The following is a 53,767-nucleotide window of genomic DNA, read 5'->3' as shown; positions in this document are numbered from 1 at the left end:
GTGCGGGCTGTCGCCCAAGAGCTTCGCCCAGGCGGTGGCGCTGGACCACGCCAAGAGCCTGTTGCGCGATCAGGCCAGCGTGCTCGACGCCACCTATGAGGTGGGCCTGTCCTCCACCTCGCGGTTGCACGACCTGTTCGTCGCCTATGAAGCCATGCCGCCGGGCATTTTCCGCAGCGGCGGCGCCGGCCTCGACATGGTCTGGGGCGCGGCGCCCTCGCCCTTCGGCATGGCAGTGGTGACGGCCACCGAATACGGCATTTCCGGGCTGGGCTTCGCCGATGCCGACACCAGTATCGAGGCCGCCTTCGAGGACCTGGCCAATCGCTGGCCGCAGGCCCGCTTCGCCCGCGACGATTCCAAGGTCGCCCCGATGGTGCGGCAGATTTTCGAGCCCGGTCTCTGGTCGGCGGAACGGCCGGTGCGGGTGGTGCTGATCGGCACCGATTTCGAGGTGAAGGTCTGGGAAACGCTGCTCAAAATTCCGGTGGGCAAGGCCACGACCTATGCCAAGGTCGCCCAGCAGATCGGGCGACCCAGCGCTTCGCGCGCCGTCGGCGCCGCCGTGGGCAAGAACCCGATCAGCTTCGTCGTGCCCTGCCATCGGGTGGTCGGCACCTCCGGAGCGCTGACCGGCTATCACTGGGGGGTACCGCGCAAGCGGGCGATCCTGGGCTGGGAAGCGGGCGTAATCTCGGCGGCGCATTAGCAAAACCGCTAAGACCGAACGCAGTTCGCGCTGGAATTAAGGGGCGGGTCGTGGCTTAGTCTGCGGCAAAGCTCGCGGAGGGAACATGGTCAGCAATAGACGCGCCATCATCACCGGCGTCCTGCTTGCCGCCGGCCTGGCGCTGGCATGGCAGGTCTCCACGCCGATCCTGCTGATCTTTGCCGGCATTCTCGTCGCCTGCGTGCTCGACGCCGCCGTGCGGGCACTGGCCCGCATCGCCCCCTGGCCGCGGCCCCTGCTGCTGGCTATTGTCAGCTTCACCATCCTGGTGCTCGTGGTCTTGGCCCTGTCGCTGGGCGGGGTCAGCCTGTGGCGCAATATCCAGGACCTGCTGCGGCTGCTGGTCGCCGAAATCGCCCGCATCTATGGCGAATTGCAGGAACTCGGCCTCGTCCACGAGATCAGCCGCTCCGATATCGAGACCATGGTGACCACGTTCTTCCCCGATCCGGGCGGACTGTTCAACCAGGCCAGCTCGTTTTTCGGCTCGACCCTGGGCATTGTCAGCAATGCGGTGATCATCATCTTTCTCGGGCTGTTTTTCGCCATCGACCCCAGGGCCTATCGCGATGGCGTGTTGCTGCTGCTGCCCCAGACCTATCGGCCGCGCATTTCCGCCGCCCTGAGCGATACCGGGGAAGCGCTGCGCGGCTGGATGGTGACGCAGCTGGCGATGATGATTCTGATCGGCACGCTGGTCTTCACGCTGCTCTGGGCGCTGGGCGTGCCCAATGCGCCGGTGCTGGGACTGCTGGCCGGCGCGCTCAACTTCATTCCGTTTCTGGGGCCGATCTTTTCAGCGGTGCCGGTGCTGCTGACCCTGGCGGCCCAGGACACGCAGGTGCTCATCCTGGGCGCGATCGGGCTGTTCCTGATCCAGAACCTGGAAGGCTATATCCTGACCCCGATGCTGCAACAGCGGATCATCAGGCTGTCGCCGGCCTGGTCGCTGAGCATCATGACGGTGCTGGGCACGTTGTTCGGGATCATGGGCATCGCGCTGGCAACGCCCATTTATGCGGTGGGCCGCATGCTGACGCTGAAGCTCTATGTCGAGCCGCGCGAGGACGAAAGGGCCGGCGCGCCCGACCCCATCGCCATCAAAGAATGACGCGCTCGACCAGCTTGCCGTCCGGGCCGATCCGATAAAGCGTCGGCTCGCCGGTGGCGATTTCCCGGGCCAGAATCTCGTCCGGCGTCAGGCCCTCGATGGCCATGACCAAAGCCCGCAGCGAATTCCCGTGGGCGGCGATCAGCACGGTCTTGCCCTGCTTGAGCCGGGGCAGGATTTCCGCCTCGTAATAGGGCAGGGTGCGGGCGGCGGTGTCCTTGAGGCTTTCCCCGCCCGGCGGCGGGACGTCGAATGACCGGCGCCAGATATGGACCTGTTCCTCGCCCCATTTGGCGCGGGCATCATCCTTATTGAGGCCGGCGAGATCGCCGTAATCGCGTTCATTGAGCGCAATATTGCGGGTGATGGTGACGTTGAGCACCTCCATCTCCTCCAGCATCAGGTCCAGCGTGTGCTGGGCCCGGCGCAGGGCGGAGGTGTAGTAGAGATCGGGAGCGATGCCCGCAGCCTTCAGCGCCTTGCCGGTGGCGCGGGCCTCCTCGATGCCCAGTTCGGTCAGATCCGGATCGCGCCAGCCGGTGAAGAGGTTCTTGAGATTCCATTCGCTCTGGCCATGGCGGACCAGGATCAGGGTGCCGGTCATTGTTCGATCCTTTGATATGAGAGGCGGGCGTCCGGATGCGCTCCGGTTCAGTCGTTGAGGCCGAGCACATCGGCCATGGAATAGAGCCCCGGCGGCTGCCGGGATGCCCAGAGCGCCGCCAGAACCGCGCCATTGGCAAAGATGCTGCGGTCCTGGGCGCGGTGGCTGAGTTCGATGCGCTCGGACGGGCCGGCCAGGATGACCATGTGGTCGCCGATGACATTGCCGCCGCGCAGGGTAGCAAAACCGATCGTGCCTGGCTCGCGCGCGCCGGTATGGCCGTCGCGCACGCGGACGGAATGATCCTTGAGGGAAATGTTGCGGCCCCTGGCGGCGGCCTCGCCCAGCATCAGCGCGCTGCCGGAGGGAGCGTCGACCTTAAGGTTGTGGTGCATTTCCAAAATTTCGACATCGTAATCGGCGAGCGCCGCGGCGGCTTTTTCCACCAGCGCCGTCAAAGCCACCATGCCGGGGGAGAAATTGCCCGACTGGACGATACGGGCGCCGGCGCGGCCCGCTTCGGCAATGGCGTCGTTTTCGGCCTCAAGGCAGCCGGTGGTGCCGATGATATGGACCAGGCCCTGGCGCGCGGCGAGACCGGCCAGCGCCACGCTGGCGGCGGGAGCAGTAAAATCCACGATGGCATCGGCCTGGGCCAGCGCCTGTTCGGCGCTGTCGGTGACGGCGAGGCCCAGCGGCTCGAGGCCGGCCAGCAGCCCGGCATCCTTGCCGATGGAGGCGGCGCCCGACCGATCCAGCGCACCCACTAGTTCCAGCTCCGGATGGCCGGCAATGGCCCGGATATTGGCCGCGCCCATGCGCCCGCCCGCTCCTGCCACGATGATGCGCAACTTGGTCATGCCGCAATCTCCTGCAAACGTCCTCGGCTATAGCAGCGCCGGGACGCGCCGCCAACCATGCTGCCCGCGCGCATTGGTCTGTGCTACGATTCGCGCCAAAGCAAGACAGACGGACCCATCCATGACCCTCACCAATGTGCTGGCTGGCATCGCCGTGGAAGATTTGGGCAATTCCCTTATCTGGTACGAATATCTATTCGGCCGCCCCGCCGATGCCCGCATCATGGCCGATGTGGCCGAATGGAAGCTGCCCGGGGGCGGCTGGGTGCATGTGATGACCGACGAGGACCGGGCCGGGGCCAGCGTGGTATTTCTGATCGTCGACGACATCACCGAGGAATTGGCGCGACTTGAAACCCATGGGCTCAAGCCGGTGGCCAAGGCGATCGGGGATTTCTTCAAGACGGCGAAGCTGCGCGACCCCGATGGCAATCTCATCATCCTCAACCAGCCGCAGCCGGGGACGTATTGATGGGTCGTGCCGACGGATCGTCGCTCGGTCTCCGCAGCCCATGTTTGCGGCGCCCAGAAGAGCCCTCGGGTCAAGCCCGAGGGTGACGAGGGGGAGACATGGCCGGAGCGCTTACACTCTGAACCGGCGATGGGGCGGAAACGGGTTCTGCAAAGGAACCGGACCGCCCTATAGCCGCCGCAGCTTCACGTCCTCGACCCGGTGGTCCTTGCCCTTTTTGAGGATCAAATCCGCCCGGCCGCGCGTCGGCAGCACGTTTTCGACCAGGTTGGGCAGGTTGATGCTTTCCCAGACCTGGCGGCCAAAGATGCCGGCCTCTTCCTCGCTCATCTCCGAGAATTTGCGGAAGAAGGAGGTGGGATCGCGGAAAGCGGTTTCGCGCAGGCGGAAAAAGCGGGTGATGTACCAGTCGCGCAGGTCATCGAGCTCGGCGTCGATATAGATCGAAAAATCGATGAAGTCGGAGGCGAAGAGGATCGGCGCACCGTCGCGCGGCAGCTCGCCGGGCTGCAGGATATTGAGGCCTTCGACGATGAGGATATCGGGACGGTCGATGATCACCTGCTCGCCCTGCACCACGTCATAGACCAGGTGGGAATAGACCGGGACGGCGACCTGTTCCTTGCCCGACTTGATATCGGCGAGGAAATTGACGAAGCGGGGGCGATCATAGCTTTCCGGAAAGCCCTTGCGCTGCATCAGGCCGCGTTCCTCGAGTACCCTGTTGGGATGCAGGAACCCGTCGGTGGTGACCAGATCGACCTTGGGGCTGGAGGGCCAGCGCGACAGCAGCGCCTGGAGAATGCGCGCCGTGGTGGACTTGCCCACCGCCACCGAACCGGCGACGCCGATGATGAACGGCACCTTGTCGCTGGGCGCGTGGAGGAAACGGGTGGAAACCTGGTTGAGCCCCTGGATGGCCTCGACGTAATAGGCCAGCAGGCGCGATAGCGGCAGATAGATTTCCTCGGCCTCGGCCAGCGAGATCGGGTCGGTCAGGGCGCGCAGCCGCTTGATGTCATCCTCGGTCAGCGTCATGGGCTGGCCGTTGCGCAGCTCGCTCCATTGCTGTTTGGTGAAATGACGATAGGGATCGACGGCGACCGGGCGCTTGGCCATTCAGAAACTCTCCGTGCGGGAGGCTTTTTCGGCCAGGCCGGACTGGGCGGTGCGGGCCTCGAGTTCGGCCATGATTTCGGCCAGCGGCACGCCGGCGGCGTTGAGCACCACCAATAGGTGATAGAGCAGATCGGCGCTTTCCTTGACCAGCTCGGATTTGTCGCCGCTGACGGCAGCGATGACGGCCTCGATGGCTTCCTCACCCAGCTTCTGCGCCGCCTTGTTCATGCCGCGGGCGATGAGCCGGGCCGTATAGCTGTCCTCGGGCGAGGCGGCGGCGCGCATGGCGACGCGGGCTTCGAGTTCTTCAAGGTTCATCGGTGTGTCCCCTCCGCTGAGGTGCCTTAAATCACGATGCAGGCGCTTTCGTCACCTGCAACCTTCGGGTCAGGCCCCGTCTTTCGAGCATAGCTCTCAAGGCCATTCATTCGCCCCTTGGACCGTCGGCGAAGTCCATGCGCATGGCGATGCCGTGCGCGGCCATGTAGCGCTTGGCCTCGGGAATGGTGAAAGTGCCGAAATGGAAGATCGAGGCGGCGAGCACGGCGCTGGCATGGCCTTCGATGACGCCGTCGACCAGATGTTGCAGCGTGCCGACGCCGCCTGAGGCGATGACCGGCACCGCCACGGAATCGGCGATGGCGCGGGTGAGCTTGAGGTCGAAGCCGGACCTGGTGCCGTCGCGATCCATCGAGGTCACCAGCAATTCGCCGGCGCCACGCTCGACCATGCGGGCGGCGAATTCCACCGCGTCGATACCGGTCGGCTTGCGGCCGCCATGGGTGTAGATTTCCCATTCGGACCGGTTGTCGCCGCCCAGGCCCTGATCGAGGCGCTGCTTGGCATCCACCGAGACGACGATGCATTGATTGCCGAATTTGTCGGCGGCGCGGGCGATGAAATCGGGATCGGTGACCGCCGCCGAATTGATCGCCACCTTGTCGGCACCGGCCAGCAGAAGCTTGCGGATATCCTCGATGGAGCGGACGCCGCCGCCCACGGTCACCGGCATGAAGCAATGCTCGGCCGTGCGCGCCACCACGTCGAAAATATTGTCGCGGCCCTCATGGCTGGCGGTGATGTCGAGAAAGGTCAATTCATCGGCCCCGGCCGCGTCATAGGCCCTGGCCGCCTCGACCGGATCGCCGGCATCGACCAGATCGACGAATTGCACGCCTTTGACCACCCGGCCGCCGGCGACATCCAGACAGGGAATGATGCGGGTCTTCAAACTCATACCGCTAGACCTTCTGTTTCTGTCCCCAGGCGAGACGGTGGATGATGAGACTGGCAAGCCAGACCAGAAACGCCCCGCCGCCCAGGGGCAGGGTGGCCAGCATGAACCAGCCCATTACCCCCATATTATAGAGCAGGCCACCCCAATCGGCGCCCAAGACCAGGCAGGGCTGCACCCGGGCTTCATTGACCTGGCAGCCATTGGCGTCGGCAATGAGATAGGTGAGATAGACCGAAGCCAAAGGCCAGAGCGCGAAGATCAGGATGGCCAGCAGCACCAGAGCATAGGCCCAATAGGGAAATTTTGGCGGGCCTTTCGCCGTCATGCCGCTTTCAGCCTGGCCAATGCTTCACGTGAATCAATACGGCCATCGTAAAGCGCCCGCCCAGAAATGGCGCCTTCCAGCACCTGATATTCCGGGCGCGTCATACGCTCGATATCGGCCATGGAGGCGAGCCCCCCCGAGGCGATGACCGGAATGGCGGTGGCGCGGGCCAGGTCCAGGGTCGAATCCCAATTGATGCCGGCCAGGATGCCGTCGCGGTCGATGTCGGTATAGATGATCGCGGCGACGCCGGCGCCTTCGAAGCGCTTGGCCAGTTCGATCACCGAGAGCTCGGAGGTCTCGGCCCAGCCTTCGACCGCCACCATGCCGCCACGGGCATCGATGCCGACCGCGACCTGGCCCGGCCATCGCCGCGCGGCCTCCTTCACCAGAGCCGGATCGCGCACCGCCACAGTGCCGAGAATGACGCGGGCAAGACCCTTGTCGAGCCAGGTTTCGATATGGGCCAGGGTACGGATGCCGCCGCCGAGCTGCACCGGGAAGTTCACACTGTCGAGAATGGCCTCCACCGCGGCACCGTTGACGCTCTCGCCGGCAAAGGCGCCATTGAGATCGACGACATGCAGATAGTCAAAGCCCTGGCTTTCGAACGATTTGGCCTGGGCGGCCGGGTCGTCGTTGAAAACAGTCGCCTGGTCCATATCGCCGAGCTTGAGGCGCACGCATTGGCCATCCTTGAGATCGATGGCGGGGAAGAGGATCACGGCGTCCATCCTAAAAAGTTCTCGATCAGCTTCAGTCCCAGCGCCTGGCTTTTTTCCGGGTGGAACTGGGTGCCGAAAATATTGTCGCGGCCGACACAGGCGGTCAGCGAGCCACCATAATCGGTGGTGGCGATGAGCTGCGCCGGATCGTCGGTCCTGAAGTGATAGGAATGGACGAAATAGGCATGCAGCCCCGGTTCGATCCCGTCCAGCAGCGCATGGGGCCGAGCCAAGGCAATGGTGTTCCAGCCCATATGCGGAATCTTCAGGCCCGGATCGGCCGGGGCGATCTTTTCGACGGCACCGGGAATCCAGTTCAGGCCCGGCGTGACGGTTTTTTCGCGGCCTTCGCTGGCCAGCAATTGCATGCCGACACAGATGCCGAGAAACGGCGCGCCGCCCTCTATGACTTTTTCTTCCAGCGCCTCGACCATGCCCGGCACGGCATCGAGCCCGGCCTTGCAATCGGCGAAGGCGCCGACGCCGGGCAACATGATGCGATCGGCCTTGCGGACCTGATCGGGATCGGCGGTGACGATGATCGCGTCGCCCTGGGCCCGCTCATGGGCCACCCGCTCGAAGGCCTTGGCGGCCGAACGCAGATTGCCGGCGCCGTAATCGATGATGGCGATAATGCTCATGGCAAGTTCTTGGTGCAGCCTCGGGGATCAGCCCAGCGCTGATCTAGTGCAAAAACCACAATGGTGAAAGCCTTTCGCTCCAGCGAGATCAGAGCGTGCCCTTGGTGCTGGGCACACGGTCCGCGGCGCGCGGATCGATTGCCACCGCCTCGCGCAGGGCCCGGGCCACGGCCTTGAACATCGATTCGGCCAGGTGGTGATTGTTGTCGAAGTAGAAATTCTCGATATGCAGCGTGACCCCGGCATTGATGGCCAGAGCCTGGAAGAATTCGCGGAACAGCTCGGTATCGATGTCGCCGATCTTATTCTGGCTGAACTCGGCCTTGAAGACGAGGAAAGCGCGGCCGGAAACGTCGAGCGCGGCGCGGGTCAGCGTACCGTCCATGGGCAGGTCGCAGCTGGCATAGCGGCGAATGCCCTTCTTGTCGCCGAGCGCCTGCTTGATCGCCTGGCCCAGCGCGATGCCGACATCTTCGACCGTGTGGTGGCTATCGATATGCAGGTCGCCCTTGCAGGCGACATCCATGTCGATCAGCGAGTGGCGGGAGAGCTGGTCCAGCATGTGATCGAAGAAACCCACGCCGGTCTGCATGGAATGGCTGCCGGTGCCGTCGAGATCGATGGAGACGGCAATCTCGGTCTCGTTGGTCTTGCGGGCGATCTGTGCTGTGCGCATGGGGGTTCTCCGGCGTTCGGGCGCTCCCTAGCAGATAGGCACGCCCGCGTGAAGATCGGGTTAGGGCCGCTTCGGTTGCAATCCGCGCCGACGCCCCTAAATATCAGCCAACAGTTCGGAGTATCTCCCCCAATGAGTGACAGTAATTTTCCCGGCTGGCATGGGACCACCATCGTTTCCGTGCGCAAGGGCAACAAGGTCGTGGTGGCCGGCGATGGCCAGGTTTCCATGGGCCAGACGGTGATGAAGCACAGCGCCAAGAAGGTGCGGCGCCTCGCCGGCGGCAAGGTGATCGGCGGCTTTGCCGGCTCGACCGCCGATGCCTTCACCCTGTTCGAGCGGCTGGAAGCCAAGCTCGAGCAATATCCCGACCAATTGATGCGCGCCGCGGTCGAACTGGCCAAGGATTGGCGCACCGACCGCTATCTGCGCAAGCTCGAAGCCATGATGATCGTGGCCGACAAGACCGACACGCTGGTGCTGACCGGCAATGGCGACGTGCTCACCCCCGATCATGGCGTCATCGCCATCGGCTCGGGTGGCAATTACGCCCATTCGGCGGCGCTGGCCCTGCACCAGGCCACCGAGCTCGACGCCGAGGACATTGCCCACCGCGCCATGAAGATCGCGGAAGAGATCTGCGTCTATACCAATGGCAATGTGACCATGGAAACCATCGCGCTCGACTAAATTACCTGTCGCCGGCTTCTGGCGGCGACCGCAGCGACCGGCTCTTGAGCGGTCCGGAAAGTGACAGACCAATGAGTGAAACCAATTTTTCCCCGCGCGAGATCGTTTCGGAGCTCGACCGCCATATCGTCGGCCAGGCCGATGCCAAGCGCGCCGTCGCCGTGGCGCTGCGCAATCGCTGGCGCCGGCAGCAGCTCAGCCCCGAATTGCGCCGCGAGGTGACGCCGAAGAATATCCTGATGATCGGGCCCACCGGCGTGGGCAAGACCGAGATTTCGCGCCGCCTTGCCCGCCTCGCCCAGGCGCCCTTCGTCAAGGTGGAAGCCACCAAGTTCACCGAGGTCGGCTATGTCGGCCGCGATGTCGAGCAGATCGTTCGCGACCTGGTGGAAGCCGGGATCACCGTGTTGCGCGACAAGCGCCGCCGCGACGTTCAGGCTCAGGCGCATCACAATGCCGAGGAACGGGTGCTCGACGCCTTGGTCGGCACCTCGGCCACGCCCTCCACCCGCGACAGCTTCCGCGCCAAGCTGCGGAGCAACGAACTCGATGGCAAGGAAATCGAGATCGAGATGCAGCCTTCCCCGGGCAGTGGCGGATTCGAGATACCGGGCATGCCCAATGGCGGCATCGGCATGATCAATCTGTCGGACATGTTCAAGCAGGCCATGGGCGGGCGCGGCGTCAAGCGCAAGATCAAGGTCGAGGACGCCTATGAGCCGCTGATCGCCGAGGAAGCCGACAAGCTGCTCGATCAGGACCAGCTCAAGACCGAGGCCATCGAGCTGGTGGAAAACCACGGCATCGTCTTCATCGACGAGATCGACAAGGTCGCGGTCCGCGAGGGCGGCGTACAGGGCGGGCCATCGCGCGAAGGCGTGCAGCGCGATCTGCTGCCGCTGATCGAGGGCACGACCGTCGCCACCAAATACGGACCGGTCAAGACCGACCATATCCTGTTCATCGCCTCGGGTGCCTTCCATCTGAGCAAGCCAAGCGACCTGTTGCCGGAATTGCAGGGCCGCCTGCCGATCCGGGTGGAATTGCAGGCGCTGACGCGCGAAGATTTCATCGGCATCCTCAACGACACCGAAGCCAGCCTGATCAAGCAATATGTGGCCCTGATGAGCACGGAAGGCGTCACTCTGGAGGTGACCCAGGACGCCATCGAGGCGATTGCCGACGCAGCGGTCAAGGTCAATTCCAGCGTCGAGAATATCGGCGCGCGGCGGTTGCAGACGGTGATGGAGCGGCTGGTCGAGGAAATCTCCTTCGACGCCCCGGACCGCAATGGCCAGACCATCAAGATCGATGCCGCCTTCGTCCAGGACAAGGTGGGTGTACTGGCCGGGGACACCGATCTGTCCAAGTTCGTGCTGTAGCGGCGCTTTTGCGCTCTCCGAAGCTGGGTTGGGGACGGTATGCTCTCCGCGCGTAAGCACCCCTCCCAACCTCCCCCTTCAAGGAGGAGGGCCGGATCGAGAGCGTCGCTGGGTCAGCGCTTCCGCCCCGCGCGTTTGACCAGTTCGTCCCGCAGGAATTTCAGATCCTCGACCTCCAGCCGCCCGATATTATCGCGCAGCCGATTGGTGAGTTCCGTCGCTTCCGGCGCCAGCCCGCCGGTATCGATACTGGCCTTGGGGTCGGAAATCTCGGCGAGACGCTGCAATTCCTCGGCTTCGTCCCAGATGACATTGAAGAAGGCGATGATGCGGTGAAGCAGGAAGCTGGTGGGCTGGCCGCGGCGGCCATGTTCGAGCGCCGACAGATAGGCGCTGGACACGTTGAGCGCCGCCGCCATTTCCTTCAATGAAATGCCGCGCGCCTCGCGCATCGCCCGCAATTTAGCGCCCAGCGGGGTCATTGCCGGCGCAGGCGCACATAATACGCCCCCTCGCCGCCATGGCCGCGCGCCGCCATGCTCCAGCCCGAGACCAGTTGCGACAGCCCCGGCTCGGATAGCCAGATCGGCAGCATGGTGCGCAATATTCCTCGTTCGGTCATGGCTGCGACGTAATCATTATCGGTCTTAAGGCCCTTGCCGGTGATGACGAGAATGGTGCGGTCGCCCCGCGCCGCTCGCGCCCCGATATAGCGGCGCAGGGCCTCGCGGGCCTGGCTCTGGGTCATGCCATGCAGATCGATGGTGCCGTCGATGTCGATACGGCCGCGCCGGACCTTCTTATGGATGGCCGGGTCGACGGCCTTGTCCGCCGCGGCGGCGGGCATGGGGGCCTGATAGGGGGGCAGGAATGGCTTGCCGGGCTGGAGCGGCCGGGGCGGGGCCTTGATCCGGGGCGCCGGTTCGGCTTCCGGCACCGGCAGGGTCCCGGAGCCCAGGTTCAACAGCCGCTTGCGCCGCAGCGGTTCGACGGTGGCGGCCACGCCGGTCCAAAGGTGAAAGTCGTGCGGCAGGCGCCGGGAAACGCGCTTGGACATCGAGGTCGGCCCTGCCGCGGGAAATCAGTCGAGCTGGCTCGTCGCAATGACCTTCCAATTCGGATCGCGCGATTTGGGATTGCGGGCAAAGGTCCATTCATCGGCAATGGTCTGCACCTGATCGGCATTGCCCTCGACCAGATTGCCGACCTTGTCACGGGTGGCGGAGACAACTTCGGCATGGAAATCGACGGTGACCAGCACGTTCTTCTTGTCGTATTCGGCATCGGCGATGGCGATCTTGGGCAGGCCGACAAAGGTGAAATCGACTGTCTGGCCCGCAGCCTCGCGATCGGCGATGGCGCGCTGGAAGCCGTCGAACACGTCTTTTTCGAGAAGATTCTTCAGCGTCTGGCGGTCGCCTTCGGCAAAGGCGGTGACGATCATCTCATAGGCCTGCTTGGCGCCATCGAGGAAGGATTTCGGCGTGAAGGTCGGATCGGCCTCGGCCGCTTCCTTGAGGCCGGTGGCCAGCGCCTCGTTGCCGCCCGCAGCCTGCTCGATCTCGGCCTCGAGCTTGCGGGCGCGGCGCTCGTCATCGAGATCGGGCTGGGCGGCCACGGGACGCGGACGCAGCGGCACCACCGTATCGTCATTGGCCCCGGCCTTCTTCTCCACCGGGGTCGAGCGCGAGCGATCGACCGGCGGACGTTCATTGCCGGTGCGCGTGCCGAGGACCGAGCGCAGCCGGAACAGCACGAAGATGGCCACGACGATGGCGATGAGGGTCGGCAGGTCGAGAAAATCGTCCATGAATGGGGCACCTTGCGCGCGAGGCTAGAACAAAAACACATTGCGGCGCTCGTTTCGCGCCAAACCGGTCCTATATATAGGCAAAGCTTTAGCTCAAAACCAGTTCACGATGGGCGGAGGTTGCATTTTGCCGCGCCCTTTCCCATCGTCCCCAGACAAGGACCCGCTCTTGGCCCGTTTTTTTGCTCTCGGCTTCCTGCTGCTGCCTCTCGCCGAAATCGCCATGTTCATCGTGGTCGGCCGCGCCATCGGGCTATTGCCGACGCTGGCACTGGTGATCCTGGCGGCCATTGCCGGAATGCTGCTGCTGCGCCGGCAGGGGCTGGACGTGGTTTCGCGGCTGCGCTCCAATGTCAATGCCGGCACCATTCCGGGCCGCACGATGTTCGACACGATGATGATCGGGCTGGCGGGATTGCTGCTGGTCGTTCCGGGCTTTCTCAGCGATATCGCGGCGCTGATCCTGTTATTGCCGCCGGTCCGCGCCTCGATTTTTTCAGCGCTGGCCGGGCGCGTTCGCGTGGTCGAAACCACCACGACCTATCGCAGCCACGGCGATCCGTCCGGGTCGCAGGACCATAATCCCAAATATATCGATCTTAACGACAATGACCGGGACAAGGACCGATCCTAGCGGGCTCGGCTTGTTCGGATGGCGCAAAAATGCTAGCCAGCCGGCCAGATTTCCTCAAAATTCGTCTGCAAGAAGGACCAAGTAATGGCCGATGACAATCAGGGCGCGGCAGCGCCGCAGCCCGGAACCGCGCCCAGCATGAATCTGGTGGGCCAGTATATCCGCGATCTCTCCTTCGAAAATCCCGGCGCGCCCGGAACGCTGCTGGCCGGCGGGGCGAATCCGGCCTTCAACGTTTCCATCGCCGTCGGCGTCAAGAAGCAGAGTGACGAAATCTACGCGATCGAGCTGACGCTCAACGCCAAGGCCAATCGCGAAGAGACCGTGCTGTTCAATGTCGAGCTGGTCTATGGCGGTATTTTCCGGCTGAAGAACGTGCCGGAAGCGCAATTGTCGCCGCTATTGATGATCGAATGCCCGCGCCTGATCTTCCCCTTCGCGCGCCAGGTGCTGGCCAGCGTCACCCAGCAGGGCGGCTTCCCGCCGCTGATGATGGAACCGGTGGATTTCGCCGCCATCTACCGTCAGAACCTGGCCAAGCTCGCGGCCCAGCAGGGCGGCGGCGCCGCGACCGATGCCCCGGTGGCGCCGGCAGAAGGCGAAAAGCTCAACTGAGCCGATCGCATATCGCTTGCAAAAGCCCCGGTCCGCCGGGGCTTTTTTTATTCGGCGGCTTCGCTGGCCCGATATCGGGTCCAAAGGGCGCCCTCGCCCATTTTGGCGATGAAGGCGGCATGGGCCTCGGCCTCGGCGGCGCTGATCCGACCCGGCAGCGCGACGGGGCGGGGCGTGACGGCGGTGCGCGTCCGGGTCAGGCTGATCGTGGTGGTTTCCACCTCGGCGACCAGGGCCAGGCTGACCTGCTTGCCCCCGATCAGCTCCAGATAGACCTCGGCGAGAATCTGGCTGTCGAGCAGCGCGCCATGCAGTGTGCGGCGGGAATTATCGATGCCGTAATGCTTGCACAGCGCGTCAAGGCTGACCCGGGCGCCCGGATGTTTCTGGCGCGCCACCATGACGGTATCGATCACCGTATTGGTGAGCCGGGCCAGTCCGGCCCATTCGAGCTCGGCATTGAGGAAACCCATATCGAAGGACGCATTGTGGATCACCAGCGTCGCATCGCCGATGAAATCCCGGAACTCGGACGCCACTGCCTTGAACAGCGGCTTGTCGGCCAGAAAGTCGTCTCCCAATCCATGGATGCGGAAGGCTTCTTCCGGCATGAAGCGCTCGGGATTGATATAGGCGTGGAAATGCTTGCCGGTGGGAATGTGGTTGATCAATTCGACGCAGCCGATTTCCACCAGGCGGTCGCCCCCTTGCGGCGAGAGGCCGGTGGTTTCGGTATCGAGGACGATTTCCCTGATCATTACGCTTGTGTTTCCGCTCTGATGCCCGCGACCAGTTCGGCGACCTGATCGTCGATGGCCCGCCTCGGCTGCGCCGTATCGAAGAGCCAGGTGGCCCGCTTCATCTTTTCGGCCTGCGGCAGCTGCCGGGCAAGCATAGTCTGCATCTTATCCACGTCCATGCCCGGCCGGGCGAGGATGCGCTCTTGCTGGATCGTCTCGTCCACATGGGTCACGGCGATGGCATCCAAGTCATAATCGTGTCCGCTTTCGAACAGGAGCGGCACTTCCACGGCGGCCAGCGCCTCGCCGGCCGTTTCGGCGGCGGTCAGGAATTGGGCGATCCTTTCGCGCACCAATGGATGCACCACGGCTTCGAGCCGGGCGAAGCCGGAAGGATCGGCGGCGAGGCGCCTGGCCAGGTCCTGCCGGTCGATGCGACCATGTTTGGCGACGCCTGGAAACAGGGCCTCGACCGGAGCGATGGCGGGACCGGCATAGAGTTCGGCCACCACGTCATCGGCGGAAAGCACTGGCACGCCGGCTTTTGCGAAGGCGGCCAGCAGGGTGGATTTGCCGGTGGCGATGGAGCCGGTTATGCCGATCCGGCGCATCAATGCCGGTCCAGCGCCGCTTCGACCCGGGCGCGCAGATCCGGCGTCACCTGCGGCGTTATCCCGAACCAGGCGGCAAAGCCGGGAACGGCCTGATGCAGCAGCATGCCGAGCCCGTCGACAATGTGCAGGCCCGCGGCCCGGGCTTCGGCCAACAGCGGCGTGATCAGGGGCGTATAAACGATATCGGTGACCAGGGCATTTTTGGGCAGGAGGCTCAGGTCCAGCCAGTCGAAGCGGCTGCCATGCATGCCGATGGCGCTGGTATTGACCACCAGGCCCGTCCGCGGGGCCAGTTCGGCAAAGGCATCGAAGCCGTGGGCTTCGAACGGACCATCAATCTCGGCGATCAATGCCTGAGCATTGGCGAGGGTGCGGTTGAGCACATGTACCTTGCCGCCCCTGCGCCGGCGCAAGGCCACCAGCACGGCACGCGCCGCGCCGCCGGCGCCGATGATCAGCGCATCGTCGGACCCATCCGACCAGCCGGGAGCATTGGCGTCGAGATTGCCCAGGAAACCGAGATAATCACTATTGGTGCCGTGAACCTTGCCGTCGCTGACGACCAGGGTGTTGACGGCTCCGATCAGCCTGGCAAGCTCGTCGACGCTGTCGCACAGGTCGAATACCGCCTCCTTGTGCGGAATGGTGACGTTGCCGCCAGCAAACTCGCCGCTACGCAGACGCTCAAAGAAAGCCGGCAAGTCGGCCGGCGCCACATCGATCGCTTCATAGGCGCCGTCAATGCCATATTCGGCCAGCCAGGTGCCGTGAATGAGCGGCGAGCGGGAATGGGCGATCGGATGCCCGATAACGAAGGCCTTAATGGTCAAGGTTCAGCCCTGGTAAGAAGGAGGTCGGGGGCCATATCGCGCAATGCGGCAAGCAAGGGAAGCAGCGGCAGGCCGAGAATGGTGAAATAATCGCCGCTGACATTTTCGAACAGGCGGATGGAGGGGCCTTCCAGCCGGTAGGAGCCGACCGAAGATAGGATGGCATCGCCCTCCACGGCGAGCACTGCATCGCGTTCGGCAGCGGAAAATTCGCGCATGGTCAATTCCGCCATCTGGACGTCCGACCAGAGCAGATCAGCATCGCGCATCAGGGTGACGGCGGCATGGAGGCGATGGGTCCGGCCACGCAGGCGGTCGAGCTGGGCGGCAGCGGCGGCGCGGCTTCCGGGCTTGTGTAAAAACTCCCGACCCAGGGTCAAAGTCTGGTCCGCTCCGATCACCAAAGCGCCCGGGTGCAGGCGCGAAACCGATTCGGCCTTGCGCTGCGCCAAGAGCAGCGCCAGGTCGCCGCCATCGGCGCCGATCGCCATGGCTTCGCCTTCGATGCCCCGCTCGTCGATTGCCGCCGGGATGGCTTCGAAGCGCAATCCGGCCTTGTCCAGCAAGGCTTTGCGGGTGGCGCTGGTGGATGCAAGGATCAGCATGAAACCATGTTTTCCACACACTCATCCCCAGCTCAAGCGCCATCTGTGGGCAAGACTCGTAACTTTCCCGCAGCGGCCGGTTTGTTCGACTTGGCTAATAAAACATTAACAACTCGACCCGGCCGGCTGGCCGGTGGAGGCATGGGATAGGTCTGGGGATAAGGCCAAGGCGGCGCGCCGCGATATTCTCTGCCGCGTCCACAGGCAGAATCGAATCGTTGACTCGGGAGTCCGCCGGTTAAGCTTTTGTTAAGGATTGAGGCGGCGACGTCGGGACAGCGCGCCAGAAAGCAATTCACACTCTGTTAACCATGACGCTGCGCGCAAGTGTCACCATGGGTGGCGATTGTGGAGCGGACGGAATTGCCGCAAAACACCGTCATGATGATAAAGAAACTAAGAAAGAAAGATTCCTTTTGGGATTTGGAAGGGTCGAAAACATGAATCCGGTGGTACATAAACCTCTGCTGGCGACGGTGCTGGGGCAGCGCCAGGACCGACCGCCAATGTGGATCATGCGGCAGGCCGGCCGTTACCTGCCTGAATATCGCGAGACCAGGAAGCAGGCGGGAACCTTCCTCGATCTCTGCTACAATCCCGAACTGGCGGCCGAGGTGACGCTGCAACCGCTGCGCCGCTTCGACCTGGATGCGGCGATCCTGTTCTCCGATATCCTGGTCATTCCCGACGCGCTGGGCCAGTCGGTCCGCTTTGAAACCGGTGAAGGTCCGATCCTCGAGCCGCTTGATGTCAAAGGCATCGACAGGCTCGAGCCGGCTCGGGCCAGCGCGCATCTGGCGCCGGTTCTCGAAACCATCCGCCGGCTACGCGCTACATTGCCGGCTGACAAGACGCTGATCGGCTTTTGCGGCGCGCCCTGGACGGTGGCGACCTATATGCTCAATGGCCGCGGCTCGCCGGACCAATGGGTGGCGCGACGCTTCGCCCTGGAGCAGCCAGCGGCTTTCGATCGTCTGATGGACATGCTGGTCGAGACCAGCATCGATTACCTGGCGGCCCAGCTCGAAGCCGGGGCCGATGTGGTGCAGATTTTCGAGAGCTGGGCGCTTAATCTGGACGATGCTTCCTTTGTCCGCCAGGTCATCGACCCGAACAGGCGCATCGTCGAAGGCCTGCGCCAGCGCATTCCCAATGCTCCGATCATCGGCTTTCCGCGCGGCGGCGCCGGCAATATGGCGCGCTATGCCCAGATGACCGGCGTGAATGCCCTGGGCGTCGATTATGCGACGCCGCTGGATTTCGTCCGCTCGCATCTGCCGGCCGACCTGCCGGTGCAGGGCAATCTCGATCCCTTGCGGCTTGTGGTCGGCGGCGAAGCGATGGAAAAGCAGGTCGAGGCCATTATCGCCGCCTTTGCGGATCGCCCGCATATTTTCAATCTTGGCCACGGTATCGTGCCGGAAACGCCGATTGCTCATGTCGAGCGGCTGGTGGAACTGGTCAAGCACGGTTAGGAGCTGGAAGATGATCGAATGGTTCAAGGCCCTGCATGTGATTTCGGTCATCGCCTGGATGGCCGGTTTGCTCTATCTGCCGCGCCTGTTCGTCTATCATTCGGTGTCTGAAGCCGGCTCGGCGCAATCGGAGACTTTCAAGGTGATGGAGCGGCGGCTGTTTCGCGCCATCACCACCCCGGCCATGATCGCCACCTGGATTTTCGGCCTCGCCATGATCGGTCACGGCATCGTCGACTGGAGCTCGTTCTGGCCCTGGGCCAAGGCCGCTCTGGTTCTGGCATTGAGCGGTTATCACGGCTTGCTGGCCCGGCATCTCAAGGCGTTTGCCAGGGATGAAAATGACAAGCCACAAAAATATTTCCGCATGATCAACGAGGTGCCGACGGTATTGATGGTGGGCATCGTGATCATGGTAATCGTGCGGCCGTTTTAGGTTGGAGACGCTTCTGGCCTGAATGCTTCCGGTGAGAAGTTTCACGTGAATCCAGGGACAGCCGGGGCAGGTTGGGCTTGCCCGACCTCGCGCTTGAAATCTTTTCGCCACGAGATTTTTGCGGCGCGGCACGCGATTCCACCTGTTTAAATCTTGAAACACGCGCTGGATCGCGCTATGTGGGGTCAAGGCATCCCCTTTCTGCGCGACCGCCCTGGTTGCTGCGCGGTGCCGAACTTTCCCCATTTTGACTTTCATCTACCGATAATCCCTCAAGGGTCCGTCGCATACATGCAGAATATCAAGCTCAGTGAGCTCAAGGCCAAATCGCCGGCCGAACTCTTGGCCTTTGCCGAGGAATCGGAGGTCGAAAACGCCTCCACTATGCGCAAGCAGGAATTGATGTTCGCCATTCTCAAGGAATTGGCGGCTCAGGACATCAATATTGTCGGCGAAGGCGTCGTCGAGGTGCTGCCTGACGGTTTCGGTTTCCTGCGCTCCCCCGACGCCAATTATCTCCCCGGCCCGGACGATATCTATGTCAGCCCCAGCCAGATCAGGCGGTTCGGGCTGCGGACCGGCGACACGGTCGAGGGCGAAATCCGCTCTCCCAAGGAGGGCGAACGCTATTTCGCCCTGGTCAAGGTTTCGACCATCAATTTCGAAGACCCCGAAGCGGTCCGGCACAAGGTCAATTTCGATAACCTTACTCCGCTTTATCCCGAAGAGCGGTTGCATATGGAACTGCCGGACCCGACGCTCAAGGATCGCTCGGCGCGCTTGCTCGATCTGGTCGCGCCGCTGGGCAAGGGACAGCGCGCCTTGATTGTTGCGCCTCCACGTACCGGTAAAACGGTATTGTTGCAAAATATCGCACAATCTATCGCCACCAATCACCCGGAATGCTATCTCATCGTGCTCTTGATCGATGAGCGTCCTGAAGAAGTGACCGATATGCAGCGCTCGGTGCGCGGCGAGGTTATTTCCTCGACCTTCGACGAGCCGGCCAGCCGCCACGTGCAGGTTGCCGAAATGGTGATCGAAAAGGCCAAGCGCCTGGTCGAGCACAAGCGGGATGTGGTCATCCTGCTGGATTCGATCACCCGTCTGGGCCGGGCCTATAACACCGTCGTGCCCAGTTCCGGCAAGGTGCTGACCGGCGGCGTCGACGCTAATGCCCTGCAACGCCCCAAGCGCTTTTTCGGTGCCGCCCGCAATATCGAGGGTGGCGGGTCGCTGACCATCATCTCCACGGCGCTGATCGATACCGGCAGCCGCATGGACGAAGTCATCTTCGAAGAGTTCAAGGGCACGGGTAATTCGGAAATCATTCTCGATCGCAAGGTCGCCGACAAGCGGATCTTCCCGGCTCTGGACATCACCAAGTCGGGCACCCGCAAGGAAGAATTGCTGGTCGAGCCGGACATCCTCAAAAAGATGTATGTGCTGCGCCGCATCCTCAATCCAATGGGGACGATCGATGCCATGGAATTCCTCATGGACAAGGTGCGCCAGACCAAGACCAATTCCGATTTCTTCGATTCGATGAACACTTGAGGCCAGCGGCCGGGAGTCTTCATGCAGGCGGGCGACACGATCATGGCGCTCTCCTCCGGCTCCCTGCCGGCCGGAGTGGCGGTTATCCGGCTGTCCGGGCCATTGGTCCAGGCCAGTCTGGCCGCCATTGCCGGTGGTGTGCCCACTCCGCGAAAACTGGCGCTGCGCCATATTGGCTCGGAGCGCCGGCTGGATCAGGGCCTGGTGGTGTTCTTTCCGGCACCCCACAGCTTTACCGGCGAGGATTGCGCCGAACTGCATGTCCATGGCTCGGTAGCCGCGGTCAAGGCGATCCTGGCGGCGCTGGAGCAGCAGGGTTTGCGGCTGGCGGAAGCCGGTGAATTCACCCGCCGCGCCTTTGAAAACGGCAAGCTCGACCTGGTTTCCGTTGAGGGGCTCGGCGATCTGCTCAATGCCGATACCGAAAAGCAGCGTCAGCAGGCGCTGGCCCGCTATGATGGGCGCCTGACCCGAGAAATCGAGCAATGGCGAGAAGCCTTGCTCGATCTGCGAGCGGAAATCGAGGCGCGGCTCGACTTTTCCGACGAGGGCGACGTCGCCGAGGACCTGCCTCCTGAATGGCTGCGAGAGCTGGCCGAACTCGAAAGCGCCATTGCCACGGCACTGGCCTCGGTCGATAGCGGCCGCATCGTCCGGGAAGGCATTCGCGTGGCCTTGGCGGGAGCGCCCAATACCGGTAAATCCAGCCTGCTCAACGCGTTGGCGAAATCCGACATCGCCATCGTTTCCGATGAAGCCGGCACGACCCGCGATGTACGCGAAACGCCGCTCGATATCGCTGGCCAGTTATTCATTCTGCTGGATCTGGCTGGCCTGCGCGCTACCGATAGCCGAGCGGAAGCGGAAGGGGTGCGACGGGCCCAGGATGCTATTGCCGGCGCCGATATCGTCCTATGGCTGAAAGCGCCGGATGTGGAGGAGGCGGAGCGGCCCGCCACCGCAGCACAGGTTCTGACCATCGGCACCAAGGCCGATCTCGGCATGATGGACGATGTCGACCTGACCCTTTCCGTCTATAACGGTTCAGGGCTGGATATCTTGATCGACAAGCTCGCGGCGCTGGGCGAGGCTTTGGCCGGCGGTGAGCCGGCCCTGGTCAGTCATGAGCGGGATCGTACGAGCCTGACCGATGCGTTAGCGGCCTTGATCGAAGCGCGGGAGGCGCTGGGTGATTGGGAACTGGCGGCCGAATCGCTGCGCCTGGCCTCATCGGCGCTGGAGCGGCTGATTGGCCGCCTTGATGCCGAGCACATCCTGGACCGGTTGTTTTCCAGCTTCTGCATCGGCAAATGATTCACGTGAAACCGTGGATACTGAGCCGTGAATTGATTCACGTGAAACATTGACCTATGTCGGGGGTCCTGGAGACCTGTCATGAATGATTATGCCGTCATCGTTGTCGGGGGTGGGCATGCCGGCACCGAGGCTGCTGCCGCTTCGGCGCGCCTGGGCGTCCCGACCGCACTCATCACCCATCGCTTCGCCACGATTGGCGAGATGAGCTGCAATCCGGCGATCGGTGGTCTGGGCAAGGGTCATCTGGTGCGCGAAATCGATGCGCTGGACGGATTGATGGCCCGGGTGGCCGATCAGGCGGGTATCCAGTTTCGGGTTCTCAATCGGCGCAAGGGCCCGGCCGTGCGCGGTCCACGCGCCCAGGCCGACCGCAAATTATACCGGCAAGCCATGCAGGCGGCGATTTCTGCGCAGCCGAATCTCGACGTGATCGAGGCCGAGGTTGACGATATCGAGGTGCGCAATGGTGCGGTCAGCGGGGTCCGCCTGCTCGACGGTACCTCTATCGGCGCCAAGGCCGTGGTGCTCACCACCGGCACGTTCCTGCGTGGCTTGATCCATAAAGGCGAGATCAGCTTTCCGGCAGGGCGAATTGGTGAGAATCCGGTGCTTGGCCTCTCCACGCGGCTCGAGAAACTGGGCCTGCAATTGGGCCGGCTCAAGACCGGCACTCCGGCGCGGCTGGCGCGCGATTCCATCGATTATTCTATCCTTGACGAACAAAAGGGCGACGACGCGCCGGAACCGTTCTCGGCGCTGACGGAAAAAATCACCACGCCGCAGGTGTCCTGCCACATTACCCGTACCAATGCGGAAACCCATGCGATCATTGCCGCCAACGTGCATCGCTCACCGATGTATTCCGGCCGCATCCAGAGCCGCGGTCCGCGCTATTGCCCATCCATCGAGGATAAGGTGGTCCGTTTCGCCGATCGCGACAGCCACCAGATTTTTCTGGAACCGGAGGGGCTGGACGATAACACTATCTATCCCAATGGCGTCTCCAGCTCGCTGCCGCCAGAGGTGCAGGACACCTTCCTCCGCACCTTGCCCGGGCTCGAAAATGTGCGCATCCTGCAGCACGGCTATGCCATCGAATATGATCACGTCGATCCACGCGAATTGCGGCCCACGCTGGAGTTGAAGCGGCAGCCGGGCCTTTACCTGGCAGGCCAGATCAACGGCACCACCGGTTATGAAGAGGCCGGCGCCCAAGGCCTGCTGGCCGGCGCCAACGCCGCCCGGGCCAGCAAGGGTGCCGATCCCATCATATTGTCGCGTACCGAAAGCTATCTTGGCGTCATGATCGACGATCTGGTGCGGCGCGGGGTCAGCGAGCCTTATCGCATGTTCACGTCGCGGGCGGAATTCCGCCTGCATCTGCGCGCCGATAATGCCGATCAGCGCCTGACCGCCCTGGGCCTGCAAGCGGGGCTTGTGGGTGAAAAACGCGAGGCCGCCTATCGGCAAAAAATCGTCGCGCTGGACGGTTGCCGGGCGCTGTTGCATTCGCTCTCGGCCTCACCGAGCGAAGCCCGCAAGGCCGGGTTGGCGGTGAATGAGGATGGCAAGCGCCGCAGCGCTTTCGATCTGCTTTCCTATCCAAGCCTGACGCCCGAGGATCTGACCAAACTCTGGCCCGAGGTTGCGGATATCGATGCATCGGTGCTGGCGCAGGTGGGCATAGACGCGCAATATGCGGTCTATCTCGACCGTCAGAAGGCCGATATCGAGAGCATGCGCCGCGACGAACAACGCGCCATTCCAGACGGTCTCGATTATATGGGGATATCGGGCCTGTCGATCGAGTTGCGCCAGAAACTGAGCCAGCAACAGCCTCAGACCATTGCGCAGGCGCAAGCGGTGGACGGTATGACGCCAGCGGCCATCACCTTATTGCTGGCGGTGATTCGGCGGGGCGCGTGGCGCCAGGTCGGCTAATGGCTGACTTCACCGCAATAGCGCCTTACGCCGCCTATTTTTCTCGCTCCATCGAGGCGGTGGGCACGGATCTGGAATCCTATGCCACGCTGCTGCGAACATGGCAGTCGGTACAGAATCTGGTTTCACGTGAAACATTGGCGCAGATCTGGATACGGCATTTCGCCGATAGCCTGCAAATATTGCCGCTGACCTCGCCCGAAGATGTGCTCTTTCTCGATTTGGGGAGTGGCGGCGGTTTCCCGGCTCTGCCGCTGGCCATTGCCAGCAAAGGCAGCCGCAGACGCTTCGTGCTGGTCGAGCCGACGGCCCGCAAAGTAAGCTTTCTGCGGACGGTGGCCCGGGAGCTGGCCCTCGATGTTACGGTGATCGGGCGCCGCAGTGAGGATATTGATTCACGTGAAACAGGCGTTCCCGACGTCATCACCTCGCGCGCCTTGGCGGCTATGCCGCAGCTTTGTGCATGGATGGAACCGTTCTTTGGCGTGAAAAGCCGCGCCTTATTGCATAAAGGACGGGAACATGTTGAAGAGCTCACCGAATCGGGTGCGCATTGGGTTCACGATGTGTTAATAAAGCCCAGTGACATCGATCCGAGCGGCGTGATCCTTACGGTCACAAATCTGCGACGGAAATCAGAGCGTTAGCGGCATACGGAGGCCAATTTGGCACCCCGGATTTTGACTTTGGCCAATCAGAAGGGTGGCGTGGGCAAAACCACGACGGCGATCAATCTCGCCACCGCCCTGGCGGCAATCGGTGAGCGCGTGCTCATTATCGATCTCGATCCGCAGGGCAATGCCTCCACCGGGCTCGGCATTTCCCGGACCGAGCGGGCTGTCTCGGCCTATGATGTGCTGGTCGGCGAGGCCAGCGTGCCGGAAGCGGCCATCATGACCAGCGTGCCCAATGTGGCGATCGTTCCCTCGACCATGGACCTGCTCGGCGTCGAGCTGACCATTGCCGGCCATGCTGATCGCGCGTTCAAATTACGCAATGCCGTCAAGGATATGAGCGCATTGCGTATCAACGATCAGCCGGTCAGCTATATTCTGATCGATTGCCCGCCATCGCTGAACTTGCTGACGGTCAATTCATTAGTGGCCGCCGATGCGGTGCTGGTGCCGCTGCAATGCGAATTCTTCGCGCTGGAGGGGCTCAGCCAATTGCTGCAGACCATCGAGCAGATTCGCTCGACGCTCAATCCGCGGCTCTCCATTCAGGGCGTGGTCATGACCATGTTCGACAAGCGCAACAATCTGTCCGAACAGGTGCTGGCCGATGTGCGCAGCGAAATGGGCGAGCTGGTCTATGATACGGTGATCCCGCGCAATGTGCGGCTGTCGGAAGCGCCATCCTATGGCAAGCCGGCGCTGCTTTATGACCTCAAATGTGCCGGCAGCCAGGCCTATCTGCGCCTTGCCACCGAAGTGATCCGCCGCGAACGGCGGCTGAATGCAGCCTAGGAGCCGATAATGACCGACAAACCGACGCGACTGGGGCGGGGCCTGGCGGCATTGATCGGCGATATGGCCGTGATGGAAGGTGCCAGGGTCACCGAATCGGGATCGGGCAGCAAAAGACTGCCGGTCGATTTCATCATCGCCAATCGCGCCAATCCGCGCCGCTCTTTCGATGCCGAGCAGCTGGAAGAGCTGACCAATTCGATCCGGGAAAAGGGCGTGATGTCACCTTTATTGGTGCGCCCGAGCGAGGACCCGAATATTTTCGAGCTGATCGCCGGCGAACGGCGCTGGCGGGCGGCGCAGAAGGCCGGCTTGCATGACGTTCCGGTCATTATTCGTGAGGTCGACGACAAGGAGGCGCTGGAGCTCGCCATTATCGAGAATGTGCAGCGCGCCGACCTCAACCCGCTGGAAGAGGCCATGGGTTATGGCCAGTTGATCGAGCAATTCGAATATACGCAACAGGACCTGGCGCAGGTCATCGGCAAGAGCCGCTCGCATGTCGCCAATACGCTTCGGCTGCTGCGCCTGCCGGAGGATGTGCGGGGCATGGTGGCCAGCGGCACGTTGACGGCCGGGCATGCACGGACCCTGATCACCGTCGAGGACCCGGCGGGCCTGGCGCGCCAGATCGTCGATAAGGGTTTGTCGGTGCGCGAGGCCGAAGCTCTCAGCCAGCAGCGTGACCTGCCTCGGCGCAAACCTTTATCTGACAATGATGAGCAGCGCGATGCCGATACGTTGGCGCTGGAACGGCGTCTCGCCGACACTTTGGGCCTGAGCGTGGCGCTCAACCATTCCGAACGCGGTGGCAAGCTCGAAATCCGCTATAGGACGCTCGAACAATTGGACGATCTCTGCCTGCGTTTGACGGGCAGAACCAGGTAAGCGCCTGAATTATCTGCTGTTCCACGTGAAACCGCGCAGAAAAACGCGGTGTTAATGCGCCGCGGCGAGCATGCAGAGGGCCAGCGTGGTTCGGCGAAGCATGGTCTCTGACAAGGCCGGACGCCGTCTGGTATCGGATGTGGCTTGCAGAAGCCTTTCGCTGGCTGTCGTCAGGGCGGCATCGGTCCAGAGCCGCAATTGCTGCTCCAGCGCCCCGATTCGAGAAAAATGCGGTTTGGGTCTCAACCCGTCGAGCACGGCGCGAGCTGGCTTTCCGGCATCCACTTCGGTGCGCCAGCGGCGGAGATTGGCGAAATGATTGGTCAGCATCGCCAGCAATTGCTGCGGATTTATATTGGCGGCAAGGGCCCGGTTGAGGGCCAGTTCCAGTTTTTCGGCATGGCCGCCGCCGGTGGCGTCCAGAATGGCATCCACAGCCAAGGCGCCATTGTCGGCGCAGAGCAGCAGCACATCGTCGCGGGTCAGCGTCTTGCTGGCTGCGGCATATAGGGTCAGCTTTTCCAGCTCCCTGCGGGTCACCTCGCGGTCGTTGCCGAGGATCTCGCGCAGGGTGGGAGCGACATCAGCATCGGCGCGAATGCCGGCCTGATTGAAGGTCTCCCGCATCAAGGCCATCAGGGTCTCGTCGGAATCGGGATAGCAGGGCAGGGCGCGACCCAGCTTGGCGGCCTCGATCAGCGCACGCAGGGCGTCGCGGGGCGGCAGATTGTCGGCTTCCAGCACGATGGCGGTGCCGCCGGGATCGTCGCGCAGCTCGGTCAGCGGCAGGACTAGGGCCTTGGTGGCGTTGCGCACCCTGATAATGCGCTTGCCGCCGAAAAGCGAGTCGGAGCGGGCTTCCAGGAGCAATTGCGACGGGTCGGATGCCAGCTCCGGCCCGTCAAAGATGGTGATATTGGCCGAAGCGGGATCGTCGCCGGTCAATTTTCGGATCAGGCGCTGGGCCGTCTCGCGAACCAGGCCGCTATCGGGCCCATAGGCGAGGAAAATACCCTCGTCCAGATCGGGGCGCGCCAGATAGCGGGCGACCTCATGGGCCTTGAGCGCGGTCATCGGGGCTAGACGACGATATTGACGATGCGGTCGGGCACGACCACGATCTTTTTCGGCGTCGACCCGGCCAAAGCCTTTTGTACCGGCTCCAATGCCAGGACCAGGGCTTCCACCTCGGGGGCGGGCAGGCCCTTGGCGACATTGATCTCGGCGCGGCGCTTGCCATTGATCTGGATCGGCAGGGTAACCGCGTCATCGACCAGCAGAGCCGGATCGACCTCCGGCCAACTTGCATCGGCGACCAATCCCTGCTTGCCCAGCGCCTCCCAGCAGCTTTCCGCCAGATGTGGCATCATCGGATTGATCAACAAGATCAAAGCAGTAATGCCTTCGGTCAGAGCCATGGCCATTGCCGGATCGTTCGCCCCGCTATCCTTGGCCTTGGCCAAGGCATTGGTCAGCTCGTAGATGCGCGCCACGGCGCGGTTGAAGCTGAGATCTTCGATATCCTCGCCAACACCGGCGATCGCTCGGTGAATGATCTTGCGCAAGCCCAGAGCATTGGCGTCATTTTCAGCAACAACGTCTGGAGACTGTTTGGCAATTCCGACAATGTCCTGAACCAGGCGCCAGACGCGCTGCTGGAAGCGGCTGGCGCCTTCGACGCCGGCTTCGGTCCATTGCACATCGCGTTCCGGCGGAGAATCCGACAACATGAACCAGCGCGCGGTGTCGGCGCCGTAACCGGCGACAATCTCGTCGGGATCGACGACGTTCTTCTTGGATTTGCTCATCTTTTCGACCGAGCCGATGGTGATCGGCGCGCCATTGGCGGCGTGGCGGGCGAGGCGCTGCTCGCCATTGGTGTCGAAGACGATATCCACCGGCGCCACCCATTCGCCGGTCTCGGACTTATAGGTCTCATGGGTCACCATGCCCTGGGTGAACAGGCCCTTGAAGGGCTCGTCCAGGCCGACATGGCCGGTGGCCTTCATGGCGCGGGTGAAGTAGCGCGAATAGAGCAGGTGCAGAATGGCGTGCTCGATGCCGCCGATATATTGGTCCACCGGCAGCCAGCGGTCGGCAATCCCGGGAATGGTGGGCGTATCGGCATCGGGGGCAGTGAAGCGGACGAAATACCAGGACGAATCCACGAATGTGTCCATGGTGTCGGTTTCGCGCCGCGCCGCGCCGCCGCATTGCGGGCAGTCGACATGCTTCCAGGTCGGGTGGTGGTCCAGCGCATTGCCCGGCTTGTCGAAGCTGACATCGTCGGGCAGCACGACCGGCAGGTCCTTCTTGGGCACGGGAATGGTGCCGCAGACCTGGCAATGGATCACCGGAATGGGACAGCCCCAATAGCGCTGGCGCGAAATGCCCCAGTCACGCAGACGGTAATTGATCTCCACCGCGCCTTGCGGTTTACCCTCGACAAGGCGGGCGCCGAAATATTCACCGATCTCGCGCTTGGCCTCGTCGATGGAAAGACCATCGAGAAAAGCGGAATTGAAGATGGTGCCGGCCTCCATATAGGCCTCGTCCGCCACCGTAAAACTGGCGGGATCGGCGCCGGGCGGCAATACGACCGGGATGACCGGCAGGTCATATTTGCGCGCGAAGTCGAGATCGCGCTGGTCATGGGCCGGGCAGCCGAAAATGGCGCCGGTGCCGTAATCCATCAGCACGAAATTGGCGACATAAATTGGCAGGGTGGCGCCCTCGATGACCGGATGCTTGACAGTCAGCCCGGTGAAGATGCCCTTCTTTTCGGCCTTTTCCAGCGTCTCCGTCGCCGTGCCCTGACGGTGGAATTCGGCAATGAATTCAGCCAGTTCAGGATTGCCGGCCGCCAAAGCGGCGCTCAGCTTGTGGTCGGGCGACAGCGCGATGAACGAGGCGCCGAAAATGGTGTCCGGCCGGGTGGTGAAGACCTCGACCGAATTGGCGTCGTTCTTCCCGTTGGGCAGGATTTCGAACAGGATGCGCAAGCCTTCCGACTTGCCGATCCAGTTGCGCTGCATCAGGCGCACCTTTTCCGGCCAATCGGTGAGGCCGTCGAGAGCGCTCAGCAGCTCTTCGGCGAAATCGGCGATCTTGAAGAACCATTGGGTCAGCTCGCGCTGTTCGACGGGGGCGCCGGAGCGCCAGCCCTTGCCGTCGATCACCTGTTCATTGGCCAGGACGGTCATGTCGACCGGGTCCCAATTGACCTTGGAGCTTTTGCGGGTAGCCAGCCCAGCTTCCAGCATATCAATGAACATGGCCTGCTGATGCCGGTAATAATCGGGCGAGCAGGTGGCGATTTCGCGGGTCCAGTCGATGGACAGGCCCATCGACTTGAGCTGCTTCTTCATCGCCTCGATATTGGAATAGGTCCAGGTGCCGGGATGGATATTGCGCTCGATGGCAGCATTTTCCGCCGGCAGGCCGAAAGCGTCCCAGCCCATGGGGTGCAGCACATTCTTGCCCTTGGCGCGGTGATAGCGGGCGACCACGTCGCCCATGGAATAATTGCGCACATGGCCCATATGGATGCGGCCGGAAGGATAGGGGAACATCTCGAGGACGTAATAGGGCTCGCGCGGGTCATCATTGGCAGTGACGAAGCTCTGCCGCTCGTCCCAGACCTTCTGCCATTTCGGTTCGCTTTCACGCGGATTGTAGCGTTCGCCGCTCACTGGTGTCGTCCTTGCAAGATGTAACGCCGGGGCTTGCCGCAAAGGGCGGCGCAGCTTGCGTTTTCAGGGGATTTTGGTTACCGGACCATCATCAGAAATCCCCTATCAGGTCAACAGAAACGGGGCCGTCTCATGGCCGAGAGCGCCGCAAGCGCCCAAACCGCGCTCGACGATATTGCCAATCGCATGGAAAAGGCCCGCCGCCGTTTCGGCGCGCCGCCCGAATCGGTCCAACTGGTCGCGGTGTCCAAGACCTTTCCGGCGGTGGCCATCGAGCCGTTTCTACAGGCCGGCCAACGGGTCTTCGGGGAAAACCGGGTGCAGGAGGCCAAGGTCAAATGGCCGGCGCTCCGGGCGGCCTATCCGGATATCGAGCTCCATCTCATCGGCCCGCTGCAAACCAACAAGGCGCGGGAGGCGGTGGCTTTGTTCGATGTGATCGAATCAGTCGATCGCGACAGGCTCGCCAGCATTCTTGCCCAGGAAATGCAGCGGGCGGGTAAGAGCCTGCCCTGTTTCGTGCAGGTCAATATCGGCGGCGAGGAGCAAAAGGCGGGGATTCCGGTTGCGGAGACCCTGGATTTCGTCCGCCGCTGCCGCGACCTGCATGGGCTCGAAATCGTCGGGCTGATGTGCATTCCGCCCGATGGCCAACCGCCTGGGCCGTATTTCGCGCATCTGGCCAGGCTCGGCCGGGCGGCGGCGGTCGAGCAGTTGTCGATGGGCATGAGCGGCGACTTCGAAACCGCCATTGCCATGGGCGCCACTCATGTAAGAGTGGGATCGGCGCTGTTCGGGCAGCGGGCGGTGGAGGCGAGCGCCATTCGGGCATAGCGCTCAGCCCTCCGGCTTCCAATCGCGCTACTGGAGCGATTTGCCCTCCGACACAGTTCGACGCTGCAACTTTTGCCCCCGGTCGCGCGTTGCCGCCGTTGAATAACGTCGATGTGATTGGCTGGCCAAAAACCGGTCGCAATAATGTGACCTTGGTCGGTCACGACGGAAAAGACCGGAGAAAACAATGAACAAGCGACGCATCCTTGTCGTGGACGACGACGCGGATCTGCGCCAGACCTTGGTGGAGCAGCTCAAGGCCGAACCGGAATTTGACGTGCTTCAGGCTGCAACGGCCAATGACGCGCTGCAAGCGGTGCGCGAAAACAATGTGGAACTGACCATTCTCGATGTCGGGCTACCGGATATGGATGGTCGCGAGGCGATCAAGATAATGCGTCAGGAAGGCTATAAGAGCCCGGTACTGATGCTGACCGGCCACGATACCGATGCCGACGAGATCAAGGGCTTCGAAGCCGGGGCCAACGATTATCTCACCAAGCCCTTCCGCTATCCGGTCTTGCTGGCGCGGATCAATGCCGCGCTGCGACAGCGCGACCAGAGCGAGGACGCGGTGTTCACCATCGGGCAATACAGCTTCCAGCCGGCGGCCAAGCTGCTGGAGACCAATGACGGCATCAAGGTGCGCCTGACCGACAAGGAAACTTCGATTTTGAAATATCTTTACCGGCAGGGCCCCAAGACCATTACCCGCGATATTCTGCTCAAGGAGGTTTGGGGCTATAATAACCGCGTCACCACCCACACCCTCGAAACCCATATCTACCGGCTACGGCAGAAGATCGAGCGCGACCCGTCCAATGCACGGCTGCTGGTGACCGAGGATGGCGGCTATCGGCTTGTCCCCTGATAAAGGGATGGGCGTGTTCATTTCCGGCAAGAACTGACTTATAGCTTGCACAGTCGCCCGCTTCCCGCAGGGCGGCTGTGGCGCATCCGGGTCTGGTTCTCATGAGAATGGACGATGCGGCCTTGGTTCTGGCCCAGGCCGATTTCTTCGACATCTGCGATGACGAGCAATTGCGCATGCTCGGCTTTGCCGGCGACCGCCGGCATTTCGCGGCCGATGCCGTCATCTACCAAGCCGGAGAGGTGCCGCAAGGCGCCTATGTGCTGATCGAGGGCACGATCAGGGCCCGGCATGAAGGCGCGGAAGCCGGCAAGCCCTATGCCCTGAGTGAAGCCGGCAGCGTCATCTCGCCGACCTCCCTCATCATCGACAAGCCGCGTCCGGTGACCTTCACCGCCGTCACCGATTGCGAAATGCTGTTCGTGCCGCGTTCGGCTTTCCTCAAGCTCGCCCGGCAATATCCCGAACTGGCCGCCCGCGCCGCGCAACGGATCGAGCAGGAGCTCGGACGCTATATGCATGCGCTGGAGCCGCTGAAGCGGAAGATGAAGGGCGCTTAGGACCGCCGGCCAACGCCCGTATTCGCGCCTGCCGATACCAAGGCCATGTTCCGAGGATTTCCGTTTGGCGTGCTACGGCCGCACGAATCTGGCGATGACCGGGACGTGGTCCGATGGCTTGTCGGTCCAGCCGCGGGCGGGGCGGATGATTTCGGCGCCGATGGAGCGCTCGGCAATGTCGGCGGTGGACCAGATATGGTCGAGGCGCCGTCCCTTGTCGGCATTGTTCCAATCGGGGCTGCGATAGCTCCACCAGGAATAGAGTTTCTGATCGTAGGGCACGTGCTTGCGCACCAGGTCGACCCAGCCATGGCCGCCGGCGAGCAGGGCGTTAAGCGCTTCGGTTTCGATCGGCGTATGGCTGACCACTTTGAGCAACTGCTTGTGGCTCCAGACGTCGTTTTCATGCGGGGCGATGTTGAAATCGCCGGCAATGAGATGGCCGCGCTGGAACAGGGGCTCAGTGAACCAGGTCTTGAGCTCGTCGAGGAAACCCAGTTTGTGCTTGAATTTGGGGTTGATCAGCGGATCGGGCTCGTCGCCGCCGGCGGGAATGTAGAAATTGTGCAAGGTGAAGGGGCCATGGCCCAGATCCACCAGGGCGGAGACGTGGCGCGATTCGGGAATTTCGCAGAAGACGCGGCTCGAAATGTCGGTCAGCGGAAATTTCGAGATGATGGCGACGCCGTGATAGCCCTTCTGTCCATGCACCGCCTGGTGCGGATAGCCGGCCTCGCTGAAGGCATTGGCGGGGAATTGATCATTGGTGCATTTGATCTCCTGCAGCATCAGCACGTCGGGCTGATATTGCTGCAGGAAGTCCAGAACCATGCCCAGACGCAGGCGGACTGAATTGATGTTCCAGGTGACGATGGAATGGGTCATGGCGGCATCCGGGGGAATCGTTAGGCGGGCAGGCCTGTTATCGCCAAGCCGGCGGCGGGGGTAAAGCCGGAAATGCCGGCTGGCGCAGGGTGCGTCGGCAGATGCGTCATGGCGCCGCGTCAATCCGGTTCAAACAAAAAGCCCGGCGCGACGGCCGGGCTTTTCCATTCCAGATGCCGAGCGGTTTATTCGCTCTTGGCTTCGCCTTCGGTGGCAGCTTCAGTCGCGGCGGCTTCCTGCTCGGCAGCAGCGGCTGCGGCTGCGGCTTCCGCGTCCTTGGCGGCCTGTTCGGCGGCAAAGGCCTCGGCGGCGGCGATCTTTTCAGCTTCGCGGGCTTCCTTGGCGGCCTGAGCGGCGCTGCGCTCGGAGGCTTCGATCTTTTTGGTGCGCGAATTGGTCGATTCGAAGATACGAGCCGACTTGCCGCGACGGTCGCGCAGGTAATAGAGCTTGGCGCGCCGGACCTTGCCGCGCTTGATCACTTCCACGGAGGCGACATTGGGCGAGTAGATCGGGAATACGCGTTCCACGCCTTCGCCGTAGGAAATCTTGCGGACGGTGAAGCTTTCCATGATGCCGCCGCCGGAGCGGGCGATCACCACGCCTTCATAGGCCTGCAGGCGTTCCTTTTCGCCTTCGCGAATCTTGACCCACACCTTGACGGTGTCGCCATGGGTGAATTCGGGAAGTTCGCGCTTGGCGGCCAGTTCGGCGACCTGCTCGGCTTCGAGCTGTTGGATAATATTGGTCATGTTCGATCCGTTCGATCTTTTCAATGGAGCGACTCTGTGCGGGCCTTGCGGCCCCGTCGCCCGGTCTTGGTTGGTAACGGAAGGGCAGTCTTCTTGGTCTTGCCGCGCGGCGGTCCGAAACGCCAGCCTCGCGAATGGGCGGCTCATAGGAGAAAACGGGGCAAGAGTCCAGTGTTAGTTGGCGTTTGCGCTTATCCCGAGGACCTCATCCCGAGCCTGTCGATGAGGTCTATGGGAGATCGTCGTTCTTCCTCAACAGATCCGGCCGCCGCGCCCGGGTCAGTGCCAGAGATTGTTCGTGCCGCCATTTGGCGATCCGCCCATGGTCGCCCGAGACCAGGACAGGCGGGATTTCGCGGCCCTCGAACATTTGCGGCCTGGTATATTGCGGATATTCGAGCAGGCCGTTTTCAAAGCTTTCCTCGTCGCGGCTGTCGAGCGCCCCGAGTACGCCGGGGATCAGCCGCACCACGGCTTCCAGCAGCACCATGGCGGCGGTTTCGCCGCCGGCCAGTACATAATCGCCGATGGAGATTTCCTCGAGATTGCGGGCCTCGATGACGCGCTGGTCGACGCCCTCGAAACGGCCGCAGATTAGGACGGCGCCGGGGCCTTCGGCCAGCTGGCGGGCGCGGTGCTGCGTCAGCGGGGTGCCGCGCGGCGACATCAGGATGCGGGGGCGCGGGTCGGCTTGTGGCGCGATGGCATCGATGGCCCGGGCGAGGATATCGGACTTCAGCACCATGCCGGCGCCGCCGCCCGAGGGCGTGTCGTCGACGGTGCGGTGCCGATCCTCGGCAAAGTCCCGCAATTGGGTCGCCCGCAGGCGCCAAAGCCCGTCATCGAGCCCGCGCCCCAGCACCGAGGCGCCAAGCGGGCCGGGAAACAGTTCGGGAAACAGCGTGATGATATCGGCGGCGAACATCAGGGCGGTTCTTCCGCGCCCGGATCGGCATCGAGGGGCGGAGCAATGGTCAGATAGCCCTCTGCAATGCGGATATCGGGCACCACCGCCCGGGTGAACGGGTAAAGGAAGGTGTCGCCGGAGCGCGGGTCGCGCACCTCGATGAGGTCGCCGGCGCCGTAATTGTGCAGGGCGAGCACTTCCCCGATAGAGGTGCCGCTATCGACGAGCCGGGCATCGAGCCCGATCAGGTCGGCATGGTAAAAATCGTCCTCATCCTCGGTTTCGGGCAGCCGGTCGCGGGCGATGAACAGCGAAACGCCGTTAAGCGCCTCGGCGGCGTTGCGGTCGCGCACGTCCCTGATGCGGGCGATGAGGACAGTCTTGCTGAGCCGCGCATTTTCGATAGTGACGGTCAGGCCCGGCCGGTCGGTTTCGAGCGGGCCATAGGCGGCGATGGCTTCGGGATTCTGGGTGTGCGAGGCGATGCGGACCTCGCCCTTGATGCCATGGGCGGCGCCGATCTTGCCCAGGAGGATGCGGTTGGTTTTTCCGGTCATGGAAATGCCTTTGCCAAAGAGCCTTGCCGCTCCTTACCAGTCCCGGCACGGCGCGCAAATAGGGCTCGCTTCCTGGCGCCGGGCCGATGACGCCTTTGGGAACGGCCGGCATGACATGGACAGACCCGCTCCCGGCTTGGGCATGGCATTCTTCCTGGTTCGGTCACGGAACCTTGCACGCCCTGCGCGCTTTCTCCAGCACGTGCAATGGAGCCTGCCATGTCCCAGATTCTCACCGACCACGACGCCATCCGCCAATGGGTGGAAGCCCGCGGCGGCAATCCCCTGCTGATGGATGTGCCCGATGGCACACAGAACCGCACCATCCTGCAACTCACCTTCGGCCAGCATGCGCTGAATTCGGATGGTAATGAAGGCCCCGACCGGGTCGGCGGCTTCCGGCTGGTGAGCTGGGAGGAATGGTTCGCGGCGCTTGAAGAGGGCAAGCTGGCCCTCCGGGTCTCGGACGATCCTTCCGGCGGCAATGAGGCGGAATTCGAGTTCGTGGCGCGCGACGGCGCCGGCGAGACCACGGATGCCGCCAAGAAGCCGGCCAGTATCGTCACCGAAGGGCCAAAGCCAGAAAATCGCGGCTTCTAACCGCCGTCCCCGGCTTCCGCCGCCACTTCGATGGCTTCCATTTCCTCGTCGGAAAAGCCGAAATGGTGGCCAAGCTCATGGATCAGCACATGGGTGACGATCTCGCCCAGCGAATTGTCATCGTGCTCGGCCCAGTAATCGAGAATGGCGCGGCGATAGAGCAAAACATTATTGGGCAATTGCCCGGTCTGGGGCACGGCGCCGTCCTCGGTCATGCCGACGCCGGAGAACAGGCCCATCAGTTCGAACGGGCTGTCCATGCCGAAGCCCTCCAGCACGTCGTCCTCGGCAAATTCGGCCACCGAGCAGGTGACATCGGCGGCGAGCGACTTGAAGGGCTCGGGGAGGTTGGCGAGCGCATGGCTCGCCAAGGCCTCGAAATCGTCGAGGGAGGGGGCGCGCTGCCCCGACCAGTCCGTGCCGGTTACTGCCACTCGCGAATGTCGACGAAGTGGCCGGCAATGGCGGCGGCGCTGGCCATGGCCGGCGATACCAGATGGGTGCGGCCCTTGAAACCCTGGCGGCCCTCGAAATTGCGGTTGGAGGTCGAGGCGCAGCGTTCGCCCGGCGCCAGCTTGTCCGGGTTCATCGCCAGGCACATGGAACAGCCCGGTTCGCGCCATTCGAAACCGGCCTCCTTGAACAACACGTCGAGGCCTTCCTGCTCGGCCTGTGCCTTCACCAGGCCCGAACCAGGAACCACCATGGCCGAGACGTGGCTGGCCACTTTGCGGCCCTTGATCACGGCGGCGGCAGCGCGCAGGTCTTCGATGCGGCCATTGGTGCAGGAGCCGACAAAGACGCGATCGAGCTTGATGTCTGTGATCGGGGTACCGGGCTGCAGGCCCATATATTCCAACGCCCGCCACTTGGAGGCGCGCTTGGTTTCGTCGGCGATGTCGTCGGGATTGGGCACGATGCCCTGGACCGAGATCACGTCTTCGGGCGAGGAGCCCCAGGACACGATGGGCGGCAGCTTGGCGGCGTCGAGCACCACGACCTTGTCGTAATGGGCGCCCTCGTCGGTATAGAGGGTCTTCCAATAGTCGACGGCCATGTCGAAGGCCTCGCCCTTGGGGGCGCGGGGACGATCCTTGACATAGGCGAAGGTTTTTTCGTCGGGCGCGATCAGGCCGGCGCGGGCGCCGCCCTCGATGGTCATGTTGCAGACGGTCATGCGGCCTTCCATCGATAGCGAACGGATGGCTTCGCCGGCGAATTCGATGACATGGCCATTGCCGCCGGCCGTGCCGATCTCGCCGATAATGGCCAGGATGATGTCCTTGGCGGTGACGCCTTCGGGCAATTGCCCGTCGACGCGGACCAGCATGTTCTTGGCCTTTTGCTGGATCAGCGTCTGCGTCGCCAGCACGTGCTCCACTTCCGAAGTGCCGATGCCATGGGCCAGGGCGCCAAAAGCGCCATGGGTGGAGGTATGGCTGTCGCCGCAAACGATGGTCATGCCCGGCAGCGTGAAGCCCTGCTCGGGACCCACAATATGCACGATGCCCTGGCGGTGATCGAACGGGTCGTAATATTCGATGCCGAAATCCCGGGTGTTTTCCGCCAGCGCGGCAATCTGGATGGCGCTTTCCGGGTCGGGATTGGGCAGCGAGCGGTCGGTGGTGGGCACATTGTGGTCGACCACGGCCAGCGTACGCTCGGGATGGCGCACCTTGCGGTTGTTCAGGCGCAGGCCCTCGAAGGCCTGCGGACTGGTCACTTCATGCACCAGATGCCGGTCGATATAGAGCAGGCTGGTCCCGTCCTCGTTGTTCTGGACCAGATGGTCGTCCCAGATTTTGTCGTAGAGCGTGCGGGGCTTGGTCATTTACGGGTGTCCGAGCAGGAATGAAGTTTGGATTGGTTCTAATGCGAAGCCATGGCGGGGGTCAAGCATAAGCGTACTCATGGGTACGGCTGCACGGCCTGGCTCAGCCGGCAGCCTTGGGCAGAGCGAAGATCCCCAATAGGCTGGTATCGAGGCCGATGCGGAAGCGGCACCAGAGCGCAATGCTGACCTGGGCGAGTATGCGGGCCCCCATATTGGCGAGGGCGGCGCCCAATATGCCGAAGCCGGGGATCACGGCGATTTGTACCAAGAGGCCCAGGAGGGTGACGGCCCCGAAAATCGCCACATAGGCGCGCTCGTGGCCGGTCATCATCATGACGATCTTGGAGGGGCCGGTCAGGGCATCGAAGAGCAGGCCGAAGGACAGGAGCAGCAGGATCAGCCAGCCCCCTTCATAGCTCGGCCCGAACAGGCCGAGAATGACGTCGCCGAACAGGGCGAAGCCGGCAAAGATGGCCAGTGAAAAGGCGAAGCCGGCCCAGGCGCAGAGCGCGGTGATGGCCTGGGCCTTGCGCATATTGCCCATATGATAATGTTCGGCGACCATGGGGGCGATGACCAGTTCCATGGCGAAGGTGAAGAGCGTCATCAATCCGGCGGTGCGGAAGGCGTTGAAATAGAGGCCCGCACTTTCCAGATCCAGCATCAGCCCGACCAGGATGATATCGGCGTTGAGCGCCACCGTTTCGATAAGCGCGCCCAGCAGCAGCCAGAAGCTGAGGCCGCCCCAATTGCGCCAATGCGGCCTTAGCGGCGTCAAAGCCGGCCAGATGGCATAGTCCTGGCGCGCCGCCGTCAGCATTTGCAGCGCCAGTATGAACAGCAGCAGCGCCGCCGCCAGCGCCAGCGCGTCGGGCCCGCTCAGCACCTGCCCAATCCAGAACAGTCCCAGGATCGCCGCCGGCAAAGCCAGCCGCCAGAAAATGTCGCGCGGCAACAAAGCGGTCCAGAGCGAGCCCTGGGCCCGCAGGGCGGCGGAATTATATTCGGCCAGCGCCAGGGGCAGGATGATGATGGCGGCGGCAAAGAAATGGTTGGCCGTCTCGCCCGGCGGCACGAAGGGCAGATAGAGGAGCGTCGCCAGACAGAGCAGCGCCGATACGGCCAGGCTGGCGCCGATGGTCAGGGCCGAGCCCGCCGCCACGGCCTTTCTGGCGCCAGTCGCATCGCCCCGGCTGCGCAATTGCGCCCAGAGCCGCATCACCGTCAGCGGCTGTCCGGCGCCGGCCAGGATGGCCAGCACCGTCGCCAAGGCCAGGCCGAAGGCAAAATGGCCATATTCGTCGGGGGTCTGCGTACGGGCGAGCACGACATAGGTGAGATAGGTCAGGCCAGCCGTCGCCACCTTGATGCCCAGCGACCCGATCGAGCGCCACAGGCCCGAGCGGAGCAATTCATTGAGATCATGGGGAATTTCGAGCCGCATCGACCAGCCTCGTCTGCCGTCGGAATCCAGGCGCGGCAATCCATACTGGCATGATGATGCTCAAGAAGCTCTTACCGTCCGGCGGAGCGCAGATTACATTTCGGTAACCCGGCGCCCGCGCCGGGGAGCCATCAGTGCCGGAAATGGCGCATCCCGGTCATGACCATGGCGATGCCGGCCGCGTCGGCGGCGGCAATCACTTCATCGTCGCGCATGGAGCCGCCCGGCTGGATCACCGCCGTCGCGCCGGCGGCCACCAGGGCTTCGAGGCCATCGGCGAAGGGAAAAAAGGCGTCGGAGGCGACGACCGAGCCCAGGGTCAAGGCGGCGTCGAGGCCGGCTGCTTCGGCGGCATCGATCGATTTGCGATGGGCGACGCGGGCGGAATCCACCCGGGACATCTGCCCGGCGCCGATGCCGGCGGTGGCGCCGTCCTTGACATAGATGATGGCATTGGACTTGACGTGCTTGGCCACCTTGGCGGCGAGCTTGAGGTCGATCAGTTCCTGTTCGGTCGGCTGGCGCCTGGTGACGACCTTCAGCTCGCAATCGTCGACATTGCGGTTGTCGCGGCCCTGCACCAGCAGGCCCCCGGCCACCGATTTCACCGTCAGCCCCTCGGCCTTGGCATCGGCGACGCCGCCGGTCAGCAAGAGGCGCAGGTTCTTCTTGGCGGCAATGATGTTCTGGGCTTCCTGGGTGGCAGCGGGCGCGACGATCACCTCGGTGAAGACCTTGACGATTTCCGTGGCGGTTGCGGCGTCGATTTCGCGATTGCAGGCGACGATGCCGCCAAAGGCCGAGACCGGGTCGGTGCGCAGCGCCTTCTGATAGGCGCTCTTCAGATCGCCGGCCAATGCCACGCCGCAGGGATTGGCGTGCTTGATGATGGCGACGGCGGCACTCTCGGCGGGGTCGAATTCGCTGACCAGCTCGAAAGCGGCGTCGGTATCGTTGATATTGTTGTAGGAGAGCGTCTTGCCCTGCACCTGAATGGCGGTGGCCACGCCGGGGCGCATGTCGCCATTCTTGTAGAAGGCGGCCCATTGATGCGGGTTTTCGCCATAGCGCATAACTTCGCTGAGCGTGCCGGCAAAGCTGCGATAGGTGGCGTCGTCAAAGCCGATTTCCCTGGCGAACCAGGCGGAAATAAAGCTGTCATAGGCGGCGGTGCGGGCATAGGCCTTGGCCGCGAGCTTCTGGCGCAGCGCGAAGGGAATGCCGCCTGATCTGATGGCCTCGAGAATGGCGGGATAATCGGCCGGATCGACGACGATCGTGACATAGGCGTGGTTCTTGGCCGCCGAGCGCACCATTGCCGGACCGCCAATATCGATATTCTCGATGATCTCGTCGTAAGACGCGCCGGAGGCGACCGTCTTTTCGAAAGGGTAAAGGTTGACCGCGACCAGGTCGATGGGACCGATATCGTGGGCCTGCATCGCCGCCCGGTGCTCGGCATTGTCGCGCACGGCGAGCAGGCCGCCATGCACTTTGGGGTGCAGCGTCTTGACGCGGCCATCCATCATCTCGGGAAAGCCGGTGAGATCGGCGATTTCACGGACCGGCAGGCCTGCTTCGGCAATCAGCCGCTGGGTGCCGCCGGTCGAAACCAGTTCCACCCCGGCTTCGGCCAGTCCCCGGGCGAAATCCGCCATGCCGGATTTGTCGAAAACCGAAAGCAGCGCCCGCCCGACCGTTACCGTCTTGCCCATGGGATGTGTCTCGCCGTCAATTGAGGAGGATTTGGCCGGCTCGCTAGCATGAAGAGACCCGAAGGCCAATGGTTTTTCGGGCCTGGCCGCTCGGCAGGCCCGCTTTACTGTTCGAGCGTGAAGATCCAGGCGACTTCGGCGCCGGGCAGGACGTCGGTTTCCAGCACCAATTGGCGGGTGCGGTGAAAGCCGACATAGGAGGATTGGCGCACGCTGTCCTCCTCGTGGAATTCGGCGCCTTCCCAGAGAAAGCTCCAGACCATGCCATTGGACAGGACCAGCCGGGCCATGCCCTCGCTGCCGCTGCGCCGCACCATGATGCCGGGCCCGAGATGGAAACGGATGGCCAGCCGTCCGCTGGGCGTATCGCTTGCAGAGACGATGCGGTCCTGGCCGACCAGGGTAGTGCCTTCCGACAGCAGCGTCAGCCGCCGTTCGATCTCGGCGCCGAAGGCATTGGCATAGCCGGCGCTGGTCATGGCCAGCATGTGCTCGGCATTGTCGAGGATCATGGGCGGCGTCTTGCGCCCCCGGGCGACGGCATCCTCGGCATCGATGGTGGGGGCCGAATGAGCGATACCCTGGCGGAACAGGTCGCGGCTTTCGGGCATGTCGGAAGGCGCCGGGCCGCAGGAGCCCAGGATCAATTCGCTGCCATGGGAGAATTCGAAGGCCAGCGCCCCGGCATGGGCGTCATGGTCGAAGCCATGGGGCGGCAGCAGGCCGGAATCGGCGACGATCACGCTGTTGCCGGCGCGAACGATGCCATAGCCGCCCAGAAGCTGCGAGTGCCGGGAGGGATTGGGACCATTGGCCTGCACCGCCACCAGAATGTCGTGGGGCACCTGGCCGCCATTGTTGAAATAGGCCGGCTCGCCGCTCGACAGCGTCAGGGCATCCAGGGCCTCATGCATGCGGTCGATGCGATTGGCCAATTCCGCCATGACCGGGCTGCCATGCCGGCCCAGGGCGCGCTTGAGGCTGGTCAGCTCGGTCAGCAGCGACAGCTGCAATTTCGGATTGCGCGACAGGTGCAGGCCGTCATGGTCGAGCTGCCGGGCCAGAGCGGCATCGAGCCGGGCGACGGCCGGGTCGATATCGGGCACGTCGGCGACATTGCATAATTCGGCGCCGAGCAGGCCGATGGCGGCAAAGAGGGTTTCCACCGGATCGGCGGCCAGGGACCCGCGCACCCGCAGGCTCTGCACCTGGGTGCCGAGGCTGCGCTGGATGGTGCGGGCCTGGTCGGGCGTGGCGCCATCGAGCAGCAGCGACAGGTGCCGGAGCCAGTTGAGCACGCGTTGTGCGGTCAGGGTCAAGGTCCAGCTGTCATGCTCGAACTGGCCCTCGCGGCCGATCCAGTCCAGCACCAGGGTGCGGGCGAACAGCTTTTCGCCGGGATCGCGCACGTCGCGGAAATGCCGCAGCCAGGAAAAGGCGTGCAGATTGTTCCACCAGTCGGGATGGTCGACATCGAGCGAGAAGGGCGAAGCGCCCCCGGTCTCGAACAGCTTGGAGGCCAGCAGATAGCGGCCCGACATCATGTCGCGCACCGCCTCGCGGTCGGAGGGGCGGAAATCGGGCAGGTCCCCGGCAAAGGCAATGTCGCCCTGGCCGCGCCAGGTCCAGCGCAGCAGCGGCATGGTAACCAATTGGTCGGCCAGGCCGAACGCCAATTGACGTCCGGTTCCGATCAACCGCCCGCTCATGTTTCGCGCTCCACCGAATCCGGTGCGGAGGCATTGCTGCACATGAAGGCCAATCTCATCCGTTCGATATCTGCCGTCGTCGCCCCTCGACGGCCCTTGCCTAGCATTTAGCCTGTCCGGCTGAATCGCGCTACGAAGAACCCGTCCATGCCGGCATTTCCGCTGCCGGGCGTCATGCCCGGATGGGTGCGGACGAGCCCGCCTGAGGTCACCGCCTGGGGGAGGCCGGGCAGTTCTTGCGGCCTTATGGGGAAAAGTTCGAGCCCGGGCAAGGCATTGAGCGCCCAATCCACCTGCGATTCGCCTTCTTCCGGTTCCAGCGAGCAGGTGCAATAGAGCAGCGTGCCGCCCGGTTCGAGGCAGCGGAAGGCATTGGTGAGCAGCCCTTGCTGCAGCCGGACCCGGCTGGCAATGTCGCTGGCAGAGCGGCGCCAGAGCACTTCGGGATGGCGGCGGAAAGTGCCGGTGGCCGAACAGGGGGCGTCGAGCAGGACGCCCTTGAACGTGCTGGAAGGAGCGTAATTGCCGGCATCGGCCTCGACCATATGAGGCGCATAGCCGAGCCGCTCCATATTGGCGCGCAGGCGGTCCAGCCGCGCCCTGTCATTGTCCAGCGCCGTGACCTTGTAGCCCGCCTTGAGCAATTGCGCCGTCTTGCCGCCGGGAGCGGCGCAGAGGTCGAGCACGTTGCTGCCGGGCTCGAGGCCAAGAAGGCGCGCCGGAATGGCGGAGGCGGCGTCCTGCACCCAGAATCGGCCTGCATCATAGCCGGGCAGGGCCTCGACCGGGCGGTCGCGGTTTTCGAGCCGCACCGAATCGGCCAGGAGCGGTTCGGCGGCCAGAGCCTCGATCAGGTCTTGGTCGTCGTCGCGCAGGGTCAGGTCGAGCGGCGCCCCGGCGATCAGCGCCTCGGCAAAGCGCGAGACCGCGGCGCTGCCGTAAATCTCGGTCCAGCGCTGCCGCACGGCTTCGGGCAGCAACAGGGCCTCGTCCATCAGCCCGTAACGGGCCGAATTGGCCTGGGCCCGGCGCAGGACCGCGTTCATCAGGCCGGAGAGATGGCGGGCCTTGTTGTCGCGCTTGACCGCCTCGACGGCGAGGAACAGGGCGCTATGGGCCCCGAGATCGGGCAGGAATACCAATTGCGCCAGCGACAGGCGCAATATCGCCTCGAAACTGCCCGAGCGCGGCGGCAGGCCCTTTTCCAGCAATTCGGCCAGCATGGCGTCGATCTGGCCATGGCGCCGCAGGGCGGTGGTGATCAGCCGATTGGCCAGCGCCCGGTCGCGGCCGTCCGGCAGGTCGGCGGCGTTGAAAGGCGAAAAATGCTCGCCGCCCAGCACGGCTTTCAACCGTCGGGCGGCAATGAGACGAAGCTTGAGCCCCGCCGGATCGGGTTTATGCGCCACGATGAAATTCTATCCCCAGGGACCGCGCGCACCGCCATCGTCGCCGGTGCGCCCCACGGTCGGTACGCGCCAGCCGCCGCCGATATCGCGGCCGCCGGAGGCGGGGCGGGGACGGGGCTGGGGGTCGGGCCCCTTATCCTCCAGGCGCATCTCGCCTGCAAGCTTTTGCAGCGCGGCGATGCGGTTGCCGGTATCCGGATGGGTGGAGAACAGATTGTCCATCCGCGCGCCGCTCAGCGGATTGACGATATACATATGGGCCATGGCGGGATTGCGTTCGGCCGCGACATTGACCTGCCGCCCGGTCAGGGCGGCGATCTTGTGCAGCGCCGAGGCCAGGGCCAGCGGATCGCCGGCAATTACGGCGCCGTCCTTGTCGGCCTCGTATTCGCGGGTGCGGCTCACCGCCATCTGCACGACCATGGCGGCGACCGGGGCCAGGAACACCATCAGCAAGGCACCGATGCCGCCCAACGGATTGTCGCGCCTGTTGCCGCCGCCAAACAACAGCCCGAACTGGGCCAGGGCGGAAATGGCGCCGGCCAGGGTGGCGGTGATGGTCATGGTCAGGGTATCGCGGTTCCTGATATGGGCCAGTTCATGGGCGACGACGCCGGCGACCTCGCGCGGATCGAGCTGGCGCAACAGGCCCGAGGACACGGCCACGGCGGCATTGTTGGGGTCGCGGCCAGTGGCGAAGGCATTGGGTTGGTCGGTCTCGATGACATAGACGGCAGGCGTGGGAATGCCGGCGCGCCGGGACAGCACGTCCACCATGTCATGCAGTTCGGGGGCACGGGAGCGTTCGACCGGGACGGCATTCTGCATGCGCAGCACCATCTTGTCGGAATTCCAATAGGCGAAGAGATTGGTGACGGCGGCGAAGGCCAGCGCGATCATCATGCCGCCGGTGCCGCCGAGGAAATAGCCCACCACCATGAAGAGCGCGGTCATTCCCGCGAGCAGGACAAAGGTGCGAAAGGCATTGAACATTGGTCGAACCCCTTGGGTTGGATCTTTCGACCACTTATGTTGGGTGTCGCAAGGTTCCACGCAAGCGGATGAACGAAGTGTAATGTCGGAAACGGATATGGACGAGAAGGAAACCGGGATCGAAGCGCCGGAAATCAAGGTCCTGTCGCCGGCGGCGCAGCGGGCTTTGGCCGAGGCGGAAGCCCGCCGCCAGGCCATCGACGCCGCCAGTGCCATGGCGCCCAAGGAAAAAGGCGGCCGCGGCGGACTGGAGCCGGGCCGCTATGGCGATTGGGAGATCAAGGGCCTGACCAGCGATTTCTGAGAGCGGCGAGGCTGCCGCAAGAGCCCTCGCGTCAAGCGCACGAGGGTGACGAGCGGAGAGGGCGCTAGCCCAGAATGTCGGTAATATTGTAGCCGGCTGCGGAGACGGCGAAAGTGGTGGCGACCGTCAGAATGGCGGCAATCAGACCATATTCGATGACGCTGACGCCCCGCTGGTCGCGGATGAAATTCTTCAACAAACGCAAAACAATATCTCTTCAACAAACCCGATATCGGCAAAATGGCGCGACAAAGCTGAATGAAAGCTGAACGGCTCAGCCTTTGAGCCCGGCAATGGCGGGAAGCAGCTCGGTTTCGATGGCCAGGGGGGTCAGCGGGCCGACATGCTTGTAGACGATGATGCCCGCCGCATCGACGAGAAAAGTCTCGGGCACGCCATAGACGCCCCAATCGATGGAGGTGCGGCGGTCGCGATCGGCGCCCACCGCATCATAGGGATTGCCCAGTTCGGCGAGGAAGGCGCGGGCATTTTCGGGCGCGTCGGAATGGTTGATGCCGAAAAGACGGATGCCGGTTTCGGCCTTCAGGCTTTCGAGCAGCGGGTGCTCGTCGCGGCAGGGAATGCACCAGGAGGCGAAGACGTTGACCACGGTCGGCTCGCCGGTCAGCGCGGCATTGTCGAAACCGGGCATGTCGAGGCCGTCCACCGCCGCCAAGGCGAATTGCGGCACCGGCTTGTCGATCAGCACCGAGCGGACGAGATTGGCGTCGCGGTCGATGGACAAGGCGAAGATGGCGACCAAGGCCACCAGGGCCACCAGCGGCAGGACGAAGAAGACATACCGCATCAGCCGCGCTTGTCCCCCAATTGCTCCAGCCGGGCCGAGACGCGGCGGCTGTCGAGGATGGTCCACAGGATCAGCGCGGCAATGCCGGCAAAGACCCCGATATAGGCGGCGGCGATGAAGGTGGCGTGTTGACCCAATTCGATCATGCCCCGGCCTCCCGCGCGGCCTTGCGTTCCAGCGTCATCATCCGGCGGCGGCGCACTTCGGTGCGCATGGACACCAATTGCAGGGTAACGAACAGGAATGTGAAGGCGAAAAACATAAGGAAAAGCGGGGTCAGCAGCGAGCCGGGCATGGTGGGGCCATCGGGGCGAAAGACGCTGGCCGGCTGGTGCAGCGTACTCCACCAGTCGACGGAAAACTTGATGATCGGCACATTGACCGCGCCCACCAGGGTGAAGATGGCAATGACGCGGGCGGCGCGCAATTGGTCGTCGAAGGCGCGCCACAGCGCCACGATGCCGAGATAGATGAATAACAGGATCAGGGTCGAGGTCATGCGCCCGTCCCATTCCCAGAACGTGCCCCAGGTGGGGCGGCCCCACATCGAGCCGGTGAACAGGGCCATGGCGGTGAAGGCGGCGCCAAGCGGGGCGGCGGCTTTCATGGAGACATCGGCCATAGGATGGCGCCAGACCAGCGTGCCCAAGGCCGAAACGGCCATGGCGCCATAGACGAACTGGCTGAGCCAGGCGGTGGGCACATGCACATACATGATGCGCACGGTGTCGCCCATCTGGTAATCGGCCGGGGAATTGAAGAAGGCGAAATAGAAGCCCAGCGCGAAGAGCAGGATTGTCAGCACCGCCAGCGGCCAGACCAGCGGCCGGGTCCAGGTCAGGAACTGGCCGGGATGGGCCAGCTTGTCCCACCAGCGCATTTTGGATGCGGCGTTTTCGATCGTCATTGGGGCCTTTCCCATAGACCTCGTCCCGGGCGTGTCGAAGGACCAGGTCTTACTCAATGTGCTCACGCCAAGACCTCATGGTTCGACACACTCACCATGAAGTCTTGGCGGGTAGGGGCGCTACTCTTCCCCCCAATCTATCGCAAGAGCGGCGGCAAAGGGAGACAGGCTGACCGAGATGAGACTGAGTGCCGCAAGAAAGAGCAGGGCGGCGCCGGCCTGGTCGGGGCCGCCCATGGGGGCGATGGCGCCGACGCCGAAGATCAGCACCGGCACCGAGAGGGGGGCGACAAGGATGGGGGCGAGCAGGCCGCCGCGCCTTATGGCCATGGTGACCGCAGCACCGAACGTGCCGAAGGCGGCCAATGCCGGGGTGCCGAGCAGCAGCGACAGCAGCGTGCGCCAGAACGTCTCCATATCCATGGCGAGGATCAGCGCCAGGAACGGCGAGGCGATGATCAGGGGCAGGGCGCAGGTCAGCCAATGACTGATCACTTTTGCGGCAATGACTGCCGCAAGCGGCAGGTCGGCGAGGCGGTAGAGCGCCAGCGTGCCGTCCTCGCGGTCGGGGCGGAACAGGCGGTCGAGGCCGAGCAGCATCGACAGGAATGCGGCGATCCAGACGATGCCCGGCGCGATGCGGGCCAGCAATTCCTTGTCCGGGCCGACGGCGAAAGGCACCAACGCCCCGGTGATGATGAAAAACAGCAGCAAAGTCAGTATCTCGCCGCTGCCGGTCAGCGCCAGCCGCAATTCGCGGCGCAGAATGGCGCGGAAGCCGCTCATGGCTGCGTCCCCAGCGTCAGGGTGACGAGGCCGGATACGGCGATATCGTCATGGGTGGCGATCACCGCGATGCCGCCTGCGGCCAGATGCGCCCCGACCAGATCGGCAACGAGTCTGTGGCCCTCGGCATCCAGCGCGGCCGTTGGCTCATCGAGCAGCCAGAGCGGCCGGCGCGATACCAGCAGCCGGGCCAGGGCCAGCCGCCGCTGCTGCCCGGCGGAAAGATAGCCGGCATCGAGCGCTGCCGCTTTGCTCAACCCCACCTTTTCCAGCGCCTCTAAGGGCGGCAGGCCGGTCCGGCCATTGATGGCGGCCCAGAAATCGAGGGTTTCGGCGGTGGTGAGCCGGGGCCTGACGCCGTTCCGGTGGCCGCAATAATGCAGCGGCGGCGCCTCGTCGGGATCATGGCCGCGATAATCCACCCGGCCGGCGAGCGGCGGCAGCAGACCCGCCAGGGTCAGAAGCAGGGTGGACTTGCCGGCGCCATTGGGCCCACGCAGCAACAACCCGGCACCGGGGGCGAGGTCGAGTGCGATATCGCTGACGAGCACCTGCTCGCCCCGGCCGCAAGCAAGGCCCTCCGCCTTAAGGAAAAACTGCGAATGGACTTGCCGTTGCGTCATGGCCCCATCTCGTATTGAACCCATACTCGTACTGGCAAGGGCCAAAGTGTTTGATTATAAAGGCTTGATATTAGAGTCATTCCAGAAAACCCGGACTTTCGGCGGCCCCACCTGCCCGGAAAACCGTGTCAGCAGCAAGAAGGGCGGAGCCTCATGACCTCGATCGACAGCTTCAAATCCAAATCGACGCTCAATGTCGGCGGCAAGAGCTACACCTATTACTCCATTATCGAGGCGGAAAAGAACGGTCTGGCCGGCGTTTCCAAGCTGCCCGGCGCGATGAAGGTGGTGCTGGAGAACCTGTTGCGCTTCGAAGACGACCGCACCGTCAAGAAGCAGGACATCCTGGCGATCGCCGAATGGCTGGTCTCGCGCACGAGCGAATATGAAATCCAGTATCGTCCGGCGCGCGTCTTGATGCAGGACTTTACCGGGGTTCCTGCCGTGGTGGACCTGGCCGCCATGCGCGACGCCACCGCCAAGCTCGGCGCCAATCCGCAGAAGATCAACCCGCTGGTGCCGGTCGATCTGGTCATCGACCACTCGGTGATGGTGGATTCTTTCGGTACGCCGCTGGCCTTCGCGCAGAATGTCGAGCTCGAATATGAGCGCAATGTCGAGCGCTACGAATTCCTGCGCTGGGGCCAGTCGGCCTTCGACAATTTCCGCGTTGTGCCGCCGGGCACCGGCATCTGCCACCAGGTGAACCTCGAATATCTGGCCCAGACCGTGTGGACCAAGACCGAGAACGGCGAAACCGTGGCCTATCCCGATACGCTGGTGGGCACCGATTCGCACACCACCATGGTCAATGGCCTGGCCGTGCTGGGCTGGGGCGTGGGCGGTATCGAGGCCGAGGCGGCCATGCTGGGCCAGCCCATTTCCATGCTGATCCCCGAAGTCATCGGCTTCAAGCTCACCGGCAAGATCAATGAGGGCATCACCGCCACCGACCTAGTGCTGACCGTCACCGAAATGCTGCGCAAGAAGGGGGTGGTCGGCAAGTTCGTTGAATTTTTCGGTCCCGGCCTCGACTATCTCAGCCTCGAAGACCAGGCGACCATCGCCAATATGGCCCCCGAATACGGCGCCACCTGCGGTTTCTTCCCGGTCGATGAGGACACGCTGAAATATCTCTCGACCACCGGGCGCGATGCCGAGCGCGTGGCACTGGTCGAGGCCTATTCCAAGGCCCAGGGCATGTTCCGCGACAGCGATGCGCCCGATCCGGTCTTCACCGACACGCTCGAACTCGATCTGTCGACCGTGGTGCCCTCGCTGTCCGGCCCCAAGCGTCCGCAGGACCGCGTGGCGCTCAAGGATGTCACGTCTTCCTTTGCCGAGGCCTTGCCGGAATTGTCCGGCGGCCGCATCGAGCGCACCCGCCTGCCCAAGGACAAGCAGGAAAGCCGCTTCGTGGATGAAGGCGCCACCGGCGTCGACGATATTCCCGAAGAGGCGGCCTTCCCGGTCACCGGCTGCGATTACAAGATCACCGATGGCAGCGTGGTGATCGCCGCCATCACCTCCTGCACCAATACCTCCAACCCCTCGGTGCTGGTGGCTGCCGGCCTCGTCGCCCGCAAGGCGCGGGCCCTGGGCCTCAATTCCAAGCCCTGGGTCAAGACCTCGCTGGCCCCCGGCTCGCAGGTGGTCACGGATTACCTGACCGCCGCCGGCCTGCAGGAGGACCTCGACGCCATCGGCTTCAACCTTGTGGGCTATGGCTGCACCACCTGTATCGGCAATTCCGGCCCGCTGCCGCAGGCCATTTCCGATTGCATCAATGAAAACAAGCTGGTGGCCGCCTCGGTCCTGTCGGGCAACCGCAATTTCGAGGGCCGGGTCAATCCGGATGTGCGCGCCAATTACCTGGCCTCGCCGCCGCTGGTGGTGGCCTATGCGCTGCTCGGCACCCTCAATGTCGACATCACCACCGAGCCGCTGGGCACCGGCAGCGATGGCCAGCCGGTCTATCTCCGGGATATCTGGCCCTCCAACCACGAGATCGCCGAGATCGTGCGCGAGCACGTCACCGCCGACATGTTCCGTTCGCGCTATTCGGACGTGTTCAAGGGCGACGAGCACTGGCAGGGCATCGCCGTCGAAGGCGGGGAAACCTATGGCTGGAATTCGTCCTCCACCTATGTGCAGAACCCGCCCTATTTCGATGACCTGACCATGGAGCCCAAGCCGGTGACCGACGTGGCCTCGGCCCGGGTGCTGGCGCTGTTCCTCGATTCCATCACCACCGACCACATTTCCCCGGCCGGTTCGTTCAAGGCCGGCACCCCGGCCGGCCAATATCTCACCGAGCGCCAGGTGGCCCCCAAGGATTTCAACTCCTATGGTGCCCGCCGCGGCAATCACGAGGTGATGATGCGCGGCACCTTCGCCAATATCCGCATCCGGAACATGATGCTCGACGGCGTCGAGGGCGGCTTCACCCGGGGTCCCTCGGGCGAGCAGATGCCGATCTATGACGCGGCCATGGCCTATCAGCAGAAGGGCACGCCGCTGGTGATCTTCGCCGGCAAGGAATATGGCACCGGCTCGTCGCGCGACTGGGCGGCCAAGGGCACCAATCTGCTCGGGGTCAAAGCGGTCATCGCCCAGAGCTTCGAGCGCATCCACCGCTCCAATCTGGTCGGCATGGGCGTCATCCCGCTGCAATTCAAGGATGGCGACAGCTGGCAGAGCCTGGGCCTCGACGGTTCGGAAGTCATCGACATTGCCGGGGTGGAGAATATCGAGCCGCGCGCCATGGTCAATGTCCGCATCACCCGCGCCGATGGCTCGGTGCTCGATGTCGAGACCCGCTGCCGCATCGATACGGCCAACGAGCTGGATTATTTCCGGCATGGCGGCATCCTGCATTATGTGCTGCGGAGCCTGGTGGCCGCGTAAGCAGCGTTTACATCGACGGTTTTTTGCGAATGGCGGCCTGCGGGCCGCCATTTTTCATGTCGGCGAGTCGAATCCTTGCCGCTCTCACCCGCTTTTGACTAGGCAGCCGCCGCCGCCCCGGCTTACAACCTTGCCATGCTTCCGCATCTCGCCCTCGGCTTCATAACCGGCTCCGTCATGTCCTTCGCCTTCGTGGTGGCGCCGGGCGCCGAAAGCATGCCGGGCCAGTCCAGGGCGGTGGTGGAACTCTTCACCAGCCAGGGCTGTTCGCAATGCCCGCCCGCCGATGCGTTGCTCACCAGCCTGGCCGAACGCGGCGATGTCGTGGCCCTGGCCTATCATGTCGATTACTGGGACTATATCGGCTGGGAAGACACCTTTGCGCATAAGGGCTTTTCCGACCGGCAGCGGGCCTATGCCAAGAGCTGGGGTTCCTCGCGCATCTATACCCCGCAAATGGTGGTCAATGGTTCGGAGGGCGTCGTCGGCTCGCGGCGCGAGGAGGTGCAGGACGCCCTGGCCTCGGCGCAATTGCCGCTGGCGGTCAGCCTCACGCGTCAGGGCGACATGCTCAAGGTCGAGGTGCCGGCCGATGAGATGCTGGACGATGCCCAGATCTGGCTGGTGCGCTATCTCGACCGGGCCGATGTGGCGATCGCGGCAGGCGAGAATGCCGGCAAGAACATGGTCTATACCAAGGTAGTGACCGACAAGCAGATATTGGGAATGTGGGAAGCGCGGACCGGAGCCGAGATTAAGCTGCCGCTGGCCGGCCTGACGAACAGCGAGCCGGGCAATAACGGCTTGGCCGTGCTGGTGCAGAACGAACGCAATGGCCTGCCCGGCCCGATCCTGGGTGCGGCGACATACCGGTTCTAGAGCTCCCCCCTTTCGGAGGGAGCCGACCGCGCCTCCATTTCGCCGTGAAAAAAGCCCGCCCCTGCAAGCAGGAGCGGGCGAAATGACTTAGGTCAACTCAATTGGGGGGCTGGCAACCGGACCTCATGGTTTGGGGGCTCGTTCGGTCCGATTGCCAACCACTGGAGGCAATGGTTGGACGATGCCGGTTCAATGGGGCGTCAAAAGGGATAGATCATGGCGGAAATGGGGAATTTTCACCCCTTGCCTTGCCTGGCGAATGCGTCGATCATGCCGGCGCGATGACAGGGTATCGAGGTCGCGTGCAGGGCCCCCGTAACACTTCCCGGAACAATATTTCCCTTGTGCATGTGGGCGAGCCGCAAGTGGCCAATTCCCGCCCGGCGCAGCCCGTCGTGGTGTTCGACCGGCGCGAGCTGATGCAGATTCTCACCCTTTATGGCCGCAAGGTCGCCGCCGGCGAATGGCGCGATTACGCCATGGATTTCCTCAAGGACCAGGCGCTGTTCTCCATCTATGCAAGGGTTTCCGAGCGGCCGGTCTTCGTGGTGGAGAAGAATCCCAAACTGCGCGCCAGGCAGGGCCAATACATGGTCATCAACCAGCAGGGGCTGATCCTCAAGCGCGGCCATGACCTGGTGCAGGTCCTGCGGGTGCTCGACCCGGGCCTGACGCTGGTGGGATGAGCTTGCGCATCCGTTCGGCGCGGGTGGAGGACGTGCCGGCAATGAGCCGCGTCCTCATCGCCTCGATTACGGAATTGTGCGGCCCAGATCACCGCAATGAGCCCGAAGCGCTGGCCGCCTGGACTGCCAACAAATCCGTCAATGGCGTCGCTTCCATGCTGGAAAACGCGAAGTTGCGACTGTTCGTGGCGGAGCGGAATGGCGAAGTGCTCGCCGTTGGCGGGGTCACCCTGGATGGCGAGGTGGCGCTCAACTATGTCGCTCCGCAGGCGCGGTTCGGGGGTATCAGCAAGGCCATGCTGGTGCGGCTCGAAGCCGAACTGGTGGCGCTGGGCTTTGCCGAAGCACAGCTTGAGAGCACGGCGACGGCCCGCCGCTTCTATCAGGCCGCCGGCTGGCTTGCCGATGGGCCGCAGGCCAGTGGACGTGGGGTCAATGGCTATCCGATGCGCAAGCAGCTGCTTGGTTGAGCTATAGCGTCTTCTGCAAATGCACGACATCGTGCCAGCGGTCGAATTTGAAGCCGACATCGCGGAAATAGCCGACCTGCTGGAAGCCGAAATTCTCGTGTAGGCGCAGCGAGTTGTCGGTTCCCGCCGTGATCACCGCCAGCATCTGCCGGAAGCCGGCGGCCCGGGACTGGAGCAGCAGCTCGCCCAGCATCAACTTGCCCAGGCCCTTTCCGGTGGCGCCGGGATCGAGATAGATCGAATCCTCACAGGTGAAGCGATAGGCGGCGCGGGGGCGGTAGAAGCTGGCATAGGCATAGCCCAGTAGCTTGTTGTGGCGTTCGGAGACGATGAGCGGATGGCCGAGCTGTTTCAGCCTGGCGATTTTTTCGGCCATCGCCGCTTCGTCCGGCGCCTCGAGGTCGAAGGTGATGGCGCTGTTTTCGACGTAATGGCGATAGAGCGCCGTGATGGCGGGGATATCGGACCAGGAGAAGCTGCGCAGGACAAGATCGGTCATCGGATGGGCACCAGAAAAAGGCCGCAGCTTTTGTAAGCTGCGGCCCGGTTTGTCGTCCAACCAAATTTCGGGCTGGAGGCGCCGTGTTCTTAGCGCTGCTCGGCGACTTCCGCGGTGGTCACCGGGCCGAATTCATTGCCCCAGCTATTGCGGATATAGGTGGTGATCGAGGCGATCTGCTCGTCGTCCAGCTGGCTGCCGAACGGCGGCATATAGCCGAAACCATGGATGAGGGTGGTGGCCAGATAGGCCGTGTCGCCCAGCGCTTCGTTGCCGACAAAAGCCGGCCCCTGGGCGCCCTTGCCCGCCGGACCGTGGCAGGCGGCGCAGGTGGTGCCGTATAAAGTCCGGCCCTGATTGAAGAACAGGTCGAACTCGGCGCTGGAGGTCTGTTCCGTCTCCGCTTCGGCGGCCGCCGCGTCGTCGGAGGCGGGAGCCTCATCGGCGCTGGCGGCCGGAGCCAGCGAGATGCTGTCCTCATTCGCGGCGGTGCCGTCTTCGCCCATATAGGTGAACATCAGGATGGCGCCGGGATTGTGCAGCACATTGGTGAAGCCGGTCGTGCCGAACTTCTCGGCAGCGGTGCCGAAGCCATCGGTGGCGATGAACACCGTCTTGTTGTCGGCGGAGATGGCG

61 protein-coding genes (2 of these 61 running past the window's edge) are annotated in these 53,767 nt (G+C 63.4%); 24 read left to right on the top strand and 37 right to left on the bottom strand.

Annotated features, from left to right (window positions below; all coding sequences use genetic code 11):
* Together O9Z70_RS15565 and O9Z70_RS15560 are read left to right on the top strand one after the other, a co-directional pair.
* On the top strand, positions 1-709 hold the 3' portion of the coding sequence (locus O9Z70_RS15565; RefSeq protein ID WP_286020350.1) for a methylated-DNA--[protein]-cysteine S-methyltransferase. The gene continues 161 nt to the left of window position 1, outside the view; the window shows 709 of its 870 coding nt (coding positions 162-870); its start codon lies off the left edge, out of view; it ends in the stop codon at positions 707-709.
* Positions 710-794: 85 nt separating this feature from the next.
* Positions 795-1,841, top strand: coding sequence for an AI-2E family transporter (locus O9Z70_RS15560; RefSeq protein ID WP_286020349.1), 1,047 nt, complete (start codon positions 795-797; stop codon positions 1,839-1,841).
* Here O9Z70_RS15560 and O9Z70_RS15555 read toward each other — a convergent pair.
* Together O9Z70_RS15555 and dapB are read right to left on the bottom strand one after the other, a co-directional pair.
* Complete coding sequence (locus O9Z70_RS15555) at positions 1,831-2,445, bottom strand: 2,3-bisphosphoglycerate-dependent phosphoglycerate mutase (RefSeq protein WP_286020348.1); 615 nt, start codon at positions 2,443-2,445, stop codon at positions 1,831-1,833. The two genes, O9Z70_RS15560 and O9Z70_RS15555, sit on opposite strands and share 11 nt — an antisense overlap.
* Before the next feature lie 47 nt (positions 2,446-2,492).
* Entirely contained in the window at positions 2,493-3,305 is an 813-nt protein-coding gene (gene dapB, locus O9Z70_RS15550) for a 4-hydroxy-tetrahydrodipicolinate reductase (RefSeq protein ID WP_286020347.1), read from the bottom strand.
* Between the two features lie 121 nt (positions 3,306-3,426).
* On the opposite strand from dapB, the gene O9Z70_RS15545 reads away from it, so the two are divergent.
* Positions 3,427-3,777 (top strand): VOC family protein, encoded by a 351-nt coding sequence (locus O9Z70_RS15545; protein WP_286020346.1) that lies wholly within the window; start codon positions 3,427-3,429, stop codon positions 3,775-3,777.
* 168 nt (positions 3,778-3,945) lie between these two features.
* Here the strand turns inward: O9Z70_RS15545 and coaA are convergent, their stop codons facing one another.
* From coaA to hisB, 7 genes are all read right to left on the bottom strand, one after another.
* Positions 3,946-4,896 carry a type I pantothenate kinase gene (gene coaA / locus O9Z70_RS15540; RefSeq protein ID WP_286020345.1) on the bottom strand — a complete coding sequence of 317 codons (951 nt, stop codon included), beginning with the start codon at positions 4,894-4,896 and terminating at the stop codon, positions 3,946-3,948.
* On the bottom strand, positions 4,897-5,214 hold the full coding sequence (locus O9Z70_RS15535) for a phosphoribosyl-ATP diphosphatase (RefSeq protein WP_286020344.1): 318 nt from the start codon (positions 5,212-5,214) through the stop codon (positions 4,897-4,899).
* A gap of 106 nt (positions 5,215-5,320) precedes the next feature.
* The gene (hisF, locus tag O9Z70_RS15530; protein ID WP_286020343.1) at positions 5,321-6,133 is read right to left on the bottom strand and encodes an imidazole glycerol phosphate synthase subunit HisF; all 813 of its coding nucleotides are present in this window, start codon (positions 6,131-6,133) and stop codon (positions 5,321-5,323) included.
* A 4-nt stretch (positions 6,134-6,137) separates the two neighbouring features.
* Positions 6,138-6,458 (bottom strand): hypothetical protein, encoded by a 321-nt coding sequence (locus O9Z70_RS15525; protein ID WP_286020342.1) that lies wholly within the window; start codon positions 6,456-6,458, stop codon positions 6,138-6,140.
* Positions 6,455-7,183, bottom strand: a complete 729-nt coding sequence (gene hisA / locus O9Z70_RS15520) for a 1-(5-phosphoribosyl)-5-[(5-phosphoribosylamino)methylideneamino]imidazole-4-carboxamide isomerase (protein ID WP_286022032.1) — start codon at positions 7,181-7,183, stop codon at positions 6,455-6,457. Before hisA ends, O9Z70_RS15525 begins: the two co-directional genes overlap by 4 nt.
* Entirely contained in the window at positions 7,180-7,824 is a 645-nt protein-coding gene (gene hisH, locus O9Z70_RS15515; RefSeq protein WP_286020341.1) for an imidazole glycerol phosphate synthase subunit HisH, read from the bottom strand. The genes hisA and hisH overlap by 4 nt, the downstream gene beginning before the upstream one ends.
* Positions 7,825-7,912: 88 nt before the next feature.
* Complete coding sequence (hisB, locus tag O9Z70_RS15510; RefSeq protein WP_286020340.1) at positions 7,913-8,500, bottom strand: imidazoleglycerol-phosphate dehydratase HisB; 588 nt, start codon at positions 8,498-8,500, stop codon at positions 7,913-7,915.
* A gap of 132 nt (positions 8,501-8,632) precedes the next feature.
* On the opposite strand from hisB, the gene hslV reads away from it, so the two are divergent.
* Together hslV and hslU are read left to right on the top strand one after the other, a co-directional pair.
* Positions 8,633-9,190 (top strand): ATP-dependent protease subunit HslV, encoded by a 558-nt coding sequence (gene hslV, locus O9Z70_RS15505; RefSeq protein ID WP_286020339.1) that lies wholly within the window; start codon positions 8,633-8,635, stop codon positions 9,188-9,190.
* A 71-nt stretch (positions 9,191-9,261) separates the two neighbouring features.
* Positions 9,262-10,572, top strand: a complete 1,311-nt coding sequence (gene hslU / locus O9Z70_RS15500; RefSeq protein WP_286020338.1) for an ATP-dependent protease ATPase subunit HslU — start codon at positions 9,262-9,264, stop codon at positions 10,570-10,572.
* Between the two features lie 113 nt (positions 10,573-10,685).
* Here the strand turns inward: hslU and O9Z70_RS15495 are convergent, their stop codons facing one another.
* The 3 genes from O9Z70_RS15495 to O9Z70_RS15485 are packed head-to-tail and all read right to left on the bottom strand — an operon-like array spanning position 10,686 to position 12,382.
* Complete coding sequence (locus O9Z70_RS15495; RefSeq protein WP_286020337.1) at positions 10,686-11,054, bottom strand: helix-turn-helix domain-containing protein; 369 nt, start codon at positions 11,052-11,054, stop codon at positions 10,686-10,688.
* Complete coding sequence (locus O9Z70_RS15490; protein WP_286020336.1) at positions 11,051-11,629, bottom strand: Smr/MutS family protein; 579 nt, start codon at positions 11,627-11,629, stop codon at positions 11,051-11,053. Before O9Z70_RS15490 ends, O9Z70_RS15495 begins: the two co-directional genes overlap by 4 nt.
* Positions 11,630-11,653: 24 nt before the next feature.
* Positions 11,654-12,382, bottom strand: a complete 729-nt coding sequence (locus O9Z70_RS15485; RefSeq protein WP_286020335.1) for a Tim44/TimA family putative adaptor protein — start codon at positions 12,380-12,382, stop codon at positions 11,654-11,656.
* Between the two features lie 169 nt (positions 12,383-12,551).
* On the opposite strand from O9Z70_RS15485, the gene O9Z70_RS15480 reads away from it, so the two are divergent.
* Both O9Z70_RS15480 and secB read left to right on the top strand, forming a co-directional pair.
* Positions 12,552-13,016 (top strand): FxsA family protein, encoded by a 465-nt coding sequence (locus tag O9Z70_RS15480; protein WP_286020334.1) that lies wholly within the window; start codon positions 12,552-12,554, stop codon positions 13,014-13,016.
* Between the two features lie 84 nt (positions 13,017-13,100).
* The gene (gene secB / locus O9Z70_RS15475; protein ID WP_286020333.1) at positions 13,101-13,631 is read left to right on the top strand and encodes a protein-export chaperone SecB; all 531 of its coding nucleotides are present in this window, start codon (positions 13,101-13,103) and stop codon (positions 13,629-13,631) included.
* Positions 13,632-13,678: 47 nt separating this feature from the next.
* On the opposite strand, the gene dnaQ is transcribed toward secB, so the two are convergent.
* Genes dnaQ through O9Z70_RS15455 form a run of 4 tightly spaced genes read right to left on the bottom strand, consistent with a single transcriptional unit; the run spans position 13,679 to position 16,420 of the window.
* Positions 13,679-14,386: a DNA polymerase III subunit epsilon gene (gene dnaQ / locus O9Z70_RS15470; protein ID WP_286022031.1), complete on the bottom strand. Its 708-nt coding sequence runs from the start codon at positions 14,384-14,386 to the stop codon at positions 13,679-13,681.
* A 2-nt stretch (positions 14,387-14,388) separates the two neighbouring features.
* Positions 14,389-14,982 (bottom strand): dephospho-CoA kinase, encoded by a 594-nt coding sequence (coaE, locus tag O9Z70_RS15465; protein WP_286020332.1) that lies wholly within the window; start codon positions 14,980-14,982, stop codon positions 14,389-14,391.
* A complete protein-coding gene (locus tag O9Z70_RS15460) occupies positions 14,982-15,815 on the bottom strand; it encodes a shikimate dehydrogenase (protein ID WP_286020331.1) in 834 nt (277 codons plus the stop codon). The genes coaE and O9Z70_RS15460 overlap by 1 nt, the downstream gene beginning before the upstream one ends.
* Positions 15,812-16,420: a Maf family protein gene (locus O9Z70_RS15455; protein ID WP_286020330.1), complete on the bottom strand. Its 609-nt coding sequence runs from the start codon at positions 16,418-16,420 to the stop codon at positions 15,812-15,814. Before O9Z70_RS15455 ends, O9Z70_RS15460 begins: the two co-directional genes overlap by 4 nt.
* 440 nt (positions 16,421-16,860) lie before the next feature.
* On the opposite strand from O9Z70_RS15455, the gene hemE reads away from it, so the two are divergent.
* The 8 genes from hemE to O9Z70_RS15415 all read left to right on the top strand — a co-directional run bounded on the left by hemE (position 16,861) and on the right by O9Z70_RS15415 (position 25,500).
* Complete coding sequence (hemE, locus tag O9Z70_RS15450; RefSeq protein WP_286020329.1) at positions 16,861-17,895, top strand: uroporphyrinogen decarboxylase; 1,035 nt, start codon at positions 16,861-16,863, stop codon at positions 17,893-17,895.
* Positions 17,896-17,905: 10 nt separating this feature from the next.
* A complete protein-coding gene (gene hemJ / locus O9Z70_RS15445; RefSeq protein ID WP_286020328.1) occupies positions 17,906-18,331 on the top strand; it encodes a protoporphyrinogen oxidase HemJ in 426 nt (141 codons plus the stop codon).
* Positions 18,332-18,622: 291 nt separating this feature from the next.
* Positions 18,623-19,888 carry a transcription termination factor Rho gene (gene rho, locus O9Z70_RS15440; protein ID WP_286020327.1) on the top strand — a complete coding sequence of 422 codons (1,266 nt, stop codon included), beginning with the start codon at positions 18,623-18,625 and terminating at the stop codon, positions 19,886-19,888.
* Between the two features lie 21 nt (positions 19,889-19,909).
* A complete protein-coding gene (gene mnmE, locus O9Z70_RS15435) occupies positions 19,910-21,202 on the top strand; it encodes a tRNA uridine-5-carboxymethylaminomethyl(34) synthesis GTPase MnmE (RefSeq protein WP_286020326.1) in 1,293 nt (430 codons plus the stop codon).
* 81 nt (positions 21,203-21,283) lie between these two features.
* Positions 21,284-23,146, top strand: coding sequence for a tRNA uridine-5-carboxymethylaminomethyl(34) synthesis enzyme MnmG (gene mnmG, locus O9Z70_RS15430; RefSeq protein WP_286020325.1), 1,863 nt, complete (start codon positions 21,284-21,286; stop codon positions 23,144-23,146).
* The gene (rsmG, locus tag O9Z70_RS15425) at positions 23,146-23,793 is read left to right on the top strand and encodes a 16S rRNA (guanine(527)-N(7))-methyltransferase RsmG (RefSeq protein ID WP_286020324.1); all 648 of its coding nucleotides are present in this window, start codon (positions 23,146-23,148) and stop codon (positions 23,791-23,793) included. The genes mnmG and rsmG overlap by 1 nt, the downstream gene beginning before the upstream one ends.
* An 18-nt stretch (positions 23,794-23,811) precedes the next feature.
* Entirely contained in the window at positions 23,812-24,612 is an 801-nt protein-coding gene (locus tag O9Z70_RS15420; protein WP_286020323.1) for a ParA family protein, read from the top strand.
* 9 nt (positions 24,613-24,621) lie between these two features.
* On the top strand, positions 24,622-25,500 hold the full coding sequence (locus tag O9Z70_RS15415; RefSeq protein ID WP_286020322.1) for a ParB/RepB/Spo0J family partition protein: 879 nt from the start codon (positions 24,622-24,624) through the stop codon (positions 25,498-25,500).
* A 51-nt stretch (positions 25,501-25,551) separates the two neighbouring features.
* Here the strand turns inward: O9Z70_RS15415 and holA are convergent, their stop codons facing one another.
* Positions 25,552-26,574: a DNA polymerase III subunit delta gene (gene holA, locus O9Z70_RS15410; RefSeq protein WP_286020321.1), complete on the bottom strand. Its 1,023-nt coding sequence runs from the start codon at positions 26,572-26,574 to the stop codon at positions 25,552-25,554.
* A gap of 5 nt (positions 26,575-26,579) precedes the next feature.
* Entirely contained in the window at positions 26,580-29,192 is a 2,613-nt protein-coding gene (gene leuS / locus O9Z70_RS15405) for a leucine--tRNA ligase (RefSeq protein ID WP_286020320.1), read from the bottom strand.
* 132 nt (positions 29,193-29,324) lie between these two features.
* Between leuS and O9Z70_RS15400 the strand changes: the two genes are divergently transcribed.
* The 3 genes from O9Z70_RS15400 (at position 29,325) to O9Z70_RS15390 (ending at position 31,457) form a co-directional block, all read left to right on the top strand.
* The gene (locus tag O9Z70_RS15400; protein WP_286020319.1) at positions 29,325-30,026 is read left to right on the top strand and encodes a YggS family pyridoxal phosphate-dependent enzyme; all 702 of its coding nucleotides are present in this window, start codon (positions 29,325-29,327) and stop codon (positions 30,024-30,026) included.
* 187 nt (positions 30,027-30,213) lie between these two features.
* Positions 30,214-30,897: a response regulator transcription factor gene (locus O9Z70_RS15395; protein ID WP_286020318.1), complete on the top strand. Its 684-nt coding sequence runs from the start codon at positions 30,214-30,216 to the stop codon at positions 30,895-30,897.
* 101 nt (positions 30,898-30,998) lie between these two features.
* Positions 30,999-31,457, top strand: a complete 459-nt coding sequence (locus O9Z70_RS15390) for a Crp/Fnr family transcriptional regulator (protein WP_286020317.1) — start codon at positions 30,999-31,001, stop codon at positions 31,455-31,457.
* Between the two features lie 72 nt (positions 31,458-31,529).
* Here O9Z70_RS15390 and O9Z70_RS15385 read toward each other — a convergent pair whose 3' ends face one another.
* The 4 genes from O9Z70_RS15385 to rimM all read right to left on the bottom strand — a co-directional run bounded on the left by O9Z70_RS15385 (position 31,530) and on the right by rimM (position 34,558).
* Complete coding sequence (locus tag O9Z70_RS15385) at positions 31,530-32,342, bottom strand: exodeoxyribonuclease III (RefSeq protein ID WP_286020316.1); 813 nt, start codon at positions 32,340-32,342, stop codon at positions 31,530-31,532.
* A 185-nt stretch (positions 32,343-32,527) separates the two neighbouring features.
* A complete protein-coding gene (gene rplS, locus O9Z70_RS15380; protein WP_286020315.1) occupies positions 32,528-33,094 on the bottom strand; it encodes a 50S ribosomal protein L19 in 567 nt (188 codons plus the stop codon).
* A gap of 229 nt (positions 33,095-33,323) precedes the next feature.
* Positions 33,324-34,019, bottom strand: a complete 696-nt coding sequence (trmD, locus tag O9Z70_RS15375; RefSeq protein WP_502870137.1) for a tRNA (guanosine(37)-N1)-methyltransferase TrmD — start codon at positions 34,017-34,019, stop codon at positions 33,324-33,326.
* Positions 34,019-34,558, bottom strand: a complete 540-nt coding sequence (gene rimM / locus O9Z70_RS15370) for a ribosome maturation factor RimM (protein ID WP_286020314.1) — start codon at positions 34,556-34,558, stop codon at positions 34,019-34,021. Before rimM ends, trmD begins: the two co-directional genes overlap by 1 nt.
* Positions 34,559-34,777: 219 nt before the next feature.
* Here rimM and O9Z70_RS15365 point away from each other — a divergent pair, with 219 nt between their 5' ends.
* Complete coding sequence (locus O9Z70_RS15365) at positions 34,778-35,158, top strand: hypothetical protein (protein ID WP_286020313.1); 381 nt, start codon at positions 34,778-34,780, stop codon at positions 35,156-35,158.
* On the opposite strand, the gene O9Z70_RS15360 is transcribed toward O9Z70_RS15365, so the two are convergent.
* The 7 genes from O9Z70_RS15360 to htpX form a co-directional block, all read right to left on the bottom strand.
* Positions 35,155-35,592: a metallopeptidase family protein gene (locus tag O9Z70_RS15360; protein WP_286020312.1), complete on the bottom strand. Its 438-nt coding sequence runs from the start codon at positions 35,590-35,592 to the stop codon at positions 35,155-35,157. The two genes, O9Z70_RS15365 and O9Z70_RS15360, sit on opposite strands and share 4 nt — an antisense overlap.
* A complete protein-coding gene (gene leuC, locus O9Z70_RS15355; RefSeq protein WP_286020311.1) occupies positions 35,583-36,989 on the bottom strand; it encodes a 3-isopropylmalate dehydratase large subunit in 1,407 nt (468 codons plus the stop codon). Before leuC ends, O9Z70_RS15360 begins: the two co-directional genes overlap by 10 nt.
* A 103-nt stretch (positions 36,990-37,092) precedes the next feature.
* Complete coding sequence (locus tag O9Z70_RS15350) at positions 37,093-38,436, bottom strand: lipopolysaccharide biosynthesis protein (protein ID WP_286020310.1); 1,344 nt, start codon at positions 38,434-38,436, stop codon at positions 37,093-37,095.
* A 131-nt stretch (positions 38,437-38,567) separates the two neighbouring features.
* A complete protein-coding gene (gene purH, locus O9Z70_RS15345) occupies positions 38,568-40,151 on the bottom strand; it encodes a bifunctional phosphoribosylaminoimidazolecarboxamide formyltransferase/IMP cyclohydrolase (protein WP_286020309.1) in 1,584 nt (527 codons plus the stop codon).
* 104 nt (positions 40,152-40,255) lie between these two features.
* Positions 40,256-41,860 (bottom strand): heparinase II/III family protein, encoded by a 1,605-nt coding sequence (locus tag O9Z70_RS15340; RefSeq protein WP_286020308.1) that lies wholly within the window; start codon positions 41,858-41,860, stop codon positions 40,256-40,258.
* A 107-nt stretch (positions 41,861-41,967) separates the two neighbouring features.
* Positions 41,968-43,269, bottom strand: a complete 1,302-nt coding sequence (locus tag O9Z70_RS15335; RefSeq protein WP_286020307.1) for an RsmB/NOP family class I SAM-dependent RNA methyltransferase — start codon at positions 43,267-43,269, stop codon at positions 41,968-41,970.
* Between the two features lie 9 nt (positions 43,270-43,278).
* Positions 43,279-44,262 carry a zinc metalloprotease HtpX gene (gene htpX / locus O9Z70_RS15330; RefSeq protein WP_286020306.1) on the bottom strand — a complete coding sequence of 328 codons (984 nt, stop codon included), beginning with the start codon at positions 44,260-44,262 and terminating at the stop codon, positions 43,279-43,281.
* Positions 44,263-44,344: 82 nt separating this feature from the next.
* On the opposite strand from htpX, the gene O9Z70_RS15325 reads away from it, so the two are divergent.
* Positions 44,345-44,566 (top strand): DUF1674 domain-containing protein, encoded by a 222-nt coding sequence (locus O9Z70_RS15325; protein ID WP_286020305.1) that lies wholly within the window; start codon positions 44,345-44,347, stop codon positions 44,564-44,566.
* Positions 44,567-44,630: 64 nt separating this feature from the next.
* Here the strand turns inward: O9Z70_RS15325 and O9Z70_RS15320 are convergent, their stop codons facing one another.
* From O9Z70_RS15320 to ccmA, 6 genes are all read right to left on the bottom strand, one after another.
* Positions 44,631-44,771 (bottom strand): Flp family type IVb pilin, encoded by a 141-nt coding sequence (locus O9Z70_RS15320; RefSeq protein ID WP_286020304.1) that lies wholly within the window; start codon positions 44,769-44,771, stop codon positions 44,631-44,633.
* Between the two features lie 69 nt (positions 44,772-44,840).
* The gene (locus O9Z70_RS15315; RefSeq protein ID WP_286020303.1) at positions 44,841-45,374 is read right to left on the bottom strand and encodes a DsbE family thiol:disulfide interchange protein; all 534 of its coding nucleotides are present in this window, start codon (positions 45,372-45,374) and stop codon (positions 44,841-44,843) included.
* Complete coding sequence (gene ccmD / locus O9Z70_RS15310) at positions 45,374-45,520, bottom strand: heme exporter protein CcmD (RefSeq protein ID WP_286020302.1); 147 nt, start codon at positions 45,518-45,520, stop codon at positions 45,374-45,376. The genes O9Z70_RS15315 and ccmD overlap by 1 nt, the downstream gene beginning before the upstream one ends.
* Positions 45,517-46,281, bottom strand: coding sequence for a heme ABC transporter permease (locus O9Z70_RS15305; RefSeq protein WP_286020301.1), 765 nt, complete (start codon positions 46,279-46,281; stop codon positions 45,517-45,519). Before O9Z70_RS15305 ends, ccmD begins: the two co-directional genes overlap by 4 nt.
* Before the next feature lie 120 nt (positions 46,282-46,401).
* Positions 46,402-47,067, bottom strand: a complete 666-nt coding sequence (gene ccmB, locus O9Z70_RS15300; RefSeq protein ID WP_286020300.1) for a heme exporter protein CcmB — start codon at positions 47,065-47,067, stop codon at positions 46,402-46,404.
* Positions 47,064-47,690 (bottom strand): heme ABC exporter ATP-binding protein CcmA, encoded by a 627-nt coding sequence (gene ccmA / locus O9Z70_RS15295; protein WP_286020299.1) that lies wholly within the window; start codon positions 47,688-47,690, stop codon positions 47,064-47,066. The genes ccmB and ccmA overlap by 4 nt, the downstream gene beginning before the upstream one ends.
* A 153-nt stretch (positions 47,691-47,843) precedes the next feature.
* Here ccmA and acnA point away from each other — a divergent pair, with 153 nt between their 5' ends.
* The 4 genes from acnA to O9Z70_RS15275 all read left to right on the top strand — a co-directional run bounded on the left by acnA (position 47,844) and on the right by O9Z70_RS15275 (position 52,632).
* Positions 47,844-50,597, top strand: coding sequence for an aconitate hydratase AcnA (acnA, locus tag O9Z70_RS15290; RefSeq protein ID WP_286020298.1), 2,754 nt, complete (start codon positions 47,844-47,846; stop codon positions 50,595-50,597).
* A 135-nt stretch (positions 50,598-50,732) separates the two neighbouring features.
* Positions 50,733-51,476, top strand: coding sequence for a DUF1223 domain-containing protein (locus O9Z70_RS15285; protein WP_286020297.1), 744 nt, complete (start codon positions 50,733-50,735; stop codon positions 51,474-51,476).
* A 302-nt stretch (positions 51,477-51,778) separates the two neighbouring features.
* Positions 51,779-52,162 (top strand): DUF2794 domain-containing protein, encoded by a 384-nt coding sequence (locus tag O9Z70_RS15280; RefSeq protein WP_286020296.1) that lies wholly within the window; start codon positions 51,779-51,781, stop codon positions 52,160-52,162.
* Positions 52,159-52,632, top strand: coding sequence for a GNAT family N-acetyltransferase (locus O9Z70_RS15275; RefSeq protein WP_286020295.1), 474 nt, complete (start codon positions 52,159-52,161; stop codon positions 52,630-52,632). Before O9Z70_RS15280 ends, O9Z70_RS15275 begins: the two co-directional genes overlap by 4 nt.
* A 1-nt stretch (position 52,633) precedes the next feature.
* Here the strand turns inward: O9Z70_RS15275 and O9Z70_RS15270 are convergent, their stop codons facing one another.
* Both O9Z70_RS15270 and O9Z70_RS15265 read right to left on the bottom strand, forming a co-directional pair.
* Positions 52,634-53,131, bottom strand: coding sequence for a GNAT family N-acetyltransferase (locus tag O9Z70_RS15270; RefSeq protein WP_286020294.1), 498 nt, complete (start codon positions 53,129-53,131; stop codon positions 52,634-52,636).
* Between the two features lie 89 nt (positions 53,132-53,220).
* Positions 53,221-53,767: the end of a glucose/sorbosone family PQQ-dependent dehydrogenase gene (locus O9Z70_RS15265; RefSeq protein WP_286020293.1), read on the bottom strand. Its footprint extends 1,304 nt past the window's final position; 547 of the gene's 1,851 nt are visible here — the last part of the coding sequence; its start codon lies beyond the right edge, outside the window; the stop codon is at positions 53,221-53,223.

Source organism: Devosia sp. YIM 151766 (assembly GCF_030285925.1).
Classification (GTDB): domain Bacteria; phylum Pseudomonadota; class Alphaproteobacteria; order Rhizobiales; family Devosiaceae; genus Devosia.
Note: the sequence above shows the minus strand (reverse complement) of the source record. Positions and strands in the feature narration are given on the sequence as shown.

Excerpts from the sequence above, each read along its gene's own strand:
- O9Z70_RS15325 (WP_286020305.1), top strand. The coding sequence starts at position 44,345 with ATGTCGGAAACGGATATGGACGAGAAGGAAACCGGGATCGAAGCGCCG.
- hslV (WP_286020339.1), top strand. The coding sequence starts at position 8,633 with ATGAGTGACAGTAATTTTCCCGGCTGGCATGGGACCACCATCGTTTCC.
- hemJ (WP_286020328.1), top strand. The coding sequence starts at position 17,906 with ATGATCGAATGGTTCAAGGCCCTGCATGTGATTTCGGTCATCGCCTGG.
- O9Z70_RS15385 (WP_286020316.1), bottom strand. The coding sequence starts at position 32,342 with ATGACCCATTCCATCGTCACCTGGAACATCAATTCAGTCCGCCTGCGT.
- O9Z70_RS15285 (WP_286020297.1), top strand. The coding sequence starts at position 50,733 with ATGCTTCCGCATCTCGCCCTCGGCTTCATAACCGGCTCCGTCATGTCC.
- O9Z70_RS15535 (WP_286020344.1), bottom strand. The coding sequence starts at position 5,214 with ATGAACCTTGAAGAACTCGAAGCCCGCGTCGCCATGCGCGCCGCCGCC.
- trmD (WP_502870137.1), bottom strand. The coding sequence starts at position 34,019 with ATGTTCGCCGCCGATATCATCACGCTGTTTCCCGAACTGTTTCCCGGC.
- O9Z70_RS15395 (WP_286020318.1), top strand. The coding sequence starts at position 30,214 with ATGAACAAGCGACGCATCCTTGTCGTGGACGACGACGCGGATCTGCGC.
- hisF (WP_286020343.1), bottom strand. The coding sequence starts at position 6,133 with ATGAGTTTGAAGACCCGCATCATTCCCTGTCTGGATGTCGCCGGCGGC.
- leuC (WP_286020311.1), bottom strand. The coding sequence starts at position 36,989 with ATGACCAAGCCCCGCACGCTCTACGACAAAATCTGGGACGACCATCTG.
- coaA (WP_286020345.1), bottom strand. The coding sequence starts at position 4,896 with ATGGCCAAGCGCCCGGTCGCCGTCGATCCCTATCGTCATTTCACCAAA.
- acnA (WP_286020298.1), top strand. The coding sequence starts at position 47,844 with ATGACCTCGATCGACAGCTTCAAATCCAAATCGACGCTCAATGTCGGC.
- O9Z70_RS15365 (WP_286020313.1), top strand. The coding sequence starts at position 34,778 with ATGTCCCAGATTCTCACCGACCACGACGCCATCCGCCAATGGGTGGAA.
- ccmA (WP_286020299.1), bottom strand. The coding sequence starts at position 47,690 with ATGACGCAACGGCAAGTCCATTCGCAGTTTTTCCTTAAGGCGGAGGGC.
- O9Z70_RS15400 (WP_286020319.1), top strand. The coding sequence starts at position 29,325 with ATGGCCGAGAGCGCCGCAAGCGCCCAAACCGCGCTCGACGATATTGCC.
- O9Z70_RS15555 (WP_286020348.1), bottom strand. The coding sequence starts at position 2,445 with ATGACCGGCACCCTGATCCTGGTCCGCCATGGCCAGAGCGAATGGAAT.
- htpX (WP_286020306.1), bottom strand. The coding sequence starts at position 44,262 with ATGTTCAATGCCTTTCGCACCTTTGTCCTGCTCGCGGGAATGACCGCG.
- O9Z70_RS15315 (WP_286020303.1), bottom strand. The coding sequence starts at position 45,374 with ATGCGGTATGTCTTCTTCGTCCTGCCGCTGGTGGCCCTGGTGGCCTTG.
- hemE (WP_286020329.1), top strand. The coding sequence starts at position 16,861 with ATGAATCCGGTGGTACATAAACCTCTGCTGGCGACGGTGCTGGGGCAG.
- O9Z70_RS15340 (WP_286020308.1), bottom strand. The coding sequence starts at position 41,860 with ATGAGCGGGCGGTTGATCGGAACCGGACGTCAATTGGCGTTCGGCCTG.
- O9Z70_RS15525 (WP_286020342.1), bottom strand. The coding sequence starts at position 6,458 with ATGACGGCGAAAGGCCCGCCAAAATTTCCCTATTGGGCCTATGCTCTG.
- purH (WP_286020309.1), bottom strand. The coding sequence starts at position 40,151 with ATGGGCAAGACGGTAACGGTCGGGCGGGCGCTGCTTTCGGTTTTCGAC.
- hisB (WP_286020340.1), bottom strand. The coding sequence starts at position 8,500 with ATGCGCACAGCACAGATCGCCCGCAAGACCAACGAGACCGAGATTGCC.
- rimM (WP_286020314.1), bottom strand. The coding sequence starts at position 34,558 with ATGACCGGAAAAACCAACCGCATCCTCCTGGGCAAGATCGGCGCCGCC.
- mnmE (WP_286020326.1), top strand. The coding sequence starts at position 19,910 with ATGCAGGCGGGCGACACGATCATGGCGCTCTCCTCCGGCTCCCTGCCG.
- rplS (WP_286020315.1), bottom strand. The coding sequence starts at position 33,094 with ATGACCAATATTATCCAACAGCTCGAAGCCGAGCAGGTCGCCGAACTG.
- O9Z70_RS15415 (WP_286020322.1), top strand. The coding sequence starts at position 24,622 with ATGACCGACAAACCGACGCGACTGGGGCGGGGCCTGGCGGCATTGATC.
- O9Z70_RS15545 (WP_286020346.1), top strand. The coding sequence starts at position 3,427 with ATGACCCTCACCAATGTGCTGGCTGGCATCGCCGTGGAAGATTTGGGC.
- O9Z70_RS15390 (WP_286020317.1), top strand. The coding sequence starts at position 30,999 with ATGAGAATGGACGATGCGGCCTTGGTTCTGGCCCAGGCCGATTTCTTC.
- coaE (WP_286020332.1), bottom strand. The coding sequence starts at position 14,982 with ATGCGCCGGATCGGCATAACCGGCTCCATCGCCACCGGCAAATCCACC.
- O9Z70_RS15350 (WP_286020310.1), bottom strand. The coding sequence starts at position 38,436 with ATGCGGCTCGAAATTCCCCATGATCTCAATGAATTGCTCCGCTCGGGC.
- hisH (WP_286020341.1), bottom strand. The coding sequence starts at position 7,824 with ATGAGCATTATCGCCATCATCGATTACGGCGCCGGCAATCTGCGTTCG.
- O9Z70_RS15485 (WP_286020335.1), bottom strand. The coding sequence starts at position 12,382 with ATGGACGATTTTCTCGACCTGCCGACCCTCATCGCCATCGTCGTGGCC.
- secB (WP_286020333.1), top strand. The coding sequence starts at position 13,101 with ATGGCCGATGACAATCAGGGCGCGGCAGCGCCGCAGCCCGGAACCGCG.
- rho (WP_286020327.1), top strand. The coding sequence starts at position 18,623 with ATGCAGAATATCAAGCTCAGTGAGCTCAAGGCCAAATCGCCGGCCGAA.
- O9Z70_RS15490 (WP_286020336.1), bottom strand. The coding sequence starts at position 11,629 with ATGTCCAAGCGCGTTTCCCGGCGCCTGCCGCACGACTTTCACCTTTGG.
- ccmB (WP_286020300.1), bottom strand. The coding sequence starts at position 47,067 with ATGAGCGGCTTCCGCGCCATTCTGCGCCGCGAATTGCGGCTGGCGCTG.
- holA (WP_286020321.1), bottom strand. The coding sequence starts at position 26,574 with ATGACCGCGCTCAAGGCCCATGAGGTCGCCCGCTATCTGGCGCGCCCC.
- O9Z70_RS15495 (WP_286020337.1), bottom strand. The coding sequence starts at position 11,054 with ATGACCCCGCTGGGCGCTAAATTGCGGGCGATGCGCGAGGCGCGCGGC.
- O9Z70_RS15305 (WP_286020301.1), bottom strand. The coding sequence starts at position 46,281 with ATGACGATCGAAAACGCCGCATCCAAAATGCGCTGGTGGGACAAGCTG.
- mnmG (WP_286020325.1), top strand. The coding sequence starts at position 21,284 with ATGAATGATTATGCCGTCATCGTTGTCGGGGGTGGGCATGCCGGCACC.
- ccmD (WP_286020302.1), bottom strand. The coding sequence starts at position 45,520 with ATGATCGAATTGGGTCAACACGCCACCTTCATCGCCGCCGCCTATATC.
- O9Z70_RS15455 (WP_286020330.1), bottom strand. The coding sequence starts at position 16,420 with ATGCTGATCCTTGCATCCACCAGCGCCACCCGCAAAGCCTTGCTGGAC.
- O9Z70_RS15560 (WP_286020349.1), top strand. The coding sequence starts at position 795 with ATGGTCAGCAATAGACGCGCCATCATCACCGGCGTCCTGCTTGCCGCC.
- O9Z70_RS15270 (WP_286020294.1), bottom strand. The coding sequence starts at position 53,131 with ATGACCGATCTTGTCCTGCGCAGCTTCTCCTGGTCCGATATCCCCGCC.
- dapB (WP_286020347.1), bottom strand. The coding sequence starts at position 3,305 with ATGACCAAGTTGCGCATCATCGTGGCAGGAGCGGGCGGGCGCATGGGC.
- rsmG (WP_286020324.1), top strand. The coding sequence starts at position 23,146 with ATGGCTGACTTCACCGCAATAGCGCCTTACGCCGCCTATTTTTCTCGC.
- O9Z70_RS15275 (WP_286020295.1), top strand. The coding sequence starts at position 52,159 with ATGAGCTTGCGCATCCGTTCGGCGCGGGTGGAGGACGTGCCGGCAATG.
- hslU (WP_286020338.1), top strand. The coding sequence starts at position 9,262 with ATGAGTGAAACCAATTTTTCCCCGCGCGAGATCGTTTCGGAGCTCGAC.